The 56,277-nt window shown below is 71.3% G+C and carries 53 protein-coding genes and 1 rRNA gene (1 of these 54 only partly in view); 27 read left to right on the forward strand and 27 right to left on the reverse strand.

Annotation, left to right across the window (positions count from 1 at the left end):
• Positions 1–68 (reverse strand): 16S ribosomal RNA (locus ACGFIS_RS32610); the annotation flags it as partial.
• A 786-nt stretch (positions 69–854) separates the two neighbouring features.
• On the opposite strand from ACGFIS_RS32610, the gene ACGFIS_RS32615 reads away from it, so the two are divergent.
• Positions 855–1,616: a hypothetical protein gene (locus tag ACGFIS_RS32615; protein ID WP_392912666.1), complete on the forward strand. Its 762-nt coding sequence runs from the start codon at positions 855–857 to the stop codon at positions 1,614–1,616.
• Here the strand turns inward: ACGFIS_RS32615 and ACGFIS_RS32620 are convergent.
• Positions 1,554–2,405: a putative RNA methyltransferase gene (locus tag ACGFIS_RS32620; RefSeq protein WP_392973512.1), complete on the reverse strand. Its 852-nt coding sequence runs from the start codon at positions 2,403–2,405 to the stop codon at positions 1,554–1,556. The genes ACGFIS_RS32615 and ACGFIS_RS32620 overlap by 63 nt on opposite strands.
• Positions 2,406–2,575: 170 nt before the next feature.
• Positions 2,576–2,929: a thioredoxin gene (trxA, locus tag ACGFIS_RS32625; protein ID WP_392912670.1), complete on the reverse strand. Its 354-nt coding sequence runs from the start codon at positions 2,927–2,929 to the stop codon at positions 2,576–2,578.
• Between the two features lie 130 nt (positions 2,930–3,059).
• On the opposite strand from trxA, the gene ACGFIS_RS32630 reads away from it, so the two are divergent.
• Together ACGFIS_RS32630 and ACGFIS_RS32635 are read left to right on the forward strand one after the other, a co-directional pair.
• Positions 3,060–4,070, forward strand: a complete 1,011-nt coding sequence (locus tag ACGFIS_RS32630; RefSeq protein ID WP_392912672.1) for an RNA polymerase sigma factor RpoD/SigA — start codon at positions 3,060–3,062, stop codon at positions 4,068–4,070.
• A 186-nt stretch (positions 4,071–4,256) separates the two neighbouring features.
• Entirely contained in the window at positions 4,257–5,603 is a 1,347-nt protein-coding gene (locus ACGFIS_RS32635) for a class II 3-deoxy-7-phosphoheptulonate synthase (protein WP_392912674.1), read from the forward strand.
• A gap of 14 nt (positions 5,604–5,617) precedes the next feature.
• Here ACGFIS_RS32635 and ACGFIS_RS32640 read toward each other — a convergent pair whose 3' ends face one another.
• The 3 genes from ACGFIS_RS32640 to ACGFIS_RS32650 are packed head-to-tail and all read right to left on the reverse strand — an operon-like array spanning position 5,618 to position 8,659.
• Positions 5,618–5,986 (reverse strand): ATP-binding protein, encoded by a 369-nt coding sequence (locus ACGFIS_RS32640; protein WP_371945588.1) that lies wholly within the window; start codon positions 5,984–5,986, stop codon positions 5,618–5,620.
• A gap of 44 nt (positions 5,987–6,030) precedes the next feature.
• On the reverse strand, positions 6,031–6,369 hold the full coding sequence (locus tag ACGFIS_RS32645; RefSeq protein ID WP_392912678.1) for an STAS domain-containing protein: 339 nt from the start codon (positions 6,367–6,369) through the stop codon (positions 6,031–6,033).
• 31 nt (positions 6,370–6,400) lie between these two features.
• The gene (locus ACGFIS_RS32650; RefSeq protein ID WP_392912680.1) at positions 6,401–8,659 is read right to left on the reverse strand and encodes a SpoIIE family protein phosphatase; all 2,259 of its coding nucleotides are present in this window, start codon (positions 8,657–8,659) and stop codon (positions 6,401–6,403) included.
• Between the two features lie 337 nt (positions 8,660–8,996).
• On the opposite strand from ACGFIS_RS32650, the gene ACGFIS_RS32655 reads away from it, so the two are divergent.
• Together ACGFIS_RS32655 and ACGFIS_RS32660 are read left to right on the forward strand one after the other, a co-directional pair.
• Complete coding sequence (locus ACGFIS_RS32655) at positions 8,997–13,247, forward strand: HAMP domain-containing protein (protein ID WP_392912682.1); 4,251 nt, start codon at positions 8,997–8,999, stop codon at positions 13,245–13,247.
• An 82-nt stretch (positions 13,248–13,329) separates the two neighbouring features.
• On the forward strand, positions 13,330–13,971 hold the full coding sequence (locus ACGFIS_RS32660) for a response regulator (RefSeq protein WP_358468626.1): 642 nt from the start codon (positions 13,330–13,332) through the stop codon (positions 13,969–13,971).
• Positions 13,972–13,978: 7 nt separating this feature from the next.
• On the opposite strand, the gene gltX is transcribed toward ACGFIS_RS32660, so the two are convergent.
• Positions 13,979–15,376 (reverse strand): glutamate--tRNA ligase, encoded by a 1,398-nt coding sequence (gene gltX, locus ACGFIS_RS32665; RefSeq protein ID WP_358468628.1) that lies wholly within the window; start codon positions 15,374–15,376, stop codon positions 13,979–13,981.
• A 72-nt stretch (positions 15,377–15,448) separates the two neighbouring features.
• Positions 15,449–16,069 (reverse strand): TIGR03086 family metal-binding protein, encoded by a 621-nt coding sequence (locus ACGFIS_RS32670; protein WP_392973515.1) that lies wholly within the window; start codon positions 16,067–16,069, stop codon positions 15,449–15,451.
• 66 nt (positions 16,070–16,135) lie between these two features.
• On the opposite strand from ACGFIS_RS32670, the gene ACGFIS_RS32675 reads away from it, so the two are divergent.
• Both ACGFIS_RS32675 and ACGFIS_RS32680 read left to right on the forward strand, forming a co-directional pair.
• The gene (locus ACGFIS_RS32675) at positions 16,136–17,017 is read left to right on the forward strand and encodes a helix-turn-helix domain-containing protein (RefSeq protein WP_392912692.1); all 882 of its coding nucleotides are present in this window, start codon (positions 16,136–16,138) and stop codon (positions 17,015–17,017) included.
• On the forward strand, positions 17,014–17,649 hold the full coding sequence (locus ACGFIS_RS32680) for an NUDIX hydrolase (protein WP_392912694.1): 636 nt from the start codon (positions 17,014–17,016) through the stop codon (positions 17,647–17,649). Before ACGFIS_RS32675 ends, ACGFIS_RS32680 begins: the two co-directional genes overlap by 4 nt.
• Positions 17,650–17,657: 8 nt before the next feature.
• Here the strand turns inward: ACGFIS_RS32680 and ACGFIS_RS32685 are convergent, their stop codons facing one another.
• The 3 genes from ACGFIS_RS32685 to ACGFIS_RS32695 form a co-directional block, all read right to left on the reverse strand.
• Positions 17,658–18,419 (reverse strand): SDR family NAD(P)-dependent oxidoreductase, encoded by a 762-nt coding sequence (locus ACGFIS_RS32685; RefSeq protein WP_392912695.1) that lies wholly within the window; start codon positions 18,417–18,419, stop codon positions 17,658–17,660.
• 94 nt (positions 18,420–18,513) lie between these two features.
• Positions 18,514–19,521, reverse strand: coding sequence for a methyltransferase (locus tag ACGFIS_RS32690; RefSeq protein ID WP_358468638.1), 1,008 nt, complete (start codon positions 19,519–19,521; stop codon positions 18,514–18,516).
• Between the two features lie 153 nt (positions 19,522–19,674).
• A complete protein-coding gene (locus tag ACGFIS_RS32695) occupies positions 19,675–20,217 on the reverse strand; it encodes an HAD domain-containing protein (protein ID WP_358468641.1) in 543 nt (180 codons plus the stop codon).
• Positions 20,218–20,264: 47 nt separating this feature from the next.
• Between ACGFIS_RS32695 and ACGFIS_RS32700 the strand changes: the two genes are divergently transcribed.
• Complete coding sequence (locus tag ACGFIS_RS32700; RefSeq protein ID WP_358468644.1) at positions 20,265–21,119, forward strand: class II glutamine amidotransferase; 855 nt, start codon at positions 20,265–20,267, stop codon at positions 21,117–21,119.
• Between the two features lie 54 nt (positions 21,120–21,173).
• Positions 21,174–21,986: a PIG-L family deacetylase gene (locus ACGFIS_RS32705; RefSeq protein WP_358468647.1), complete on the forward strand. Its 813-nt coding sequence runs from the start codon at positions 21,174–21,176 to the stop codon at positions 21,984–21,986.
• Here ACGFIS_RS32705 and ACGFIS_RS32710 read toward each other — a convergent pair.
• The 3 genes from ACGFIS_RS32710 to ACGFIS_RS32720 all read right to left on the reverse strand — a co-directional run bounded on the left by ACGFIS_RS32710 (position 21,979) and on the right by ACGFIS_RS32720 (position 25,516).
• A complete protein-coding gene (locus tag ACGFIS_RS32710; protein WP_358468650.1) occupies positions 21,979–23,124 on the reverse strand; it encodes a hypothetical protein in 1,146 nt (381 codons plus the stop codon). The genes ACGFIS_RS32705 and ACGFIS_RS32710 overlap by 8 nt on opposite strands.
• Positions 23,121–24,563, reverse strand: a complete 1,443-nt coding sequence (locus tag ACGFIS_RS32715; RefSeq protein ID WP_358468653.1) for a hypothetical protein — start codon at positions 24,561–24,563, stop codon at positions 23,121–23,123. The genes ACGFIS_RS32710 and ACGFIS_RS32715 overlap by 4 nt, the downstream gene beginning before the upstream one ends.
• Before the next feature lie 185 nt (positions 24,564–24,748).
• A complete protein-coding gene (locus ACGFIS_RS32720; RefSeq protein ID WP_358468656.1) occupies positions 24,749–25,516 on the reverse strand; it encodes a peptidoglycan recognition family protein in 768 nt (255 codons plus the stop codon).
• 152 nt (positions 25,517–25,668) lie between these two features.
• Here ACGFIS_RS32720 and ACGFIS_RS32725 point away from each other — a divergent pair, with 152 nt between their 5' ends.
• On the forward strand, positions 25,669–26,820 hold the full coding sequence (locus ACGFIS_RS32725) for an amidohydrolase family protein (RefSeq protein WP_358468659.1): 1,152 nt from the start codon (positions 25,669–25,671) through the stop codon (positions 26,818–26,820).
• On the opposite strand, the gene ACGFIS_RS32730 is transcribed toward ACGFIS_RS32725, so the two are convergent.
• The 3 genes from ACGFIS_RS32730 to ACGFIS_RS32740 all read right to left on the reverse strand — a co-directional run bounded on the left by ACGFIS_RS32730 (position 26,808) and on the right by ACGFIS_RS32740 (position 29,162).
• The gene (locus tag ACGFIS_RS32730) at positions 26,808–27,170 is read right to left on the reverse strand and encodes a VOC family protein (RefSeq protein WP_392912696.1); all 363 of its coding nucleotides are present in this window, start codon (positions 27,168–27,170) and stop codon (positions 26,808–26,810) included. The genes ACGFIS_RS32725 and ACGFIS_RS32730 overlap by 13 nt on opposite strands.
• Positions 27,171–27,244: 74 nt before the next feature.
• On the reverse strand, positions 27,245–27,877 hold the full coding sequence (locus ACGFIS_RS32735) for a helix-turn-helix domain-containing protein (RefSeq protein ID WP_358468665.1): 633 nt from the start codon (positions 27,875–27,877) through the stop codon (positions 27,245–27,247).
• Positions 27,870–29,162 carry an acyl-CoA dehydrogenase family protein gene (locus ACGFIS_RS32740; protein ID WP_392912698.1) on the reverse strand — a complete coding sequence of 431 codons (1,293 nt, stop codon included), beginning with the start codon at positions 29,160–29,162 and terminating at the stop codon, positions 27,870–27,872. The genes ACGFIS_RS32735 and ACGFIS_RS32740 overlap by 8 nt, the downstream gene beginning before the upstream one ends.
• Before the next feature lie 124 nt (positions 29,163–29,286).
• Here ACGFIS_RS32740 and ACGFIS_RS32745 point away from each other — a divergent pair, with 124 nt between their 5' ends.
• The 3 genes from ACGFIS_RS32745 (at position 29,287) to ACGFIS_RS32755 (ending at position 32,098) form a co-directional block, all read left to right on the forward strand.
• Positions 29,287–30,351: a phosphotransferase family protein gene (locus ACGFIS_RS32745; RefSeq protein WP_392912699.1), complete on the forward strand. Its 1,065-nt coding sequence runs from the start codon at positions 29,287–29,289 to the stop codon at positions 30,349–30,351.
• A 62-nt stretch (positions 30,352–30,413) separates the two neighbouring features.
• Positions 30,414–30,920 carry a GNAT family N-acetyltransferase gene (locus tag ACGFIS_RS32750; RefSeq protein ID WP_392912700.1) on the forward strand — a complete coding sequence of 169 codons (507 nt, stop codon included), beginning with the start codon at positions 30,414–30,416 and terminating at the stop codon, positions 30,918–30,920.
• 239 nt (positions 30,921–31,159) lie between these two features.
• On the forward strand, positions 31,160–32,098 hold the full coding sequence (locus tag ACGFIS_RS32755; protein WP_392912701.1) for a TIGR03621 family F420-dependent LLM class oxidoreductase: 939 nt from the start codon (positions 31,160–31,162) through the stop codon (positions 32,096–32,098).
• Positions 32,099–32,311: 213 nt separating this feature from the next.
• Here the strand turns inward: ACGFIS_RS32755 and ACGFIS_RS32760 are convergent, their stop codons facing one another.
• Positions 32,312–33,004, reverse strand: coding sequence for a hypothetical protein (locus tag ACGFIS_RS32760; RefSeq protein ID WP_392912702.1), 693 nt, complete (start codon positions 33,002–33,004; stop codon positions 32,312–32,314).
• A 722-nt stretch (positions 33,005–33,726) separates the two neighbouring features.
• A complete protein-coding gene (locus tag ACGFIS_RS32765; protein ID WP_392973517.1) occupies positions 33,727–34,242 on the reverse strand; it encodes a hypothetical protein in 516 nt (171 codons plus the stop codon).
• A 277-nt stretch (positions 34,243–34,519) separates the two neighbouring features.
• On the opposite strand from ACGFIS_RS32765, the gene ACGFIS_RS32770 reads away from it, so the two are divergent.
• Positions 34,520–35,617, forward strand: coding sequence for a winged helix DNA-binding domain-containing protein (locus ACGFIS_RS32770; RefSeq protein ID WP_392912704.1), 1,098 nt, complete (start codon positions 34,520–34,522; stop codon positions 35,615–35,617).
• A gap of 59 nt (positions 35,618–35,676) precedes the next feature.
• On the opposite strand, the gene ACGFIS_RS32775 is transcribed toward ACGFIS_RS32770, so the two are convergent.
• Positions 35,677–37,185 (reverse strand): long-chain-fatty-acid--CoA ligase, encoded by a 1,509-nt coding sequence (locus tag ACGFIS_RS32775; RefSeq protein WP_392912705.1) that lies wholly within the window; start codon positions 37,183–37,185, stop codon positions 35,677–35,679.
• Between the two features lie 254 nt (positions 37,186–37,439).
• On the opposite strand from ACGFIS_RS32775, the gene ACGFIS_RS32780 reads away from it, so the two are divergent.
• Both ACGFIS_RS32780 and ACGFIS_RS32785 read left to right on the forward strand, forming a co-directional pair.
• The gene (locus ACGFIS_RS32780; protein WP_392912706.1) at positions 37,440–37,709 is read left to right on the forward strand and encodes a hypothetical protein; all 270 of its coding nucleotides are present in this window, start codon (positions 37,440–37,442) and stop codon (positions 37,707–37,709) included.
• Positions 37,710–37,868: 159 nt separating this feature from the next.
• Positions 37,869–39,176, forward strand: coding sequence for a DUF2786 domain-containing protein (locus ACGFIS_RS32785; RefSeq protein ID WP_392912707.1), 1,308 nt, complete (start codon positions 37,869–37,871; stop codon positions 39,174–39,176).
• Between the two features lie 72 nt (positions 39,177–39,248).
• On the opposite strand, the gene ACGFIS_RS32790 is transcribed toward ACGFIS_RS32785, so the two are convergent.
• The gene (locus ACGFIS_RS32790; protein ID WP_358468696.1) at positions 39,249–39,461 is read right to left on the reverse strand and encodes a helix-turn-helix domain-containing protein; all 213 of its coding nucleotides are present in this window, start codon (positions 39,459–39,461) and stop codon (positions 39,249–39,251) included.
• 322 nt (positions 39,462–39,783) lie between these two features.
• Between ACGFIS_RS32790 and ACGFIS_RS32795 the strand changes: the two genes are divergently transcribed.
• Entirely contained in the window at positions 39,784–40,734 is a 951-nt protein-coding gene (locus ACGFIS_RS32795; protein ID WP_392912708.1) for a hypothetical protein, read from the forward strand.
• 1,040 nt (positions 40,735–41,774) lie between these two features.
• Positions 41,775–42,494: a hypothetical protein gene (locus ACGFIS_RS32800; RefSeq protein WP_392912709.1), complete on the forward strand. Its 720-nt coding sequence runs from the start codon at positions 41,775–41,777 to the stop codon at positions 42,492–42,494.
• A 48-nt stretch (positions 42,495–42,542) separates the two neighbouring features.
• Here ACGFIS_RS32800 and ACGFIS_RS32805 read toward each other — a convergent pair whose 3' ends face one another.
• The gene (locus tag ACGFIS_RS32805) at positions 42,543–43,328 is read right to left on the reverse strand and encodes a hypothetical protein (RefSeq protein ID WP_392912710.1); all 786 of its coding nucleotides are present in this window, start codon (positions 43,326–43,328) and stop codon (positions 42,543–42,545) included.
• A gap of 178 nt (positions 43,329–43,506) precedes the next feature.
• Here ACGFIS_RS32805 and ACGFIS_RS32810 point away from each other — a divergent pair, with 178 nt between their 5' ends.
• From ACGFIS_RS32810 to ACGFIS_RS32830, 5 genes are all read left to right on the forward strand, one after another.
• The gene (locus ACGFIS_RS32810; RefSeq protein WP_392912711.1) at positions 43,507–44,445 is read left to right on the forward strand and encodes an aldo/keto reductase; all 939 of its coding nucleotides are present in this window, start codon (positions 43,507–43,509) and stop codon (positions 44,443–44,445) included.
• Positions 44,446–44,540: 95 nt separating this feature from the next.
• Positions 44,541–45,422, forward strand: a complete 882-nt coding sequence (locus ACGFIS_RS32815; RefSeq protein ID WP_392973520.1) for a serine/threonine-protein kinase — start codon at positions 44,541–44,543, stop codon at positions 45,420–45,422.
• A gap of 222 nt (positions 45,423–45,644) precedes the next feature.
• Entirely contained in the window at positions 45,645–46,928 is a 1,284-nt protein-coding gene (locus ACGFIS_RS32820; protein ID WP_392973522.1) for a citrate synthase, read from the forward strand.
• Positions 46,929–47,177: 249 nt separating this feature from the next.
• Positions 47,178–48,080 (forward strand): hypothetical protein, encoded by a 903-nt coding sequence (locus ACGFIS_RS32825; protein ID WP_392912714.1) that lies wholly within the window; start codon positions 47,178–47,180, stop codon positions 48,078–48,080.
• A 24-nt stretch (positions 48,081–48,104) separates the two neighbouring features.
• Positions 48,105–48,539, forward strand: a complete 435-nt coding sequence (locus tag ACGFIS_RS32830; protein WP_392912715.1) for a hypothetical protein — start codon at positions 48,105–48,107, stop codon at positions 48,537–48,539.
• A gap of 6 nt (positions 48,540–48,545) precedes the next feature.
• On the opposite strand, the gene ACGFIS_RS32835 is transcribed toward ACGFIS_RS32830, so the two are convergent.
• Both ACGFIS_RS32835 and ACGFIS_RS32840 read right to left on the reverse strand, forming a co-directional pair.
• Entirely contained in the window at positions 48,546–48,773 is a 228-nt protein-coding gene (locus tag ACGFIS_RS32835; RefSeq protein ID WP_392912716.1) for a hypothetical protein, read from the reverse strand.
• Between the two features lie 49 nt (positions 48,774–48,822).
• Positions 48,823–49,488 carry a winged helix-turn-helix transcriptional regulator gene (locus ACGFIS_RS32840; RefSeq protein ID WP_392912717.1) on the reverse strand — a complete coding sequence of 222 codons (666 nt, stop codon included), beginning with the start codon at positions 49,486–49,488 and terminating at the stop codon, positions 48,823–48,825.
• Between the two features lie 70 nt (positions 49,489–49,558).
• Here ACGFIS_RS32840 and ACGFIS_RS32845 point away from each other — a divergent pair, with 70 nt between their 5' ends.
• The gene (locus tag ACGFIS_RS32845; RefSeq protein WP_392912718.1) at positions 49,559–50,275 is read left to right on the forward strand and encodes an alpha/beta fold hydrolase; all 717 of its coding nucleotides are present in this window, start codon (positions 49,559–49,561) and stop codon (positions 50,273–50,275) included.
• 484 nt (positions 50,276–50,759) lie between these two features.
• Here ACGFIS_RS32845 and ACGFIS_RS32850 read toward each other — a convergent pair whose 3' ends face one another.
• Complete coding sequence (locus ACGFIS_RS32850) at positions 50,760–51,416, reverse strand: response regulator (RefSeq protein WP_392912719.1); 657 nt, start codon at positions 51,414–51,416, stop codon at positions 50,760–50,762.
• 7 nt (positions 51,417–51,423) lie between these two features.
• Entirely contained in the window at positions 51,424–52,563 is a 1,140-nt protein-coding gene (locus ACGFIS_RS32855) for a sensor histidine kinase (RefSeq protein WP_392912720.1), read from the reverse strand.
• Positions 52,564–52,720: 157 nt separating this feature from the next.
• Here ACGFIS_RS32855 and ACGFIS_RS32860 point away from each other — a divergent pair, with 157 nt between their 5' ends.
• Positions 52,721–53,662, forward strand: coding sequence for an ABC transporter ATP-binding protein (locus ACGFIS_RS32860; protein ID WP_392912721.1), 942 nt, complete (start codon positions 52,721–52,723; stop codon positions 53,660–53,662).
• Positions 53,659–54,438, forward strand: coding sequence for an ABC transporter permease (locus ACGFIS_RS32865; protein WP_392912722.1), 780 nt, complete (start codon positions 53,659–53,661; stop codon positions 54,436–54,438). Before ACGFIS_RS32860 ends, ACGFIS_RS32865 begins: the two co-directional genes overlap by 4 nt.
• Positions 54,439–54,505: 67 nt before the next feature.
• Here the strand turns inward: ACGFIS_RS32865 and ACGFIS_RS32870 are convergent, their stop codons facing one another.
• Positions 54,506–54,814, reverse strand: a complete 309-nt coding sequence (locus tag ACGFIS_RS32870; protein WP_392912723.1) for a hypothetical protein — start codon at positions 54,812–54,814, stop codon at positions 54,506–54,508.
• A 626-nt stretch (positions 54,815–55,440) separates the two neighbouring features.
• Between ACGFIS_RS32870 and ACGFIS_RS32875 the strand changes: the two genes are divergently transcribed.
• Positions 55,441–56,277 carry the 5' portion of a helix-turn-helix domain-containing protein gene (locus ACGFIS_RS32875; RefSeq protein WP_392912775.1) on the forward strand. It continues 30 nt past the right edge of the window, so 837 of the gene's 867 nt are visible here — the first part of the coding sequence; the start codon lies at positions 55,441–55,443; its stop codon lies off the right edge, out of view.

Below are 56,277 nucleotides of genomic sequence, written 5' to 3' on the forward strand. Positions count from 1 at the left end.
CGCTCGACTTGCATGTGTTAAGCACGCCGCCAGCGTTCGTCCTGAGCCAGGATCAAACTCTCCATTAAGGCCACACGACCAACCAGAAAACAGAGGCGAACCCCCACAACCCGGCCGGCCAAACCTTGGAAAACAATCCCAGCAATGAACCCAAAGGGTTCTTTGCCTCAAAGAAATCCCCACCACCCCCAACACGAGGGCGGCCACGGGGCGGCCCAGCCGAATAACGACCGAACCGATAAAGGCACTGGCTTTTAACACGCTGTTGAGTTCTCAAGAAACGGACACCCACCGCGCCGAACCCGCTTCCGCAGGCCCCAGCTCCGGGGCAACCCTTCTAACTTACCCGGTTCGCCGCCGCTGTCAAGCCGATCAACCAAGATCTTTTCGACGGACGGAGACTCTCCAAGTTCCCCCACGCAACGACACAACGACAGACCAGAAGACCCGTCAAGATCGTTTCGTGGAGGATGCCCTGCGGGCCGGCCACCTCGCGGCGTCCTGCATCCCTTTTCCGGGCTGTCTAGCCATCCTACAACAGCCCGAGCGTGGCTCGAACCATTATTGGAGACCTGGCCCCCCGGGCGGCCGGCCGCTCGGTGGCGTCCCGCATCCCTTGGGGCAGCAGTGACGGTAGGGTCCCCCGCCGACGTCGTCAAATCGCGGCGCCCGAGCGTGCCGGCGCTTTGTCCCTCGCCCACACCATTCGTCTCACTGACCTCGCTGTTCACGCACTACGTGGGTCGGGTCACAGTGGGATACGGTGCGCAGACCGCAAGGCCCGCGGAATCCGGCGTCGTGGGCGTGCGGTGGCTCCCGGCAGGACAGCCGGCCGAGGTCTGGAGGAACGCCTCGTGAATGTGCCCGTCGCCATCCGCGCTTCGGCCGAACGCCTGGTGGTAGCCGCGACGATGGGGCCGACGATCCACGACGTGCATGCGTGGCGGTTCAAGGTCGTGCCCGGTCTCATCGAAGTGCACGCCGATCCCGTCAGGTTCCGCCCGGCACACGACCCGCTCGGGCGAAGCCTGCATCTGAGCAGTGGCGCCGCGCTCGTGAATCTGCGCTTGGCCGCCGCCCAGCTCGGGCACGAGGCGGTGGCGCGGCTGCTTCCCGACGCCGGCCGCCCATCGGTTCTCGCGTCAGTGCGGCTCGCGGGACGTCACCGGATCACGCGGGAGGAACGCCTCCTGTACGCCGCCACGCTCCGCCCCTTCCTCGCGGAGCGTCCGGCTGCCGCAGCGCGGCCGTCCCTCTCCGTCGTCAATGAACTGGGCGAGGCGGTGCGGCTGGAAGGAGCGGCCCTTCATCCGCTGCCCGCGGCGCAACAGGCGACGACTCAGCGGGCGGTGCTGACCACATACGGGGACTCCCCCTCCGAGTGGCTCCGTGCGGGACAGGCGCTCCAGCGTCTTCTGCTGAGCGGCACGGCCCTTGCGGTCTCGATCTCGTTCAGGTTCGATGTCGATGTCCCCGGCGTGGAGGATGTGACTCAGCCCGGCGAGATACCCCAGGTGCTCCTCGAACTCACGCAGGACGTGGATGCGCGGCGCCTACTCAAGCCGCCGGTACCCCGACAGCACGAAGGACATGGGCACTGGGAGAGGGTCGGGTAGCCGTACCAGCCGTTCGCGGAGCTGCTCGACCGGGACGTGATGGGCGCTGGGCCCCATTCCCACGAGCGTGGTGACCTCGTCGTGGGTCAGAACGGCCTCGGCTTCGATGTTCTCGCGCGAGTCCAGCTTGAAGTAACCGGCGAGTGCGGCATCCGTGCGCTCGGTCTTGCGCCGGTCGACCGAGAGCAGCCCGAGCGGCTCGACGAGGGACCCGAGGTGCCCGGGGGACGGCGTCACGGTGAAGAGCAGCCCGTCGTCGCGGAGCACCCGGTGGAATTCGGCGGCGTTGCGGGGCGCGAACACGTTCACGACGGTGTCGGCGGCGCCGTTGCGCAGCGGAAGCGGACGCCACAGGTCCGCGACGATCGCGCCGGCGCGCGGATGCGCCTTGGCCGCCCTGCGTGCGGCGTGCTTGGAGATGTCCAAGGCGAGCCCGGCCGCGGCCGGCGACCGGTCGAGGATCCGGCTCAGGTAGTACCCGGTTCCCGCGCCGGCATCGACGACGAAGGACGGATCGGCGCGTGAGACGTCCCGGGCGAGCCGGTCCGCGAGTGCCGTGAAGTGGCCCGCCCCAAGGAACTCGCCGCGCGCGCGCACCATCTCGGGGGTGTCCGCCGTTCCCGGACGGGCGTTGCCGGGCAGCAGGTTCGCATAGCCCTGCCGCGCGATGTCGAAGGCATGCCCGGCCTGGCAGTGCAGTCCGCGGTCGGCCATTTCGAGGTCCGCTCCGCACACGGGGCACACCAGGTATCGGGCGACATCGGCGAGCATCCGTCCATCATCGACCATGCCGGATGCGGAAGGTGCGGCCGCGTCCGCTTCTTTGCCGTCACGCCGCCGCGCCGTCAGCCGCGCTTCCCGCACACGCCACCTGGGACGCCGACCTTCCGGTGGTCCCGCACGACCCGGCGACCAGCATGTTCGGTGGGGCCGGCGGCGGGTTCAGACCCGGAGGCGGTTCAGGATTCCGCGCGGCGGCGGACGTCCTCCATGTCGAGGCCGCGCACCTGCTCGATCACGTTCTCCAGCGTCGACTCCGGCACCGCGCCCGGCTCGGCGAAGACGATCATGCCGTCGCGGATCGCCATCAGGGTGGGGATGGACCTGATCCCGAACCGCTGCGACAGTTCCGGCTCGGCGTCCGTGTCGACCTTGGCGAAGACGATGTCGTCGTGTTTGCCCGCCGACCTCTCGTACACGGGGGCGAACCTCTTGCACGGTCCGCACCACTCCGCCCAGAAGTCGACCATGACGATGCCGTCGGCCTGAGCGACCTGGTCGAAGTTCTCCGCGGTGAGTGTGACCGTCGCCATGTCGGTTTCTCCTCAGTCGGGGTATCAGGACGTAGAGCGGCTAACAGCCTCGCAGTATTCCCCACTTGGGAATCACAGAGCGGTAATTAACGTTGTCCTCCTAGGGAGATCGCACCGGAGAAGGGTCAGGATGGCTGCAACCCGTACCAAGGGCGACAGGGTCGACGTTCCCGACAAGGATCTGGTCGGAGCGTACCTCGACCGGATCGGCCGTACCCCCCTGCTCGACGCGCAGGAGGAGGTCGATCTGGCCAAGGCGATCGAAGGGGGCCTGTACGCCGAACAGCTGCTCGTGGAGGGAAGGGCGCCCGAGGGCGCGACCCGCGAGGAGCTCGAGGCGCTGACCGCGGCGGGGCTGCACGCCAAGCAGCGTTTCGTCGAGGCCAATCTACGCCTCGTGGTCTCGATCGCCCGTAAGTACCCGACCGACTCGTTGCCCCTCATCGACCTGATTCAGGAGGGGAACCTGGGGCTGATGCGCGCGGTGGAGAAGTTCGACTACCGCCGCGGCTTCAAGTTCTCCACGTACGCGACATGGTGGATCAGGCAGGCGATCGGCCGCGGGCTCAGCCACACCGCCCGCACGATCCGGCTGCCCGTCCACGTTGAGGAGGAGCTTTCCCGGCTGCGGCGCGCGGAGCGTCAGCTCGGCCGTGAGCTCGGCAGGGAGCCGACCCGCGAGGAGATCGCCGACACGATCGGCGCCGAGGCCGAGCATGTGGACGAGCTGCTGCGCTGGCGGCGCGACCCGGCGAGCCTGGACGCGACCGTCGACGAGGCGGGCGAGACGCCGATGGGCGACCTGCTGGAGGATCCGGACGCCGTCACACCGGAGGCCGAGATCCTCGCGCTGGACGACATCGAGGGCCTCGGGCGGCTGCTGGACCGGCTGCCGGAACGCGAGTCCGCGATTCTCCGGGCCCGGTTCGGCATGGACAGCGGCCAGCCCCTGTCGTACGCGCAGATCGGCGCCCGGTACGGGTTGAGCCACAACCGGGTGAGGCAGATCACCGACCGTTCGCTGCGGCGGCTGCGGCAACTGGCGAGCGAGGCCGACCTGAGCGGCCACCGGACGCTGGCGGCGGGGCCGGGCTCCGCGCGGGAACCGGTGCGCGCGGCCGCCGGAAGCCGGGCTGCCTGAAGCCGGGCGCGTCGACCCCCGCCCCGTGATCGGCAGATCCGTGATCGGCAGATCCGTGATCGGCAAGATCCGTGATCGGCGAAACGGGCGGCCCCGGAGCCGGGGCCGTCCGTTCGCGTCCGCGCCTCGTGGCTCCTGTGGACGCCGTCGTCCGGCACGGGCGGGGCGTGCCATAGCCTTTCCAGCGTGAGTACATCCGCCAATGGGGACCTTGACGCCTGGCGCTCCCTCCCCGCCCTCCAGCAGCCCGATTGGGACGATCCGGACGAGGTCCGGGCGGTCGCCGCCGAACTCGCCAGGCAGCCCCCGCTCGTCTTCGCCGGCGAATGCGACCAGCTCAAGGCCCAGCTCGCGGACGTCGCGCAGGGCCGGGCGTTCGTCCTGCAGGGCGGTGACTGCGCCGAGACGTTCGACGGGTCGACCGCCGACGCGGTGAAGAACAAGCTCAAGACGCTGCTGCAGATGGCGGTCGTGCTCACCTACGCCGCCAGCGTGCCGGTCGTCAAGATCGGCCGGATGGCGGGTCAGTTCGCCAAACCCCGCTCCAAGCCCGTGGAAATGCGCGGCGGCGTGGAACTGCCCGCGTACCGCGGCGACGCGGTCAACGGGTTCGCCTTCGACGCCGCGTCCCGGCGCAACGACCCGAACCGGCTGCTGAAGGCCTACCACTGCTCGGCGGTGACGCTGAACCTGTGCAGGGCGTTCACCAAGGGCGGGTACGCCGATCTGCGGCAGGTGCACGCCTGGAATCAGGACTTCGTGGCGACCAGCCCGGCGGGCCGCCGCTACGACCGGCTGGCGGGCGAGATCGACCGGGCGCTGACGTTCATGAAGGCGTGCGGGGCGAGCCCCGACGAGTTCCACGGGGTGGAGTTCTACTCCAGCCATGAGGCGCTGCTGCTGGAGTACGAACGCGCGCTGACCCGCATCGACCACCTCAGCGGCCTGCCGTACGACGTGTCGGCGCATTTCCTGTGGGTCGGTGAGCGCACCCGGCGGCTGGACGGGGCGCATGTGGAGTTCCTGCGGCAGATCCGGAACCCGATCGGGGTGAAGCTCGGCCCGGCGACGTCCGCCGACGACGCCCTGGCGCTGATCAAGCGGTTGAACCCCGACGGCGAGCCCGGCCGGCTGACCTTCATCACCCGGATGGGCGCGGGCCGGATCCGGGACGCGCTGCCGCCTCTGATCGAGAAGGTGCATCAGAGCGGCGCGCCGGTCGCGTGGATCTGCGACCCGATGCACGGCAACACCTTCGAGGCGCCGAGCGGGCACAAGACGCGGCGGCTGGACGACGTGCTGGACGAGGTGGCCGGGTTCTTCGAGGTCCACCGGGCTCTCGGGACGCACCCCGGCGGCATCCACATCGAGTTCACCGGCGACGACGTCACCGAGTGCGTCGGCGGCGCCCACGGGCTCGCGGAGGCCGATCTGCATCAGCGGTACGAGACGGCCTGCGACCCGCGGCTCAACCGCGGCCAGTCACTGGACCTGGCCTTCATGGTCGCCGAGCTGTACCGCAAGTCCGCCTGACCGGAGCGCGGCCGTCAGATGTCCACCTCGGCCCAGACGACCTTGCCGCCGGTCACGGGGTCGGCGCCCCAGGAGTTCGCGAAACGGTCGACGATGAACAGGCCGCGGTGCGACTCGTCCAGCGGGCCGGGGACGGTCAGCCGCGGCAACTGGGCGGCGCGGTCGCGGACCTCGACGCGGACGCGGCCGCTGCCGCGCAGCAGGCGCAGCTCCAGCGCCGTCCCCGCGTGCCGGACGGCGTTGGCGACGAGTTCCGCGACGATCGCGGTGACGAGTTCCTCGCGCTCCATCAGCGCCCAGGTCCGCATGGTGCGTGCGGCGAGGCGCCGCGCGTACTCGACCGCCTCGGTCTGCGGCGCCGCGCGCAGTGTGGTCTCGGTCATCGGGTCGGTCACTCCGCCCGCTCGCCGTTCTTCATCGTCTCTCCTCACCGCCCATCGGCCGGAGCCTCCTCCGCCGGGCCCTCGATCAGGAAGCGATCGAGGCCGGTGGTCCGCAGCACGTTCTCGACCCGGCCGTAGGCGCCGGTGACGGTGAGCGTGGCGTTCTGCGCGCGCGCGTGCTTGTACGCACGCACGAGAACGTTGAGACCGGAGGAGTCACAGAAGTCGACCGCGGCGAGGTCGACGACGACCGCCCGCTCTCCCGCGTCGACGAGTTCGGTCAGCCGGGACCGCAGCTCGTCGGAGGAGTGCAGGTCGATGGAGCCGCGCGCGGCGATCGTCGCACGGCCGTCCTGTCGTGTCGTGTGCAAGGCAAGCCCCACGCCACCCCACCTTACCGATTGTTGGTCTCCATCATGACGCCCGCAGAACGATGAGGGCAACGTCGTCGTTCGACGGCTCCGGGCCGAAGTCGCGGACGGCTCGCTGAATGCGGGCGGCGACGGCCCCCGCACTCAGCCCCGTGCAGCCCGCGAGCAGGTTCTCGAGCCCTTCGCCGTCCCCGAGCAGCCGGTTGCCGGAGCGGCGCTCCGTGACGCCGTCGGTGACGCACAGCAGGACCTCACCGCGGCGCAGGTCGACCGTGTCGGTGTGGAAGTCGACGCCGTCGAACACGCCGAGCAGCGGCTGAGGCGAGGCCGCCTCCCGGACCGTGCCGTCCGTGGCGAGCACCAGCGGGGGCGGGTGCCCCGCGCTCGTCAGCCTGATCGTCACGCCTCCGGTGCGGCGCCTGGCGGCGATCTCGCCGTGCAGCAGGGTGAGCAGCCGCCCGCGTTCGCCCTCGCCGAGGATGAGCCGGTTGAGCCGGCCGAGGACACCAGGGACGGACATGTCCTCGGCGGCGAGGATGCGCAACGCGTGCCGGGCGAGCCCGGTGACGGCGGCGGCCTCGGGACCGGTGCCGCACACGTCGCCGATGGCGAACCGCCAGTGGGACGCGGCGGCCGGGCCGCCGGGGCGCCGCCCGCTCTGAAAGACGTCGTAGAAGTCGCCGCCGACCTCGCTGCCCTCCCCGGCGGGCTCGTACACGACCGCGACCTCCAGGCCGGGGATCTCAGGGATGCCGGGCGGCAGGAGGCTGCGCTGCAGGGCGCTGCTCATGGCGGTCTGCGCGGAGAACAGCCGAGCGTTGTCGACGGCCAGGGCGGCGCGGCGGCTGAGCTCCTCGGCGAGCTCGATCGCGCTGCGGGGGAAGCGGTCGCCGGACGGGCGGCCGATGACGATGGTGCCGATGCGCCGGCCGCGGGCGATCAGCGGGAACGCGTAGACCTGGTCGGTGGCGGTGTCGCCGGTGGCGGCCCGGACCTCCGCGGGCGCGGCGGCGAGCCCGTTCCAGGGGCCGGGGACGTCCATCGGCGGGGCGGCGCCCGCGTGTTCGAGCAGCTCGCGGAGCCCGTCGGCGCGGTTCTCATCGGCGTGCCACACGTAGGCGAGCCGGTCGGGCTCGGACTCGGTGACGTTGTAGACGGCGCACCAGGTGGCCAGGCGGGGGACGACGAGCTGGGCGACGAGCGCCATCGTGCGTTCCTGGTCGAGGGTCCCGGCGAGCAGGTCGCTGGCCTCGGCGACGAAGCTGAGCCAGCCCCGCCAGGACCGTTCCAGCTCCCCCACTCTGGCCTTCTCCAGGGAGAGCGACATTTCGTCGGCGAGCCGGCCGAGACGTGCGCCGTCGGCCTCGGCGAACCGGCCGGACACGGACGAGACGGCCACGAGCAGGCCGGTGAGGCGTCCCTGGGACTCCAGTGGCGCGGCGGCCAGGGACCGCGCCTGCAGGGCCGCGGCGGTCGGATCGGAGGCGTCCGAGGCGACCCAGGCCGAGCCGGCGCGGGCGGCGGGGCCGAGTCCGGCCACCGACAGCTCGCCGAGGGGCATCTCGGCGGCGGTGCCGGCGGAGGCGCCCATGATCAGGCGTCCGTCGCGCTCGGTCAGCAGGACGGCCGCGCCCTCGGCGCCGAGGACCTCCCGGACGCCGGCGACGCCGTCCTCCATGGATTCCACCGCCGCCGGGGACCGCAGGAGCCGGTCACCGGCGGCGGGGACCTCGCCCACGCCCTCTCCGAGCCTGCCCTCCCTGACCTGGCCCGAGCCGTCGCGGGCGGGCTCGCCCGGGCCGTCGCGGGCGACGCGTTCACGGGTGCGCTCACGCCTGGCGGCGCCGTCTCGGGCGGGCTCGGCGGAACCGCCGGCCTCGGCGGGCTCCCCGGGAAGGGATCCGGCCGGCGCGGCGGCGCCCGCGGCGCCCGGCCGGGGCAGCCGGAACCAGACGCCCTTCGTGCGGCGGTCGTAGGAGACGCCCCAGGATGCGGCGAGCCGGGCGATCGACGGGAGGCCGCGCCCGCTGGAAGCGGTGACGCCCGGCATGTCGATACCCCGGGTGGGATGGCGGTCGCGAATCTCGATCTTGATGTCGCCGTCCTCGATCCGGCAGGAGACCTCGAAGGACGTGCCGGCGTAGGCGATCGCGTTGGTGGCGAGCTCGCTGGTGGCCAGGACCGCGTCGTCCGCGACCTCGTCCATGCCCCAGTCGGCGAGCACCTTCCGGACGAACCGGCGCGCGTCCGCCACCGCGGGGGCGGCGGACGGGAAGGTGGCCGACGCCGTCTGCCGATCCAACTGTCGTCCCTCGTTCGAAGCGTCACTACCGGGCCTGGCCATCGTGACAGACCGGTCGGCGACCCGGCCACGGGACCCGTGAACCGGGAGGCGGCGCGATGCGCCCGGCCTCGGCGGCGCGATCCCCCGCCAACACGACAGACCGTAACACGAAGACTACAAGGGCGGATGCACGTTCATTGCCGTCCGTTCACCTCCGGCGTGCGGACGGCGTCCAGCATCGCACGGCGACGTAGAGTACTGGGTGCGGCCAGGAAGGCCCTAGAGACGGAGTCCGTGCCATCCGGCCATCCGGTCTCCGGACACCCGACAATCGCGGGCCAGGAGGATGAACAGCATGCCGCGTACCGCGTCTCGCGCCCGCCCAGGCGGCGGGTACCGCGATACCACCCCCCGCTACAGCGACGCAGATCTCGAACCGCTCCTCAAGGCGCTCATCGCCGTGCGGGACGGGAAGGCGAGGTCGGAGCTGACCGTGCCGGGCGAGGGGGCCGTGGCGGAGGCCGCGGCGATCTTGGAGGAGATCCGCCAGAACGGCCACGAGCTGGCGTCGGGGCTGAGCCGCGTACGCCGCGAGATCGGCCGGGAGGGCCAGCTCCGCGGGAGGTTGACGCCGGGGACGCTCCGCGGCACCTGGGCGACCGCGGTGGAGGACGCCAACGCGATCATCGACAAGCTGACCGACCTCGCCACGGGGATGAGCCAGGTGGTGGAGGCGGTGGCCGCGGGCGACCTGAGCCAGCGGGTCGAGCTGCGGGTGCGCGGCCGGCCGATGCGCGGGGAGCTGCTGCGCATGGCCAAGTCGGTCAACGGGATGGTCGAGCTGCTCGACCAGTTCACGTGGGAGGTCACCCAGTTCGCCCGCGAGGTCGGCACCGAGGGTCGGCTCGGCGGTCAGGCCCCGGCGCGCGGGATGACGGGCCGGTGGCGGGACGTGACGGCCTCGGTGAACATCATGGCGGCGCGGCTGACGTCCCAGGTCCGCGACATCGCGGAGGTCACCACGGCGGTGGCCAGGGGCGACCTGACCCGCAAGGTCACCGTGGAGGCGACGGGTGAGCTCCAGGAGCTGAAGCTCACCGTGAACACGATGGTCGACCAGCTGTCGGCGTTCGCCGACGAGGTGACCCGCGTGGCCCGCGAGGTCGGCACCGAGGGCCAGCTGGGCGGCCAGGCCAACGTGCCGGGCGTCAGCGGCGTGTGGAAGAACCTCACCGACAACGTGAACGCGATGGCGAACAATCTGACCTACCAGGTCCGCAACATCGCCCAGGTCACCACCGCCGTCGCCGACGGCGACCTCGGCAAGAAGATCACGGTCGACGCGCAGGGCGAGATCCTGCAGCTCAAGGACACCGTGAACACGATGGTGGACACCCTGTCGGCGTTCGCCGCCGAGGTCACCCGCGTCGCCCGCGAGGTCGGCACGGAGGGACGCCTCGGCGGCCAGGCCCGCGTGCCCGGCGTGAGCGGCGTGTGGAAGGACCTGACCAGCAACGTCAACGGGATGGCGTCCAACCTGACCTACCAGGTCCGCAACATCGCCCAGGTCACCACCGCCGTCGCCGAGGGCGACCTCGGCAAGAAGATCACCGTGGACGCGCAGGGCGAGATCCTGGAGCTGAAGGACACGGTGAACGCGATGGTGGACACGCTGTCGTCGTTCGCCTCGGAGGTCACCCGCGTCGCCCGCGAGGTCGGCACGGAGGGGCGCCTCGGCGGCCAGGCGCGGATGCCGGACGTCAGCGGCGTCTGGAAGGACCTGACCGACAACGTCAACTCGATGGCGAACAACCTGACCATGCAGGTCCGCGGGATCGCCCAGGTCACCACGGCGGTCGCGAAGGGCGATCTGACCCGCAAGATCGAGGTGGACGCGCAGGGCGAGATCCTGCAGCTCAAGGACACCCTGAACACGATGGTGGACACCCTGTCGGCGTTCGCCGACGAGGTCAGCCGCGTGGCCCGTGAGGTCGGCACCGAGGGCCGGCTCGGCGGCCAGGCGCACGTGCCCGGCGCGGGCGGCATGTGGAAGGACCTGACCGACAACGTCAACGGGATGGCGTCCAACCTGACCTACCAGGTCCGCAACATCGCCCAGGTCGCGACGGCGGTCGCGCACGGCGACCTGACGCGGCGCATCGACGTGAACGCGCAGGGCGAGATCCTGGAGCTGAAGACGACGCTGAACACGATGGTGGACACGCTGTCGTCGTTCGCGTCCGAGGTCACCCGCGTCGCCCGGGAGGTCGGCATCGAGGGGCGGCTCGGCGGGCAGGCCGAGGTCGAGGGCGTGTCGGGCACCTGGAAGCGCCTGACCGAGAGCGTGAACGAGCTGGCCGGCAACCTGACCACCCAGGTCCGCGCGATCGGCGAGGTCGCCAGCGCGGTCGCCACCGGTGACCTGACCCGGACGATCACCGTGGAGGCGCGCGGCGAGGTCGCCGAGCTGAGCGACAACGTCAACCTGATGGTCGCGACGCTGCGCGAGACGACCCGTGCCAACGAGGAGCAGGACTGGCTCAAGACGAACCTGGCGCGGATCGGCGGTCTCATGCAGGGCCACCGGGACCTCATGCAGGTCGCCGAGCTGATCATGCGTGAGCTGACGCCGACGGCGACCGCCCAGTACGGCGCGTTCTACCTCGCCGAGAGCATCGGCGAGGAGACCGAGCTGGTCATGATCGCCGGGTACGGGATGCGGCGCGGGCGGATCGGGGCCGTCCGGTTCGCGATGGGCGAGGGACTGGTCGGGCAGGCGGCGCAGGAGCGCCGGCCGCTGCTGATCGCCGACGCCCCCGCCGACTACGTCAAGATCGGTTCGGGGGTGGGCGAGGCGTCCCCGGTCAACATCATCGTGCTGCCGATCGTGTTCGAGGACGCGGTGCTCGGCGCGATCGAGCTGGCCGCGTTCGGCCGCTTCACCGACGTCCACCTGGCGTTCTTCAGCCAGCTGATCGAGACGATCGGGGTGACGCTGAACGCGATCAGCGCCAACACCCGGACCGAGGCGCTGCTCGGCGAGTCCCAGCGCCTCGCGCAGGAGCTGCAGGAGCGCTCGGACGAGCTGCAGCGCCAGCAGGGCGAGCTGCGGCATTCCAACACCGAGCTGGAGGAGAAGGCGGCGCTGCTGGCCCAGCAGAACCGCGCGATCGAGATCCAGAACTTCCAGATCGAGCAGGCCAGGCGGACGCTGGAGGAGCGCGCCGAGCAGCTGGCGATCTCCTCGCGGTACAAGTCGGAGTTCCTGGCGAACATGTCGCACGAGCTGCGCACGCCGCTGAACAGCCTGCTCGTGCTCGCCAAGCTGCTGTCGGAGAACCAGGGCGGCAACCTCACCGGCAAGCAGGTGGAGTTCGCCCAGACGATCCACGACTCGGGCACCGACCTGCTGGAGCTGATCAACGACATCCTGGACCTGGCCAAGGTCGAGGCCGGGAAGATGGAGGCGCACCCGCAGCAGCTGTCGGTGTCGGCGCTGGTCGACTACGTCGACGCGACGTTCCGTCCGCTGTCGGTCGACAAGGGGCTGCAGTTCGGCGTGGAGGTGGCGCCTGACGTCCCGTCCGTCCTGAACACCGACGAGCAGCGGCTTCAGCAGGTGCTGCGCAACCTGCTGTCGAACGCGGTGAAGTTCACCGCCGAGGGCGAGGTGCGGCTGCTGATCGAACGGGCCGGCGACATCGACTTCACACTGCCCGCGCTGTGGAACACCCCCGACGTGATCGCGTTCCGGGTGATCGACACCGGCATCGGGGTGAGCACGGACAAGCTTCAGGAGATCTTCGAGCCGTTCCAGCAGGCCGACGGGACGACGAGCCGCCGCTACGGAGGCACCGGCCTCGGCCTGTCGATCAGCCGGAACATCGCGCGGCTGCTGGGCGGGGAGATCCACGCGGAGAGCCGGCCGGGCAGCGGCAGCGTGTTCACGCTCTACCTGCCCGCCCAGTACAGCGAGCGCGACGACCGGCGGCGCTCGTCGCTGACGGACGACGTGGTCGTCGCGTCGGAGGGCATGGCGGGGATGATGCCGGGCGGCGAGCCCGGCAACGGCGGTCTGCCCGCCGCCGGGTCCGCGCCCGCCGGGGACAACGGGCTCCCGGCGGATCAGCGGGCGCCGGGCGGGGAGCGCCCCGGCGAGCCGGAGGCCGCGATCGCCGGCCTGCTGGAGGGACCTCCCGCGGACTTCCTCGACACGGTCCTGTCCGGCCGCAAGGTCCTGATCGTCGACGACGACGTCCGGAATGTGTTCGCCCTCACCAGCGTGCTGGAGGGCTACGGGATGGAGGTCCTGTACGCCGAGGACGGGCAGGCCGGAATCGATGTCCTGCACCGCAACCCGGACGTGGCGGTCGTGCTGATGGACGTGATGATGCCGGGCCTGGACGGCTACGCGACCACCGCGGCGATCAGGGAGATGCCGCAGTTCGCCGAGCTGCCCATTATCGTGATCACTGCGAAGGTGATGAAGGGCGACCGGGAGAAGAGCCTGGAGTCGGGCGCCTCCGACTACGTGCCCAAGCCGGTGGACGTGGACCATCTTCTTGACGTCATGAGGAACTGGCTGCAACCCTCCATCGTCCGCTGAGGAGAGGAGAGGCCTGGAAGTAGGGTCGCCGTAGGCGCTGAAGCGGCCGGCGATGGCGGGGACCGGAATCGGAGAGACGCGCGTGGACGACAAGGCGAAGATCCTGCTCGTGGACGACCGCGAGGAGAACCTGATCGCGCTGGAGGCCATCCTCAGCTCGCTGGATCAGGACCTCGTCCGGGCGCGGTCCGGGGAGGACGCGCTGAAGGCGCTGCTCACCGACGAGTACGCGGTCATCCTGCTGGACGTCGTCATGCCGGGGATGGACGGGTTCGAGACGGCCCGCGACATCAAGCGCCGCAAGAAGACCCGCGACCTGCCGATCATCTTCCTCACGGCGGTGAACAGCGACCCCGACTACGCCTTCCGCGGCTACGCGGCGGGCGCGGTCGACTTCATCTCCAAGCCGTTCGACCCGTGGGTGCTGCGCGCGAAGGTGTCGGTGTTCGTGGAGCTGCACAACAAGAACAAGCAGCTCCGCGACCAGACGACGCTGCTGCGCGAGCAGGCCGCCCTGCTGCGGGAGCAGTCGACGCTCCTGCGGGCGCGCCCCGCCGAGGAGGCGCCGCAGCGGGCCGGTGAGCGGCTGGCGGCCGTGGAGGAGCAGGCCGAGGTGGTCGGCAAGCGCGTCCCGGACGCCCTGCGCGGCGAGTTCGACGAACTCGGCCGCCGCCTCACCGAACTCCGCCAGGCCCTCAACGGCGAAGGCCCGGCGTCGTCCTGACCCCCGGCTAGCCGCGATCCAGTACGGCCCTGGCGGCGGCGATGCGGGCGAGCGTGCGGTCGCGGCCGAGGATCTCCAGGGACTCGAACAGCGGGAGCCCGACGGTGCGGCCGGTGACGGCGACGCGGACGGGCGCCTGGGTCTTGCCGAGCTTGAGGCCGTGTTCGGCGCCGATGCGCTCCAGCCGGTCCTTGAGCTCGGCGGCGTTCCACGGCGCGTCCCGGTAGGCGGTCTCGGCGGCGGCGAGGATCGCGGCGGCGGGCTCCTTCATCGCCTTCTTCCAGGACTGCTCGTCGGACGGCGGCTCGTCCAGGAACACGAAGTCGATCATCGGGACGATCTCCGACAGCAGCGCCACCCGGGTCTGCGCCAGCGGCGCCAGCTCGGCGAACACCGCGACGTCGACGTCGAACGGGGCCTCCTGCAGGAACGGGAGGCACTCGGCGATGAACTTCTCGACGGGCAGCGCCCGGAGGTAGTCGCCGTTGAACGAGCGGAGCTTCTTCTCGTCGAAGAACGCGGGCGAGGTGTTGACGTCCTCGATGCGGAACTCGTCGACGATCACGTCCCAGGGGACGATCTCGCGGTCGCCCGACGGGGCCCAGCCGAGGAGCATCAGGTAGTTTCGCATGGCCTCGGGGAGGTAGCCCTCGGCCCGGTAGTCCTCCAGCGCGACCTTGTCGCGGCGCTTGGACAGCTTCTGCCGCTTCTCGTTGACGATGACGGGGACGTGCGCCCAGACGGGCGGCTCGCCGCCGAGCGCCTCCCACAGCAGCTGCTGCTTGGGCGCGTTGGACAGGTGCTCCTCGCCGCGCACGACGTGGGTGATGCCCTGGCTCATGTCGTCGACCGCGTTGGCCAGCAGGAACGTGACCGACCCGTCGGCGCGGGCGATGACGAAGTCCTCCAGGACGGCGTTCTCGAAGACGGGCTTGCCGCGCAGCAGGTCCACGACGGTGGTCTGGCCCTCGTCGGGCGTGCGGTAGCGGAGGGCGCGTCCGGGACCGGCGTCCAGGCCGCGGTCGCGGCAGAACCCGTCGTAGCCCTTGTGCTGGTCGCCGGTGCGGGCGATCACGGCTTCGCGGGTGCAGTCGCAGTAGTAGGCGCGGCCGGCGGCCTTGAGCGTCTCGACGGCCTCGGCGTGCCTGTCGGTGTTGGCCGACTGGAAGTAGGGGCCCTCGTACTGTTCGCCGTCCATCCCGAGCCAGGCCAGGGCGCGGATGATGCCCTCGGTCCATTCGGGGCTGTTGCGGGAGGCGTCGGTGTCCTCGATCCGCAGCACGAGCGTCCCGCCCGACTGCGCGGCCATCACCCAGTTGAACAGCGCCGAGCGGGCGCCGCCGACATGGAACATGCCGGTCGGGGACGGGGCGAAGCGGACGCGGATCGAAGAGGTCGAAGACATGCTTCAAGGGTAGAGCGCGCGGGGGCCCGTTCGCGCCCGGGACCCGCGCGCCCCGCCCGTGTTCCCACCGGGCTACGCGCCCGGTGCGGGCCTCCAGTGCGGATCGCGGCCGGCCAGCCCGACGAGCCGGTCGAGGAGCGGCGCGTCCTCCGGCACGGGCACCTCGGCGCCGAACGCCCCGTATTCGCGGCCGACCTCCGCCGTCGGGACGAGCTGCTCCCACGCGGCCCGCACGACCTCGGGCGGGTAGCCGGGCTCGCGGCCGGTGGCGGCGGCGAGGTCCCAGCCGTGGGTGACGGACTCGCCGAAGAGGATCCCGGCGATGAACTCGGCCGGCATGCCCTCCTTGTTGCCGGTGAGGCTGGTCGTGCCCTCCCACGCCGCCGGGTCCTGCCAGGCCTCGGCGGTCTTCCTGGCCTGCTCCTCGTACCGCTCGGCCCAGCGGGGCTCGGCGGTGAAGTCGTGGTCCTCCCCCGGCCCGGTGATCGGCAGCTTGTGCGCGGCGGCCTCGCCGCGCGCGCTCCACAGGATCAGGTGGTTGATCAGGGCCCGGACGTCCCAGCCCGCGCACGGGGTCGGCGCGTCCAGCTTCGCCGCGGGGATCTCCAGGACGATCCGCGCCGCGGCCTCCGCGGCGGGAAGCATCTGGCTCCGGATATCCATGATCTCTCCCTCGCTCATCAGTTCGAACACGCCGTCCACGGTAGAACCGGCCGCGGGGTCCGGTCTTGAAGAAACGCGCCACGTTAGCCTGAACTGATGGAACGACCCCTACCCGGTGGGACGCGGGGCATCCTGCACGCGCGGACGGGGCTGGAGCACTTCCGGGTCGAGCGGATCGCGCCGCCGCCCCCGCTCGCCCCGTTCGCCGAATTCTTCTGGGTGCTGCGCTGGGACCTGCGCGGACGGCCCCCGCACCGCCAGCGGCTGCTCACGCTGCCGTCCGTCCACATGACCTTCACCAGCTATCTGACCAGCGGGGCGACGCGGGCGCGGATCGTGGGCGTGGTGCGCGAAGAGTTCACCGAGGAGATCGCGGACGAGGGCCGCGTGGTCGGGGTCGGTTTCCGGCCGGGCGGGTTCCGGCCGTTCCTCGGCGGCGACGTGCCGGTCTCCGCGCTGACCGGCCGGTTCGCCGGGGTGGACGAGGTGTTCGGCGAGGACGGCCTCGCGCTCGCCGGGGAGATCTTCGCGGCCCCGGGCGCGGCCGAGGGCCTCGCGCTGCTGACGGAGTTCCTGATCGGGCGGCGTCCCGTGCCCGACCCGGCCGCCGAACGGGCCGCCGGGATCGTCGCGCGGATCGCGGCGCGTCCGGGCCTGCTGCGGGTGGACGAGCTGGCCGGGGACGTGGGGATGAGCCCGCGCAGCCTGCAACGCCTGTTCCACGAGTACGTGGGCGTCGGCCCGAAGTGGGTGATCCGGCGGTACCGGATGCAGGAGGCGCACGAGCGGGCCGCGTCCGGCTCGGACGTCGACTGGGCGGAGGTGGCGGCGGAGCTCGGCTACGCCGACCAGGCGCATTTCACCCGCGACTTCACCGCCGCCGTCGGGACCCCGCCCGCGACGTACGCGCGGGAGGCGGCGCCGAACCGTGAGCCGGGGACGGAGCGCGAGCCGGGGCCTGGCACCATCGACGCATGACCGACCCCCTCGATCCGTTCGGCGACCTCGCCTCGTTCCGGAGTGTCGCCGCCGGCAGGCTGGCCTCGTTCGAGCACACGACCGTCCCGGACAAGCCCGGCCTGCGCCGCGCAGGGGTCGTCCTGTGCGCGGTGGAGCACGACGGCGTTCCCGCGGTGATCCTGATCAAGCGCGCTTACCGGGGGCGCAACCCCGGTCAGTGGGGGCTGCCCGGCGGCCGCGTGGAGGAGGGCGAGACGCCCGAGGAGGCGGCCCTGCGGGAGCTGCACGAGGAGATCGGCCTGACCGCCGGGTCCGCCGACGTCCTCGGCAGGCTCGACGACTTCCCCGCCACCTCCGGTTTCTCGATCACGCCGGTCGTGGTGGTGCTGGACGACCCCGGGCCGCTGATGCCGAGCCCGGACGAGGTCCACTCCGTCCACCACACGAGCCTGCGCAAGCTCGCGGACGACGACACGCCGAAATGGGTTCCGCAGCCCGGCGGCGGTCATCTGCTACAGATGTGGCTGGGGCCCCGGTGGCGCGTCCATGCCCCGACCGGCGCGATGCTGTGGCAGTTCCGCGAGGTGGTGCTGCTCGGGCACGACGTCAGGGTCGCCGACCTCGTCCAGCCCGACTGGACGCGCCACTAGCGTCGGCGCTAGAACGTCCCCCCGTCGATGACGATGCGCTGCCCGGTGAGGTAGGACGCCTCGTCGGAGACGAGGAACCGCACCACTCCGGCGACCTCCTCGGGAGTGCAGACGTGCCCGTAGGGGGATGAGGCGTCCGCTTGCCGGATGTCCTCGATGCCCGTGGTGGCGCGCACGAGCCGCCGTCCCATGTCGGTGTCGACCACGCCGGGCGCGACGACGTTGACGTGCATGCCGTTGCCGCGCTCCTCCTTGGCGAGGGTCCGCGCGAGCGCCTCCATCGCGGCCTTGCCCATCGTGTAGGGGGCGCCGAACGGCGGCGTGGTGTCGGTGATCACGCTGGAGACGAACACCATGTCGCTGCGTCCGGCGCGGCGCATCAGCGGCAGCAGCGCCTGGCTGAGGTGGTGCGGGCCGAACGCGTGCACGCGCAGCACCCGCTCGAGCTCGGCGGGGTCGGTGCCAGCGACGCTGTGGCCGCGGCTGGCGATCCCGGCGCAGTGCACGAGGATGTCGAGGCCGCCGAGCTCCGCCTCGACGCGGGCGGCGAGGGCCCGGCACTCCTCCAGGTCGTCGACCGACGCGCGGAACGCGTGGCCGCGCACGCCCGCGGCCTCGATGTCGGCGACGGTCTTGCGCGCGGCGTCCTCGTCGCGCCGGTAGGCGACGGCCACCCCGGCCCCGTCGGCGGCCAGGGCCAGGGCGATCGCCCGGCCGATCCCCCGGCCGCCTCCGGTGACCAGGGCGGTACGGCCGGCCAGAGAACTCATGGGGCGCTCCTTCGTCAGGGGGCGGACGACAGCACCATCCTGCACGCTCGCGGCCTCCCGCCGTAAGCGGGCCCTGACGAAGACGCCCCCGGGCCTACCCGGCCGGTTCCGCCTCGATGACGTGGTAGGCGGACGGCGGCAGCGGCCCGGTCAGCGAGACCACCGTGAGTCCCGCGCCTTCGAGCAGCTCCCGGAACTCCGCCTCGGTCCGCTCGCGTCCGCCGGTCGAGACGAGCATGTTGAGGTCGTTGCGGACGACGCCGGCCGTCTCCGGCGTGACGATCTCCGGCATCACCTGCTCCAGCACGAGCACCCGGTCGCCGGGACGCATCGCCGCGCGGACGTTCTTCAGGATCGCGGTGGCCTTCTCGTCGTGCCAGTCGTGGATCACGCTCTTGAGGACGTACGCGTCCGGGCCTTCGGGAACGGACTCGAAGAAGTCGCCCGGCATGATCTGCGCCCGGTCGGCGACGTCCGCCAGCGTGCCGGACGCGGCGTCGAGGCCGGCGGGCAGGTCGAAGAGCACTCCGCGCAGCCCGGGGTTGGCGCGCAGGATCGCGGCGAGCAGCGTTCCGTCACCGCCGCCGAGGTCCGCGACCGTGGCGTAGCGGCCGAAGTCGTGCGCCTCGATGATCCCCGGCGCGACCGCCCGGGTGTGCTCGGCCATCGCCGCGTTGAACGTCGCCGACAGCTCTCCGTCCGACTTGAAGAACTCGAACGGCGTCTTGCCGGTCGCGCGTTCCCACGCGTACTCCCCGGTGCGCAGCGTCTCGGTCATGTCGCCCCACGTCCGCCACACGTCGGGGCCGCAGAACAGCTTGATCAGCGCGCGGATCGAGTCGGGGGCGTCGGCGCGGAGCCGCCGCCCCTCCGCGGTCAGCGCGAAGAGGTCGCGCTCCTTCTGGTCCACGACGCCCAGGCCGGTGAGGCCGCGCAGCAGCCGGTACAGCGACGGCGCGTGGGTTCCGGTCTCCTTCGCCAGTTCCGCGCTCGATCTCGGCCCGTCCGCCAGGGCGTCGGCCAGCCGTATCTCCGCGGCCACGTGAAGCATCTGCGCCGGCATGTACCCGAAGGCCAGGTCCAGCAGCGGTGATCTCGACATCGTCGGCTCCCTTCTTTGTCACCAGGGACGCTACGGAGTAGCCGGGGGGCCGTCTTGGACGAATGAAACCTGCCCGGCAGCCGCGGCCGGCATGCCTGCGGCGTCGGCGGGCCTGCGGTGTCAGCGGGCCCGGGTGTGAGCGGGCCTGCGGTGTCAGCGGGCGAGGGCGCGCAGCCAGGTCGCGGCGGCGGCGAGGTGCTCGTCGGTCAGGCCGCCCATCGGGTCGATCTCCACGAGCAGATGCTCGGCGACGTCGGGCTCGCCGGCGATGCACTCGGTGGCGTCGGGCTCGTCCTCGAACCAGACGAACGGGCGGCCCTCGGTCCACGCGGCGACGTGGCGGGCCTTCCACGCGCCGAGCGTCCGCCCCTCCTCGGCGCCGGGGAACTGCGGGATCGGGACGAACGGCAGCTCCGGCAACCCGACTCTCGGAGCGATCCACACGTTGGCGTTGTCGCACCAGTAGCTCGCCCAGGCCAGTTCCGCACCGGCGGACTCGGCCAGGTCCAGCAGGGACGGGCCGTGCGCGGGGTTGAGCCACAGCCTGAACGACATGCCGTTCGGCGAGCAGCGATGCCGTTTGTAGCCCCGGTGGGGCCTTTCGAATGGGTTGAGAACTCCGTCCACGTCCAGAAGAACCACCGGCGACCCCATACCCGGACGGTACGACATCACGGACCGTCCGTCGAAGGTCATTTCCGGCCGCGCGTCATAGGTTTCCGCCGAGCGGGCATGGTGCGGTCATGTGCCGGCTCTTCGGGATGACCACGGGAGGACCGCGCGTCCACAGCACGTTCTGGCTGCTGGACGCTCCGGACAGCATGACGTCCCAGAGCCGCCGCATGCCCGACGGAACGGGACTCGGCTGGTTCTCGCTGGGCGAGGAACCCGTCCGCGACCGCGCGCCCATCGCCGCGTTCCAGGACTGCGACTTCAACGCCGAGGCGCGCCACGTCGTGTCGCACACGTTCGTCTCCCACGTCCGGTTCGCGTCGACGGGCGCACCGGACGTCCACAACTCCCACCCGTTCGTCATGGACGACCGGCTGTTCGCCCACAACGGCGTGGTGAAGCGCCTCGACGTCCTCGGCTCGTGGCTCACCGACGTGGAACGGGCCCTGACCCAGGGGCAGACCGACTCCGAGCTGGTGTTCGCCTACATCACGGCGGAGATCCGGCGATGCGGCGACGCACTGGCGGGGCTGATCTCCGCCGTCCGGCGCATCGCCGCCGAACTGCCCGTCTTCGCGCTGAACGTCCTGCTGGCCGAGTCGCGGCGGCTGTGGGCGCTGCGCTACCCGGACACGCACGAGCTGTGGGTCCTCAAGCCCACGCTGGAGAAGACCGGTCCCGCCCGGCACCTGAGCTCCGGCCGCGAGCCCGGTCAGGTGAGCGTGGGGGCGCACAGGGAGCCGTGCCCGGCGTTCGTCCTCGCCAGCGAGCGCATGGACGACGACCCGGGGTGGCGCCTCCTCGCGCCCGGCGAACTGCTCATGGTGGACGGGCTGGAGGCGACCTCGCTGTTCCCGTTCGACGACCCGGCGCACCCGCTGACGGTCGCCGAACTGTCGGCGGCGGAGGCCACGTCCCAGACGTGATCGACTCCGGCGCGCGGGACGTAGAGTGGGCGGCCGAGTCCTGAAGGAGCCTGGATGACGCACCAACTCACGCTGATGGCCGTGCACGCCCACCCCGACGACGAGGTGCTGGGCACCGGCGGCCTGCTCGCCCGCTGCGCCGCAGAGGGCATCCGCACGGTCCTGGTCACCTGCACCAACGGGGAGCAGGGCGACGACTCCGGCGGCGTGAAGCCCGGCGAACCGGGACACGACGCCTCCGAGGTCGCCGAACGGCGCCTGGCCGAACTGCGCGAGTCGGCCGGCCTGCTCGGCATCGGCCATCTGGAGCTGCTCGGCTACCGCGACTCCGGCATGGCCGGCTGGTCGGCGAACGACGATCCCGAGGCGTTCGCGAACGTCCCGCTGGAGGAGTCCGCCGGGCGGCTCGCCGCGCTGATGGAGCACTACCGCCCGCAGGTCGTCGTCACCTACGACGAGAACGGCGGCTACGGGCACCCCGACCACATCCAGGCCCACCGCATCGCGCTCGCCGCCGCCGAGAAGAGCGGCGTGCCGGACAAGCTGTACTACACCGCCATCCCCCGCTCGGGCATCAAGCAGATGTTCGAGACCATCCGCGAGGCGGGCGTGGAGATCGACTTCGATCCGCCCGAGGACTTCGGGACCCCCGACGAGCTGATCACCAGCACGGTCGACGTGTCCGCGCATGTGGAGGTCAAGCGGAAGGCCCTCCAGGCCCACGCGAGCCAGGGCGAGAACATCTTCCTCCTGCGGCTGCCGGAGGAGGTGCAGCAGGCGGCGTTCTCGTCCGAGACGTTCGTCCGCCACTACTCGCGCGTCGAGGCGTCCGGCAAGGAAGAGGACCTGTTCGACGGTCTCAGGTGATCCGGGCCTGGGCCCTGTAGTGGTCGAGGACGTCCTGACGCAGCAGGTAGCCGAACCCGGACCGCTCAAGCCGCAACGCGAAGGCCGCCTCATCGGTGCCCAGGGAGGCGGCGGTGGCGTCCAGCCGCCACTCGTGCGCGGCCAGCCGCTTGAGGAGGTATCCCCGCTTCACCTGCGCGTCGGAGAGCCGGAACGTCTTCATGTACGCGACGCGCCCGTCGGCGCCGGTGATGGTCTCACCGATGTGGTTCTCCTTGCGCAGGCCGAACGACGGCAGGAACCGCGCCAGCTCGAAGCCGTTGAGGAACTGCACGACCTGGCGGGATCCGTCCTCGTCGAGGAGCTGCCCGGCCATGACCTCGTCATGGAAGGCGGCCCACTCGGCCTGCCGCCTCTCCGCCGCCGCCCGCAGGTCCTTGAGCGAACGGATCCCGGTGTCGTCGATCCCCGCCGACAGGTCGCCCGCGGGCATCCCCAGGAGGCCGTACACGTAGATCAGTTCCCCGAACAGGTCTTCGACCAGGGTCGGATGCAGCGCCCGGTAGTCGTCGGGATGCGGGGTGACGAACGCGCTCGCCAGCGCGTCCGCGACGTAGACCATCACGCCGCACTGCCCCGGATGGATCTCGAAGATCCGCAGGGCGTCCTCGAGCCCCCGCACCTGATGCCCGAGATAGGTCTCCTCGCACCGGGGCGACAGCCCGTGCGCGACCGCCCTGCGCGACCACTCCTCCCACGCGATCTCCGGGCCGCCGAAGTGCAGCGCGAGATAGCCCTCGACGGCCAGGTGCAGCGGCAGGAAGCGAAGCCGGTCCTTGCCCGTCCTCCTCGCCATCCGGCGCGTCGTCCGCACCGGCATCCGCGGCGGCGCGGCCTCGGTGTCGTGCTCCAGGAGCCGCGTCCCGTACGCGGCCGCGGGCAACTGGTCGTTCTCACTCCAGGTCGCCACGAACGCGTGCGGGACGAACGACGTGTACACCGTCCCGTCCCCGACCTCCACGACCGACACCGGCTCCTCGTAGACCTTCCGGTGCAGGCGCAGATGCGGGACGGGCTCGTCCCGGACGAGCGGGACTAGCCGCACGCTGCCCCACGTCTGCGCGGCCCTGGTCTCCAGCCCGTCCAGCGTGAACGTCATGAGAGGTCCCCCAGGAAGCGTGCGGCCCGGTCGTCCAGGTGAGCCCGCAGCTGCGCCAGGCCGACCCGCCCCTCGGCGAAGCGGGCGAGCTCGACCAGCGTCGGCAGGTCCTCGGCGTCCCTGATGCCAGCGGTGGGCACGGTCGGCGCCAGCCGCCGCACGTCGAAGTCGTCGGCGTCGTACACCGGGTTCAGGTGGGCGATCATCACCCGCTGGCCGGGCGCACGCCGGTGCCCCGGGTCGAGGCGGGTCCGCCAGATCCGCAGGACGTCCGCGGCGAGGCCGGGCGGCGCGTTGTCGCAGCCGTCCGAGACGATGAGGAGACGCTCGGGCCGCGTCTCCAGCGCGTCGATGATCCGCTGCCCGAGCGGCGTGGGGCCGAACGGGTACACCAGCAGCTCGTCGGTGCGTCCCGACGTCCACAGCGGCGTGTACTCCTTCGCGAGCGCCTCCAGCAGGTAGTTCGAGGCGAGAGCGACCGCCAGCGGACGCCGCCGCTTCTGCCCCGACCCCGTCGCGGAGTAGCTGTCGTCCAGGACCGCGGTCACCGTGCCCCACGAACCGCGCGCCGCACCGGCCACGCGCCGTGCGGCCGTGCGCAGCGCCTCGGTCAACTCGGCGCGCCGCTCCGCCCTGGCGTCCAGCGACAGGGACAGCACGTACGAGGCGAGCCGGGTGAGGGGCATCTCCCCCAGGTCCGCGCGGACGTTCTCGACCGCGGCCTTCCGCGCGTTCTCCTGCAGGCGGAGCCGCTCCAGCCGGGTCATCCGCGGCTGGATGCGCTCCAGGAACACCTCGCGCGGAACGCCGTGCTTGGCCGCGAACCCCTCCGCGACCGTGTACGGAAGCTCATAGATCGCGGCCTGCTCATAGTGCGCCCGCCGCCACTGCTCGAAGATCGGCGTCTTGAACGCCTTCACGCTGAACGGCGCGAACAGGAAATTGCGCTGCTCCCCCTGAAGCCGCAGATGCGCATGCCGCGCCGCGGCCTTCACCGCGCTCCGGTACTTGACGGAGTCGAACGCCGGGTCACCGCGCCCCGCCATCCAGTCGCGGATGATGGCGCGCGTCCGCCGGTTGTTCACACCGCGCCGCCTCAGTTCCCCGAACACCCGGTACACCCGGTGCTGCGGCATCAGCTCCAGCCGCCGCGCGATCAGGCGCCCCTCGTACCGGCGCCGCCCGACCTCGACGTCCCCCGCCCGCACCAGCAGATTCCGGACGATGATCGCCGCATTGTGGTCGTTGACGTCCAGTGCGAGAGCGGCCGCGTACACCTCCCGGTAGTTCTCCAGCATGTATTCGTGCAGGAATTCAAGGCTGAGCCGCTGATCACCGGGGTAGTGCTGGAATTCCCGCTGCCCGGTCGACGTGATCGCCGCATTGACGAACATCAGCGCGTCCTCGCAGGCGACGAGTTCCTCGAACGTCTCGGTCATCGCTTTCCACGCAGGTCGGGGGGCGGGGTGCCGGCCGGGGAAGGATGGCGCGAGCGGCGAATCATCACTTGAAAGGTGGGTTCCGGAAGTCGCACCGAAGTCCCGCGGCCGGCTTCCGCACCGTAACACCGCGCGGGAACCGCGTGCCTCCCGATATTCCGGCCGGGCTCCCGCCCGTTCCCGGATCAGCGCGTGGGCTCGCCCGGGGCCGCCGCAGGACCGTGGTCGAAGGTGTGGCGCGGTCCCCGCAGGCCGCTGGGCACGGCGGGAGAGCTCTGCGCGACGCGCCGTGCGCCGAGACTGCCGGCGACCTCGTTGCGCAGTTCCGGCAGCCGCGCGTACAGGACGTCCCCAGGGCAGGCGGTGGCGTTGTAGTCGCGATGCCCGACGATGGCCGCGTGCGGGTCGAGCCCGTACGTGTCGCACAGCCACGCGCACGTCGCGACGAGCTTGTCCCACAGCGGGCCAGTGGGCCCCTGGGTCATGTAGATGCCCTCGTTCTCGATGCCGATCGTGTGGCTGTTGTGATTGAGGGTGTGGGCCCCGACCACGTGGTCGCCGGCGTTGACGGCCGCAAGGCTGCGGTTCCGTCCCTCCATCAGGTGGCCGCCGCGGCTGATGGTGAGCTGCTGACCGGTGTCGCTCCATCCGTTGCCGTCCATGTGGAAGTTCTGGATCGAGCGGGACAGCGCGAAGGCGTGCTCCAGCGAGTAGTCGGTGGAGTTCGCCGAGGCGGTGTGGTGGACGACGATGTGGTCGGGGGCCCGGTCCAGCACGGTCGCCGTCGAGGTGGGCGGCCGCGCCCCCCACTCGGAACGGGTGTGGACGCGGGGCGCGGCCTGCGCCGAAGCCGCGGACGGCGCGCCCGCCACCGGACCGAGCAGCGCGCCGCCCAGGACCGCGCCGGTGCCTCCGAGCAGTCCCCGGCGGGTGAGACGCATTTCCGCGGCCATGAGCAACTCCCTCCAGAGATGATCAACCAGACACATGGTCGCGAAAGACAACAAGCGAGACAACAGGGCCCTATGCGCCTATTTTGGATTTATGTGGATCGTGTGATTGTGTGCCAACCCGCCGGGCCCCCGACTGTGGAACTCTTCGGGGTGTGCAGGAGAGGGCGACGGTCGGCCAGTCCGGTGCGGTGGTCAGCAGACGGGACGGGGTCCACCGCAAAGAATCCGACGGCTGGCGCGTAGAGGGTGCGTTCCTGCCTGAGGGGCGGCCCGCCGCAGGCGGCATCGACGCTCAGGGACGATGGGTCGAGGTGCCGCCGGACGGGAGCAAGACGCTTCCCGGACGCTTCGTGCTGCCCGGCCTGGTCGACGCGCACTGCCATCTGAGCATCGCCGGCGGCGAGGACGGATGGCCGCGGCCGCTGAGTCTCGAAGAAGCGCACGCGAACCTCGGCACGGCACGCGACGCGGGGGTCGCGGTCGTCCGGGACCTCGGCAGCCCCGGCAGCCTGACACTGCGGATGCTGGAGGACACCGGAGGCGTGAGGCTACTCGCCTGCGGTCGTTTCCTCGCGCCGGAGGGACGGTACTTTCCAGAGTTGCATTCGCCCGTGTCCGCCGACGAGTTGATCGAGAGCGCGCTGGCGGAGATCGCCGGCGGGGCGCGCTGGGTGAAGCTGATCGGCGATTTCCCCCTGGTGGACGGCGGTGCCATGCGTCCGGGCGACGCCGTTCCGGCGTATCCGGTGGACGACGTCCGGAGGCTGGTGGAGGCCGTCCATCAGGCCGGGGCCAGAGTCGCGGCGCATACGACCACGGGGTTCGCGGGTGACCTGATCGCCGCCGGCGTCGACTCGATCGAGCACGGCGACGGCATGAACGAGGCCGACGTGGCGGCCCTCGCCGATCAGGGCGGCGCATGGACGCCGACGCTGTGCGCGGCCATCGCCCCCAGGCCCGGCGAGGACTCTGGGCGCCGCAGGCGGCGCATGCGGCGACGCGAGCACTTCGAGCACCTGCTGCGGATCGCGGTCGCGCGAGGTGTACGGATCCTGGTCGGCACCGATGTGGCCGGGAGCGTCGCCGATGAGGTCGCGCTGCTGGTGGAACTCGGGGTGTCACCGGAGGAGGCGTTGGCCGCGGCCAGCACCGCGGCCTGCGACTTCCTCGGCGTTCCGGGGCTTCGGGTGGGGCGCCCGGCGAGTCTCGTCACCTTCCATGACGATCCCCGCGAAGATCCGGCGGCGCTGGCGCGGCCGGCCGCCGTGGTCGTCGGCGGGCGCCGGGTCGCTCAGGGGCGGTAGGTGCCGAAGTACCATTCGTTGCCGTCCAGGTCGCGGGCCGCGTAGTCGCGGGAGCCGTAGTCCTGGTCGCTGAGCTCGCGGAAGATCTCGGCGCCGGCTGCCTTGGCGCGGTCGTGGTGGGCGTCGGGGTCGTCGACGGCGACGTAGAGGGCCGTCTTGCCGGGTTCGCCGTTGCCGAACATGAGGATGCCGGTGTCGAAGTTCATCTCGGCGTGGACGATCTTCCCGTCGTCGTCCCGGTGGACTTCGGTGGGCGTGAAGCCGAACGCCTTCTCCAGCCATTCCATGGACTCGGCCGTGTCGGCGCAGTTGATGAGCGGGTAGAAGGTCCGGCGGATCTCGCTTGTCATGTCGTCCTCCCTGGTCGTGGCTGACATGCCCAGTCTGGGAGCGATGGATCCGGCCGTCTTGGACGAATGTGACCTCAGCGGCGGGCGGCGTCGCGTTCGGCGGCGAGGCGGCGGGTCTCGGGTGAGACGGGGGCGCCGAGGATCGCGGTGACGACGTCGATCAGGTAGCTGGTGAACAGGCGGTCGTCGGCGTGGGGGCCGGAGCGGGCGCGGCGGGCCAGTTCGATCGAGGCGTACAGGATGGCGGTGAAGCGCCGGTGCAGGCGGGCGGCGTCCTCTTCGAGGAGCGGCTCGACGAGGGTGCGCCAGCGGCAGAGGCTGTCCGCTGGGTCGTCGAGAACCGCCATCGGGACCAGGGGGTTCGGGCGGTTGACGACGTCCGCCCAGATCTGGAGGTAGGCGCGGCCCGACGCGTCGGAGAGGCGGGCCGCCATGGGGCGGACCAGGGCGGCGGCCAGGGGGCGGACGCCCTGCTCGCCGTCCTCGCAGACGTCGAGCAGGGCGTGCCGGCGGGCCTCCACTTCGGCCGCGTGCCGGGCGAGGATCGCGCGGACGATCCCGGCGCGGTCGCCGAAGTGGTACTGGACGGCCGTGGCGTTGCGGGCGCCGGCCTCCTGGATGATCTCCCGGAGGCTGACGGCGTCCACGCCGCGTGCGGCGTAGAGGGACTCGGCGGCGTCCAGCAGGCGTTCGCGGGTGTCATTCATTGCCGATTGCGTGCTCCAGGGCGTCGGCGAAGCGTTCGCGGGCCGCCTCCCGGCGGGTGGGCAGGTGGCCGGACGGCCACAGGCCCTCCACGGGTTCGACGTCGCGTAGCAGCTGCCGGGCGAGGGTGATCTTGTGGACTTCGGTGGGGCCGTCGGCGATGGCCATCGCCTGGGCCCCCATCATCATGGCGGCGAACGGCATCTCGTTCGACACGCCGAGGGCGCCGTGCAGGTGCATCGCGCGCTGGACGACGTCGTGGTAGACCTTCGGCATCGCGGCCTTGACGGCGGCGATGTCCTTGCGGACCGCCTTGTAGTCCTTGTGCTTGTCGATCAGCCAGGCGGTGCGCAGGACGAGCAGCCGGAACTGCTCGATCTCGATCCAGCTGTCGGCGATCTTCTCGCGGGTCATCTGCATCTTGGCGAGTGCGCCGAAGCGCGTCTGCCGGGAGACGGCCCGTTCGAGCATCATGTCGAACGCCTTGCGGACCTGCGCGATGGTGCGCATGGCGTGGTGGATGCGGCCGCCGCCGAGGCGGGTCTGGGCGATGACGAACGCGCCGCCCTCGTCGCCGAGGAGGTTCTCGGCGGGGACGCGGACATTGTCGTAGCGCAGGTAGCCGTGGGAGCCCTCGCGTTCGCCGCCGACGCCCACGTTGCGGACGGTGATCAGGCCGGGCGCGTCCGCCGGCACGATGAACATCGACATGCCCTCGTATGCGGACACGTCTGGGTTCGTCACGGCCATCACGATCAGGAATGTGGCGTGCCGGGCGTTGGAGGAGAACCACTTCTCGCCGTTGATGATCCAGCCGTCCCCGTCGCGGACGGCGCGCGTGGTGAACAGGGTCGGGTCGGCGCCGCCGTGCGGCTCGGTCATGGAATAGGAGGATGAGATGTCGCCGTCCAGGAGGGGGCGCAGGTAGCGCTCCTTCTGGTCGGGCGTGCCGAAGTGGGCGATGATCTCCGCGTTGCCGGAGTCGGGCGCCTGGCAGCCGAAGACCGACGGCGCCCAGCGGGAGCGTCCGAGGATCTCGTTCAGCAGGGCCAGCTTCACCTGGCCGTAGCCCTGGCCGCCGAGGTCGGGGCCGAGGTGGCAGGCCCACAGGCCCTTCTCGCGCACCCGGTCCTGGAGCGGGCGGACCAGTTCCTTGTAGCGGGGGTCGGTCTTGTCGTACGGGTCGCCGGCCACCAGGTCGAGCGGCTCGACCTCGTCCCGGACGAAGGCGTCCGCCCAGTCGAGAAGTTCCTGGTAGGCGGGGTCGGTCTCGAAGTCCCATGCCATGGCGAGCCTCCTGACGTCGTTTCCCGAATAATGCCTCTACCTGAACGAGTAATGCAAGTGCATGACTGTTACTCTCCGGTATCTCCTGTCGGCAGGTGATCCGTGTCCGGAAAGGGACCCGCCAGTGCAGCCTGAGCAGATCGACCGCGCGCTCGTCGACTTCGACGTCCTGACCGGCTGGATGGACGGGCAGGGCCTCCCCGGCGGCCCGTTCGAGGACGTCGAGCCGCTGGCCGGGGGCACGCAGAACACCCTGATCCGGTTCCGCAGGGGCGGCCGGGACTATGTGCTCCGGCGCGGCCCGAGCCATCTGCGCGCGAGGACGAACGACGTCCTGCGCCGGGAGGCCCGCGTCCTGGCGGCCCTGGACGGCACGGACGTCCCCGCGCCGCGTCTCATCGCGGCCTGCCCGGACGAGTCCGTCATGAACGGCGCGGTCTTCTACCTGATGACCCCGGTCGAGGGCTTCAACGCCACGGTGGCGCTGCCTGACCTGCATGCCGGGGACGCGTCCGTCCGGCACGAAATGGGGCTGCACGCGGCGCGCGCGCTGTCGGCGCTGGGCGCGGTCGACCACGAGGCCGCCGGCCTGGCCGATTTCGGCAAACCCGAGGGGTTCCTGGAGCGGCAGGTGGGGCGCTGGCTGTCGGAACTCGACTCCTACAGCGCGCTCGACGGCTACCCGGGTCCCGACATCCCCGGCCTGGACGGCGTGGCCCGGTGGCTGGGCGAGCATCGTCCGGCGGCCTGGCGGCCGGGGATCCTGCACGGCGACTACCACCTGGCCAACCTGATGTACTCGTTCGACGGTCCCGAGGTCGCCGCGATCGTCGACTGGGAGATGTGCACGATCGGCGACCCGCTGCTCGACCTCGGGTGGCTGCTGGCCACCTGGCCCGACCGCGACGATCAGAGCGCGGCGCTGGCCGGTCCGCTCGGCGCGGCGGGCGGCCTCCCGGCGGCGGACGAGCTGGTCGCCACCTACGCCGAGCGCGCGGACGCCGTCGCCGGACGCGACCTGTCGTCCATCACCTGGTACGCGGTGCTCGCGTGCTTCAAGCTCGGCATCGTCCTGGAGGGCACGAACGCCCGCGCGTTCGCCGGGAAGGCGCCCCGGGAGACCGGCGACCTGCTGCACTCGATCACCCTCGGCCTGTTCCGCCGCGCGCAGGAGTTCATCGACGCCTGACGGCGTCCCCCTCTCGCGGCGATGATCGGGAACTGCCAGGATCGGCCGCACGAGGAGGTGCGATGGAGATCCGCAGGGGAGGCGCCGGGGACGCGCCGGTGATGCTGGCGATGCTGGACGGCGCCGTGGCGTGGCTCGCGGCGCAGGGCCGGTCGGGGCAGTGGGGCAGCGAACCCTGGTCGGACGATCCGCGGCGGGTGGAGCGGATCGCCGGCATCGCCCGCGGCGACGAGATCTGGGTGGCCGAGGTGGACGGGCGCCCGGCCGGGGTCATGGCGGTCTCGCCGCGGCCGCCGTCCTACGTCGACGCGATCGACGAGCCCGAGCTCTACATCACGCTGCTGGTGACGGACCGCGCGTTCGCCGGGCACGGGATCGGCGGCGCGCTGATCGGCAAGGCGAAGGACGAGGCCCGGGCGAAGGGCGCCGGCCTGCTGCGCGTCGACTGCTATGGCGGCGGCGGAGGGCGGCTCGTCGAGTACTACCGGCGCAACGGCTTCGAGCCGGTCGCGGAGTTCAAGGTCGGCGACTGGCCGGGCCGCCTGCTGTCCCAGCGCGTCGGCCCGTAGGCGTTCCGTGGCCCGCTGTGAGCGCCCGGCGGGTTGCAAATCGGGGAATCGCGACGCAGCCTGGAAGTGACCGGTGGCAGCGGGGCAGTCGGTGACGCCCTTACGCCGCACGGACGGCGAATCGAGCCACTCGCCCCGTTCCACCGGTCGGCACCTCGCCCCGCCGGCCGGCCCCTCGCCGCGAACCCCCTGTCGGATTCCCGCCAGCGCACCGGCCGTCCGCCACGCATGCTCACGGCATGGACAGGAAATTCCGTTTCGGCGTCGTAGGGGAGTCGATCCGTTCCGGCGCCGAACTGGCCGACACGGCGCGGCGCGCCGAGGAACTCGGCTACGACGCGCTGGTGCTGCGGGACCATTTCGTCACCGAGCCGTTCGGGGATCAGCTCGCGCCGATGGTGGCGCTGGCGGCCGCCGCGTCCGTCACGAGCACGCTGCGCCTGGGCACGATGGTCCTGGCCAACGACTACCGGCACCCGGTGATGCTCGCCAAGGAGGCCGCCACTCTCGACCACCTGTCGGGTGGACGGTTCGAACTGGGCGTCGGCGCGGGGTGGCTCCGCGAGGAGTACGAGGCCGCCGGGATGGCCTTCGACGAGGCCGGCGCCAGGGTCGGGCGTCTGGAGGAGTCGCTGCGGATTCTGCGGAGCCTGCTCGCGGGTCAGAAGACCACGTTCGCGGGCGACCACTACCGGATCGACGGCCTGACCGTCTTCCCGCCGCCCGCGCACCGGCCGCCGCTCGCCGTCGGCGCCGGCAGCAGGCGCATGCTCGGCATCGCCGGGCGGCACGCCGACACGGTCGGCATCCTTCCCCGCGCCCTCCCCGAGGGGGCGATCTCCGAGGAGGTCACCGAGCGGCTCCCGGACACCGTGGCCCGCAAGGCCGCCTGGGTCCGGGAGGCCGCCGGAGGACGCGACGTCGAGCTGAGCATGATGGTGACGCCCACGTTCGGCGCCGATCCGCGCCGCGCCGCCGCCCGGGTCGCCGTCCTGCGCGGCTGGGGGACGTCGGCGGCCGATCTCGTCCTCGGCATGCCGTCGCAGTTCGTGGGCCCGCCCGAGCACATCGCCGAGCAGATGCTCACCCGCCGCGACCGCTTCGGCTTCACCTACTACCAGGTCTCGGACGAGGCGATGGAGGAGTTCGCCCCCGTCATCGCGCTGCTCACCGGCTGAGCGGATCGGCGCGGATCGGCGAAGCGCCCGCGCCGCCACAGGCCCGTGGGCTGAAAATGGGGATTCCCCGGTATCGCGATACCGGGGAATCCCCGTTCTCCATGCACCGGCAGCCCTGTGCCGGGTTTGTGAGGGGCCTCACATGCCTTTCGTGAGCGGGCTCACATCGGTTCGGTGAGCCGTTTCACGGCACGGTTTGTGAGCGGCCTCATGTCAGGAGCCGAAAGGCTGCGGCTTGCCCTTCCCGGGGCCCTTGCCCCAGTCGAGGACTTCCCACTTGAGGCCCTTCAGGTGTCCTTGGCCGCCACCGGAGACATAGTTGCTCTCGGGCTTGCCGCCGTCCAGCAGGTAACGGAAGGTGTGGGTGTCGAGGTCGAGCATGATCCCCCGGTGCGAGGGCTCGCCGGGCCCGCGGTCGCCGACGAAGCCGGTCACGCTGCGGCCGTTGTAGGAGACCTTGACCTTGGTGAGCATGGGCCAGCTCGGGCTGGCGAACATGCCCTTCTGCATCGGCTTCCCGCTCGCGGGCGCGCCGGTGTCGCCGCGGACGCCGGAGCCGTCGTCCCAGAAGTAGGACGCGGTGGTCGTACCGCTGAGCAGAGCCTTGGGCTTCTTCTCCTCGCGCTTGGAGTCGGAGGACTCGGACTTCGCCGCCTCGCGCTTCTCGGTGGCGCCCGCGGAGGTCTTCTTCTCGGTCTCGCGCTTCTCGGCGGTGGTGTCCTTGCCGGCCTTGGGCTGCTGCGCGCCCACGGCGTGCTGCTGCGCGGCCACGGCCTCCTGCGTCAGGAACTGCTGCTCGCCGGGAGCGGTGTCGGCACTGACGGCGGCGACACCGGCCACGAGCATGCCCGCGAGGGCGGTACCGGTGACGCCGGTCAGGACGGCATTGATCGCTCGCTGCTGCATGAATTTCCTTCGTTCGGGGTACAGGGCTGCCGTTCCGCGCCGGGCGGCGTACGCCGGAATCCGGGCAGGGGGGAACGGCTCCGAGACTCGGGACTCGGGAGATGCCGCCGCGAGAAGGACCCCGCAGACAACGGCCCGCGGGCATGGCGGACCGCGCTCGCGCTCAACGGGCGCACGACCGTTTCTCGGACATGCGTGTGACGCGGGCTTTATTGAGCGGGGATGAACGCCGACCGGGGGCTCATAGGCCCAGCACGGTGAACGGCCGGTGCATGGTGCGGCCGTGGTTTCGGCGCATGGATCCCGCCTGGCGGGCGGGAGGCGACGGCTTTGTGATCAGCCGGGGTCAACGGTTTCTTGACCCTGACCTGGCGTTGACTATATCCGCAATAACCGTAGTTTCGCCAAACAGGCGATTTCTTTACCTTTGGCCAGGTAGATCTTCTTCTCCGGGACTACTCCGGAGCGCCCTTCCTGTCGGACCTCCCGGCCGATGACCATGCACCGGCGACGGGCAAAAAGATCTTTATGCTCGGATGGCTCTTACCTGGTTGTGGTGTTCAGCGTTTGCGGGCCCGGATATGTTCCCGGGCCTCCTGCCGGACGGACGCCGGAGGCGCGCCGGACGGGCGAAGGAGAGGCGAAGGAGGGGCGCACGACCGACGGGGTCCGCACCGTCCGGACCTGGGTTCCCGCACGGCGGGCGGCGCGGAGGGGCCGGGTCAGTACGTGGGGTAGACCGATGGCACGAGGGGCGTCGGTCCGGTCCCGCCGGTGAAGACCGGCCCTCCCGGCTGCTGCTGGACGAACGGCGGCTCGCCGTAAGCGGGCTCACCATAGGCGGGCCCACCGTACGCGGGCTCCCCATAGGGGGGCTCACCGTAGGCGGGGTCTCCGTAGGCGGGGTCTCCGTAGGCGGGGCCTCCGAACGTCGCGGCCACCACGGGCCCCTGGGCCGCCGGAACGGCCTGGGCCGACGGCGGGCCCGGCACGTGGGAGCCGTCGATCCGGCGCTGCTCCCCCGACGGGGGCCCGGCCCGCTCCACACGGCGCTCGGCCAGCAGGGCCATCAGCGCGCGGGCGGTGTCGGCGTCCATTCGCAGCAGGACGCTGGGCATCCCGGCCTGGTCGACGAACGGGGAGACAGAAGGGGCGGCCGGCAGCTGCGGAAGCGCCGCCCGCATCTCCTCACGGAGATCATGGGCAAGCCGCAGCGCCTGTCGGTCACTGTCGCTCAAGTGTGCGTTCATCGCGATCTCCGGGGAGTTCACGTGCGGGGGTCCGGGCTCATCCTGCTAGGGATGGCGTGCAGGTGCAAGAGCTGATGCACGTGCATTTTAGGAAGATTCACCCCGTAACCCTTGTGTCCGTCGATCGTTCCCGTTCTCTCCTGGCCGGGCCTCCAGGGCATCCAGAGCGGCTTGACGTGCGAGGATTCGCTTCGTCCGCCGTATCCGCGTCGGGGCACGGGCCGCGGGCCTGCGCCCCGGAGTGGGTGACGGGCATTCTGGTCGGATGACAGACACCCTGAGCGTCCGGGCCCTGAACCGCGCAACGCTGGCACGGCAGCTCCTGCTCACGCGGGAGCCGATCCCCGTCACCGAGGCCGTGGAGCGGCTGTTCGGCATGCAGGCGCAGGAGCCCAAACCGCCGTTCCTGGGACTGTGGACGCGGCTGGACGGCTTCCAGGCGTCCGACCTGAGCAGCGCTCTGCACGACCGGTCACTCGTCCGCGCCACGATGATGCGCGCCACACTGCACCTGATGTCCGGTGCGGACTACACGGCGTTCCGTACGGCGATGCAGCCGATGCTGGACGGCGCCCTCCGCGTACTGGGCGACCGCGCCAAGGGAATGGATCTGACCAAGGTCGTCCCGGCGGCGCGTGCGCTTCTCGAAGCGGAGCCCCGGACGTTCAACGAGGTCCGCGCCCTTCTGCAGGAGCGGTTTCCGGACGTCAACGACAGGGCCCTGGGGTACGCCGTCCGGCTCTGCGTGCCGCTGGTCATGGTTCCGACCGAGGACAGGTGGGGCTACTCGCGTACGTCGCGGTTCACACCGGCCGATGACTGGCTGGGCGCCGCCCTGGCGGCGGAGCCCGCGGCAGACGAACTGATGCTTCGCTACCTGGCGGCCTACGGGCCCGCGTCCGCCGCCGACGCGCAGACCTGGTCGGGGCTCCCGTCGACCGGTGGGGCACTGGAGCGCCTGCGTCCCGGCCTCCGCGTCTTCACCGACGACAGGGGAAGGGAACTGTTCGACCTGCCCGACGCTCCGCGCCCCGGCGAGAACGTTCCGGCGCCGGCGCGCTTCCTGCCCGAGTTCGACAGCCTCGTCCTGGCGCATGCCGACCGCAGGCGCATCATCGCCGACGCGCACCGGCCGTCGCTCACGACCAAGAACCTCCGCGTCCGCGCCGTCTTCCTCTGGGACGGCTTCGCGCACGGCATCTGGGAGACGGAGTACAAGCGCCGGGTCGCGACACTGCGGTTGCGTCCCTTCGAGCCGCTCCCCCAGGCGGCCATCGACGAGCTGACCGCCGAAGGCGAGTCGCTCCTGCGCTTCATCGAACCGGACGCGAAGGAGACGGTCGTCACCGTCACCGACGACTGACCGCCTCATGCGGACCGCCTCGTGGGGACCGCCTCGTGGGGACCTCCTCATGCGGTCGCTCAGGCGATGGTCCGGCCCAGGCCTTCCCAGTAGGGCGCGCGCAGGTCCTTCTTGAGGATCTTGCCGCTGGGATTGCGGGGCAGGGCGTCCACGAAGTCGACCGAACGGGGGCGCTTGAACCCGGCCAGGCGGTCGCGGGCGTAGGCGAGCACCTCGTCCTCCGCAGCCGCGGCGCCCGGGGCGAGCACCACGACGGCCTTGACGGTCTCGCCCCAGCGCTCGTCCGGGACGCCGATGACCGCGACGTCGGCGATCGCCGGATGGGCGGCGAGGACCTCCTCGACCTCGATCGGATACACGTTCTCCGCACCCGTGACGATCATGTCCTTGATCCGGTCGGTGAGGAACAGGTAGCCGTCGGCGTCGACGTAGCCGGCGTCGCCCGTGCGGAGCCAGCCGTCCCCGGCGAGGAGCCGTTCGGTCTCCTCGGGACGGTTCCAGTAGCCCGGCGTGTTCTGCGTCGACCTGGTCAGCACCTCGCCGACCTCGCCCGCCGGCCGCTCCACGTCCCCGCCCGGCTCGACGATCTTCACCTCGACCCAGTCGTACGGGCGCCCGGCCGAGCGCATCAGATGGGCGCGCGGCCCCTCCGGATCATGGTCCTCGGGTTCGAGCTGGATGATCGCGCCGGTCGTCTCCGTCATCCCGTACAGCTGGAAGAGCGGCGCCCTGAACGTGTCGAGCGCCCGGCGCAGCACCTCCGAGGTGATCGGCGACGCGCCGTAGGTGATCGCCCGCAGCGCCGAATAGTCGCGTCCGGCGGCGCCGGGGACCTGGCACATGAACTGCAGCACGGCCGGGACGATGAACGCGTTGGTGATCCGCTCCCGCTCGAGCGTGCCGACCAGCGCGGCCGGGTCGATGTCGCGGACGAGGACCTGCCGGCACCCGGCGAACAGCCCCGCCAGGGCCCAGCCGGAGCCGCCGATGTGGAACAGCGGCATCGGGACGAGGCTGACCGACGAGCCGTCCAGCCGCCACCGGCGGGCCATCCGCTCCCCCACCTCGAAGTTGGCGTTGGTCAGCTGGACGCCCTTCGGGACCCCGGTCGTGCCGGAGGTGTAGAGCTGCACGACGACGTCGTCCGGGGTCCCGGCGAAGCCGGGGTCGTCGGCGGGATGCGCCGCGAGCCACGCCTCGTGGTCCGCGCCGGTGAGGACGACGCGTCCGGGAAACCCGGATGCGAGGGAGGCGAACTCCGCGTCCACCACCGTCACCGGCGCCTGCGCGTCCGCGAGGACCGCGGCGATCTCGGCGGGCGTCAGCCGCCAGTTGACCGGGGCCGTCACCGCGCCGATCTTCGCGGCGCCGAACAGCAGGTCGAAGAACTCGGGCGCGTTCTTGCCGACGTAGGCGACCCGCGAACCGTGCCCGAGGCCCGCCGCCAGCAGGGCCTGCGCGACCCGGCTGGAGCGCTCGTCCAGCTCGGCGTAGCTCACGGTCCGCCCGTCCCCGGTGACGGCGGGCGCCGTCCCCCGCTCGCGGGCGTGGTCACGGACGATGGACACGACCCGGTACTCCACTCCGACCCCCTCCGAATCTCGTTCGGTTATGTCCGGCCGACCCTATCGATTCCGGCGCAGCCGACGAAAGCACCCATCCGCCACCACATGCGGACATGACGCTGTGAGCGTGCACAACTTCGAATAGTGATCAATCCGATACCTGCACTGATTGAAAGATCCACAAAAGGGGTTCAAGCTGTCTCCGACGTCTGGAATGCCCCGCCCCGTTCCGTCCGACCGCCGACAGGACACGACCAATGTTCGAGATCTGGGAGACGAGTGAGCCGGCGCGGCTCATCAGCGACGCGGGGAGCCTGAAAGTGGCGCTGGAGAAGGTCGACACGATGTGCCGCCTGCGGCACGACCAGGCCGCGGCCCACGTGGGCGAGGCCGCGGAGGGCTACCACTTCGAGATCAGGGACCATCACGGCAAGGCCCTCGCGCGGCTCAGCTACGTCCCCGACACCTCTCGCGCCTACCAGAGCGTCGTCATCGAGGAGATGCGCGGCGTGGAGCGCCGCGACTAGGACCGCCGCGAACGGAACCACCGCCCCTCCCGCCCCCACGGCCCCCCGGCCGGGGGCCTTTCGGTTCCACCGGCCGAAACCGCGGGCATGAGGCGAGTCCGTCACCACCGGATGGCAGGATGCGTCGTACCCATGTGACCTCGGACGGCGGGAGTGGCGGTGCGGAAGGCGCGGCGGCGTTCACGGACCCGGGATGCGGCGGCCGCGGCTCCCCTCACCGATGACGCCGGCGGACTGGCCGCCGAGGCCGTGCGGTCCCTCCACCGCGGGGACGCCGCCGCCTTCCAGCGGCTCGTGGCGGAGCTGACCGGACGCCCCGGCGTTCCCGGCTGGCCGATCGCCGTCCGCCGATGCCTGGCCGCACGGCTGGACCAGGGGATCACCACGGCCTGGGAGCGCGGCTGGCAACCGGCCGACGTGGTCCGGTTCACGTCCCGCCGCCGCACCAGCAGACACGCACGCCTCGCCACGGACGCGATCGCGGGCGAGATGCGGGCCTACGCCGGCACCGCCGTGGACGACGGGTGGTACGAGCAACTCGCCGTCCTCGGCGCCGAGGTGTGGTGGGAGGACGATGACGAGCATCCGGACGCCTGGTGCGAACGCGAAGGGGTCGGACACCCGGCGTACGTCGCATGCGCCATCGAACTCGTCCACCTTCTGGAAGCCCTGCCAAGGCTCCCGAACCTGGGTCCACCCCCTGGCACGCCCGCCACAGGCCCGTCCCCGGGGACGGGGACGGCGTCGCGCGAGCGGATCCGGGACGTCGATCAGCGGACGCTCGGCCGGGTCAGGGCTCTTCTGGCCAAGGCGGAGTCGACCGAGTTCCCTGAAGAGGCGGAGGCGCTGAGCGCGCGCGCACAGGAACTGATGGCGCGGCACAGCATCGACCATGCGCTGCTGGCGGCGGAGACCGGTGAGATCGGCGGCCCCGCCGGGCTCCGCGTCGCGGTGGACAACCCCTACGACTCACCCAAGGCGGTCCTGCTGACGGTGGTGGCCGACGCCAACCGCTGCAGGGCCGTGTGGCACCGGGAGCTGGGGTTCTCCACGATCGTCGGTTATCCGGCCGATCTGGCCGCGGTGGAGATGCTGTTCACGTCGCTGCTCGTCCAGGCGACGTCCGCCATGGTGCGCGAGGGTCCCAGGCGCGATGCGCGGGGACGGTCAAGGACGCGTTCGTTCCGTCACGCCTTCCTCAACGCCTACGCCGCCCGTGTCGGGGAGCGGCTGCGGGAGGCGGCTGACAGGGCGGCCGCGAGCGCCGGCGGAAACACCCTGGTTCCCGTCCTGGCCCAGCGCGACCAGGCCGTCGGAGAAGCCGTCGGCACGATGTTCCCGAACCTCGCCAAGGGTCGGGCGGGTTCGGTGTCCAACCATGAAGGCTGGGTGGCCGGGCGGGCGGCCGCGGACCTCGCCAGCCTGAACGGGCGCCTCGAGGTCACCGGGGCGTATCACCGTTCCTAGCGCGCGGGGTCCCCCCGGGGGGCGAGGGGGACTTCCGGTCATGCACGCATTCCTTCTGATCGCGGGAGCGGGTCAGGCCTTCTTGCGCCGGGTATTGCCGCCCCGGCCACGGAGCGGCACGCCCGCCTCCTTCAGGACGTTGTAGATGAACCCGTACGACCGGCCGGTCTCGGCCGCCAGGTCCCGGATGCTCTCGCCGGCCGCGTACCGCGGGGCGAGTTCTGCGGCGAGTCGTGTGCGTTCGGCACCGGTCACGCGGGTGCCCCTCGACAGTGTTCGGGCCACGGGGACCTCCAGTTTCCAAGGCTGCGCCACGAGGCCCGTCCCCGCAGCTCACAGCAGTGTTGATCTCCCCAACGTACACATTCCCCCTGATTACGCCGTCGATGCCGCGCGAATCACCGCGAATTCGGCCGAAGCTGGTCTTTTCCGTGGTGAACGGCGTGTCGCAGCAGGACGGCGTGCGCCAGATCGCGGGCGTCGGCCCGCCCGCCCCGGGGACCGGCGTGATCGAGAGTTATCCCCAGAATCGGGTTCTACTGCTTCCGGCCGGGACGCCGCCGCATGCTTGCCAGGTCCCGTCCCGGCACGGAAGGAGCGGCCTCCGATGGCCACGATCACGTTTCCGGTCCCGTCCACCACGACCTCTCGCTTCGCCGTCGCGGCCACGAGCATCCCCGGCGACCTCGCAGGCCTGATCCGCCGAGGCCCGGCCGGCCCCTATCACGCCCACATCACCGGACGGCTCGGCTCCCCGCAGTTGCAGGCCACCCGGGAGGACCTCGCCTGCCTGCGCTGGGACCCCGGGCAGATCGAGGCGGCCGGCCCCGGGGACGGGCCGGCCGCGCGAGCCTTCAACGGCGCCACGGAATTCGCCGTCGTCACCGCCTTCGCACCGGTCACCGACCAGCCCCGCGGCGTCCAGGTCGCCCGCGCGGCCGCCTACGCCATCGCGGACGCCACCGGCGGCCTCGTGGCCGACCTCATCACGGGCCACATCCTGACGCGCACCACCGAGAGGACGCACTTCGTGCTGGCCGACCAGTGGCTCGGCGACGTCCTGCCGCCATTCCGCTCCAACGGCCGCTGCACGGCCGCGGAGCCCGACCTCGACCCGGAGGGGGTGAACGGCTGCGCCTGCGTGCGTCTCCGCACCCGCGGCCTCCGCCGCTTCGGCCTTCCCGAACTCCAGATGAGCGACGTCGCCTGCCCGCACGACCTCGCGGCGCTCAACGTCCTGCGCACCACCGCCCGGCGCCTCCTGACCGACCACTGGTCCTGGCTTGCCACCGGCCCCGCCGCCCGCACCCGCACGATCGTGGCCACCCCGCACCTCGGCCAGGGCGACTTCAACGACTTCTGGGGCTCTGCCCGCCGCCCGCACCCGGCACGGTTCCAGGTACGCCTGCGCCCGCTGGCCCCGCGCCTCCTCAGCGTCGGCCCACCCGAGGACTTCGGCGGCACGGTCAACGACTGGCTCTGCAGCGACACCCTCCCCATCGGCATGTACGACGTCCTGAAGGTCCCCGCCGACGCTCCACTCCCCATCGCCGCCTGAAACACGGTCGAACCGGCAGGAAGTCGAGCCGCACAATTCCGAGCCCGTCTCCGCGGCCAGGGTGGTGAAACCGGCGAGAGCCCTCGATAACGCCGAGTGAGACTTGTGGCACCACGCCGCAACCCGCGCCTGCTGATCAGGTCCGGTGAATCGCGCCTGAGCCACTGCGGACTTCGCGTGAAACCACCCGTGCGTCTTCGGACCGTCTCGCCGCGAACCACGTGTCGCCAGGAAAATCAGGGAAGGTGCATTGCCGGGCCGGCCGCGGCGCAGGCAACGAACCGACGAATCCGGATAATTCAGGATTCGCCGCGCATTTAACCCGCAGCGGGACGGAAGAGCAGCGATGATCGCAAGATCGACTGTGGGCAATATTCAACGCTCCGTAGCCAAAGTGACTACGATCGGCATTCTCACGGTGACCGACGCGATCCCCCGGGGCGAAGATGAACCGTTTCCTGGCACATCCCAGACTTGCCGTCGTGATCCGCGGCTTGCTCCGCTGTACCGGCGGGGTGCTGGGTTGTACCGCAATGGCCGGCGCCCTCTCCATCGGCATGGCCGCACCTGCCGACGCGGTCACCCGTGTCGAGCCGGAGCCGCGCTGGTCCATACCGCCCATCTGCCGTCACGCCAGGACCACCGGCGACTGGTACACCGCGTACAAGTGCCGGGAGGCATGGCTGGCGATGTACGAGAGGTCTCGCAGGAGGTCCGGGCGCGGTGGGGAGTTCCACCGCCGGGGAGACCGATACGACCGCACGCCCCGGCCCCCGCGCCGGCCCCCATCGCGCAGGCAGCTCGAGGAGTTGCTCCGCCAGCGGCCCACCGCGCCGGACTCGCCCGCCACAACGCCTCCACCACCGGCACCTCCGAAGATCACGGCATCGCCCACCGGGTCCCCGGAGCCGACTCCCGCACGCTCCCCCAGGTCGTCCGCCGAGCCGTCCACGGAACCGACTCCCATCCCCGCCCCCGCACGCACGACACTCACTCGTGAGGCGGAGGATCTCGAGTCGAGTCCACCCTCACTGCAGCCTGTGTTGCTCCTCGGCCTGCTCCTCCCCACCGTGGCGGCGATCTGCTACCCGTTCCGGCACCGCCTCTACGCCGTCGCCGGCCTCCCCCCGTTCACCACGTCCGGGCCCGTGGCACCACCGCAGACCGCCCCCCTCGATCACCGGCCCGCACTCGACCCGTTCGCGGTTCCGGCCCTGGGCCTGACCGGCCCTGGCGCGGTCGCGACGGCGCGGATACTGGCCCTGTCGGCCCTCGACGAGCACGGCGGGAACTCTCTGGTGGTGATACCGCGCCCCGATACCACCTGTCTGTTCGGCCTGGCCGAGGACGAGCTCCTCGACGACGACACCGCCGGCCTCTTCATACCCGGCAATCTCGACGCCGCCCTGGCATATCTCGAGACCGAACTCGCCATCCGCGAGAGCACGGGGGTGAGGCACGCACGCCGTCTCCTCCTGGTGGCCGATCCCGACGGAGAGACCGACCGGATCAAGGCCCTCCTCGACCGCCACCCCGGTGGCGTCTCCGTGATCCTGCTCGGCGCCGGGACGGGCGACCACGCCACCGTGGACGACGAGGGCCTGGTCGACGCCTCTCCCGCGATGGCCGCCTCCTTCCCTGAGCGCCTCCCGGCGATGTCCCGCACCGAGGCCCGCGACCGCCTCCTCTCGGCCCTCGCCCGTCAGAGCCGGGACCGGAAACCCCCGTCCAGACGCCGCTCCACCATCCGCCGCCCATAGACGCGCTTCCACAGCCCTCCCCCGGCCCGGGAGCCGAGGAACCCCGGTCTAGGACGGCGCCTGTTCCTGTATGGCGATCTCGGCCCTGACGGCGATGAGCGCACGGATCGCTCGGCTCAGGCGAGCGAAGTCCGGCGGCGCGTCGGAATCACGGTCCAGGTAGGCGGTGCAGCGCAGAAGCCAGCCGCGCAGGACGTCCTCGATCCTGGCCTCGGAGCGCCGCGTCTTGGTCAGGGCCATGTCGCGTTTCTCCTCTGCGATCAGCCGTACCAGGGTTTCGTCCGCTCCGAGGGCCTGGACATCGGCGAGCGCGTACCGGCCGAGCCGGTCCGTGGTGAGCTTGCGTTCACCGGCGATCCGGTCGAACGTCTTGCGGGGCCAGTCGAGGATCGTCGCCGCTCCCCCCGGGTCGACGGTGTCCATCAGCGGGCCCTTCCGGGCGGAGACGACCGACCGGACGGCGCGCGGGTCGAGCCGGTCCAGGTCGCGAAGGAGGTAGACCGGGTGCCCGCGGAAACTGCTGATGACGTTGAGGTCGCCCTGGGCGACCAGGACCTCGACGTCCCGCCGCTCGACGTCGAGCCCCACCCGCGCGGCCAGCCTCGCGGCGGCCCTGGTGGATCCGACCGGCGGTTCGTCTCCGAATCTGGCGATGACCTGCGCGCCGTGCCCCCTGGCCTCCTCGGCGAGCCTCGACGACCACCGTTCTCCGTCGAGGTCGGGTCCGGGCAGGATTCCGTGCTCCAGGCCGACGCGCATCTGCCACCGCGCGAGCCCGAGATGGCCGGCGAACTGGTGGGCCCCGTAATGGCCGCGAGTGATCTGGACAGGCATTGCCGTGCCCCTTTCTTTCCGCGATCGGACGTTGACGCGACAAGCCTCGCGGACGGACCGCGCGGCACATACCAGAATGCGATCCTGTGGAAAACCCGCAGGGAGCTTTCAGGACCTATCGGTCATTTCGGACGGTCGGGCTCGTCAAACGTGAGGCAGGGCATGCAAGGCTGCAGGGATGAACGCGATACGGCGGCTGGGGATCGGGCTTGCCGCGCTGGGGCGGCCCGCTTACATCAACGTGGGCAGGGTGGACGAACTGCCGTCCGGCCGGAGCGTCGAGGAGATGCGTCAGGCGACCTGGGACGTGCTTGACGCGGCCTATGCGTCCGGAATCCGCTGGATCGACGCGGCGCGGTCGTACGGCCGGTCGGAAGAGTTCCTCGGCGGCTGGCTCACCGCACGCGCCCCCGAAGAGGTGACGGTATCGAGTAAGTGGGGGTACACCTACGTCGGTGATTGGAAGACCGATGCGCCCGTGCACGAGGTCAAGGAGCATGGTCTCGACCGCTACCGGGCCCAGTACGCGGAGACGCTCGGTCTCCTCGACGGGGCTCTCTCGGTCTATCAGGTGCATTCGCTGACCGAAGAGAGCCCTCTGTTTCAGGACGTCCGGCTACAGGAAGCCCTTGCGGAAGCGGCCGCCGGCGGCGTTCGCGTCGGCTTCTCCACGTCCGGCCCGCGGCAGGCCGGCACGATCCGCCGGGCCATGGAACTGGAGGTCTCCGGACAGCGGCTCTTCAGGTCCGTCCAGTCGACGTGGAACATCCTGGAGACCTCCGCCGGGGAGGCTCTGCGGGAGGCGCGTGACGCCGGGCTGCATGTGCTGCTCAAGGAGGTACTGGCCAACGGGAGGCTCGCCGTGCGGCCGCCCATGGCTGCACTCGACCTCGCGTCCAAGAAGGGCGTCCGGCCGGACGCGCTGGCCCTTGCGGCCGCCCTCAGCCGGCCCTGGGCGGACACGGTCCTCATGGGCGCGGTCAGTCCGGCGCAACTGGAGGCCAACCTGGCTGTGACGGAGGTCGACCTCAGTGAGGACGAATGGGAGGTGCTGTCCGGCTTGAGCGTTCCGCCGGACGGCTACTGGGCCGAACGGAGTGCGCTTCCCTGGACGTGATGCGCTCCCGGTCGGACGGGACGCCCGGCCGTGGCACGATTGAGCGCGCCCACCATGATCGGATCCCGTTGCCCATGCAGTCAGACCTACCTCAGATGATCGGCCCGTACCGCGTGGTCGCCCGGCTCGGCGCCGGAGGAATGGGCGAGGTGTTCCTCGGGGCATCGCAGAGCAGGCGGCTGGTCGCCGTGAAGGTCATCCGGCCGGAGTTGCTGGACGATCCCAGGTGGAGGGCGAGGTTCCGCCGCGAGGTGACGTCCGCGCAGTCGGTCAGCGGCTTCTACACCGCGCCCGTCGTCGACGCCGATCCGGACGCGGACCAGCCGTGGCTGGCCACGCAGTACATCCGCGGTGTGAGTCTGTCCAAGGTCGTCCACGAGAAGGGGCCGCTCCGTGAGCGGACCGCATGCCGGCTGGGCGCCGGGCTCGCCGAGGCGCTGATCGCGATCCATCGGGCGGGGATCGTCCACAGGGACCTGAAGCCGTCGAACGTCCTGCTCGCCTCGGATGGGCCGAGAGTGATCGATTTCGGGATCGCGCGGCCTCTGGACGCCCTGCCCCTGTCGCGTACGGAGATCCTGGGAACGCCCGCGTACATGTCGCCGGAGCAGGCGCTCGGGGACCCGGTCCATCCGGAGAGCGACGTGTTCTCCCTCGGGTCGACACTCGTTTTCGCGGTGACCGGCGCGGCGCCGTTCGGGACCGGCCGCAAGGTCCGCGGACGCATCGTGCACGGCGAACCGGACCTCACCCGGTTGCCCGCCCCCATGCGCGGGCTGGTGACGCGCTGCCTCGGCAAGGACCCCGGGGAACGGCCCACGCCGGAGCAGGTCCTGGTCGCCCTGTCGACGTTGCTGGATGCGCACTATGGCGAGGAGTGGCCGCCGATCGACGTCGAGCAGCTGATCGGCGTCCAGGAGCGGACGCTGGTCGAGATCACGGCCGAGCTTCCGACCCTCCCGGAGCCGCCCCCATAGGAACTGGACCGCCGCCCCTGCATGGCCGCGGACATGGCCGGCGCGACCTCGCCGGCGGCAAGGCCGGTGGCGCCGTGAACGGCCGGACACCGCCGGAACACCCGCGCCGGTCCCCGCCAACGCGGAGGGCACGGATTGGCGCGTGTGATCACGTGGATACGATGAAGAACGGGACGATCGGAACGTCTACGCAGGTGTGGACACAGTTGGGATGGAGCGAGCATGTCGGATTTCGAGCTCAGCCACGCGGGTGGCCGGATGCCTCTCGAGGTGACCGAGTCGACGGAGGGCCCGTCGGGCCTCGGCGTGGGAAGCCTCCTCAAGGAGACGGGGCATGTCACGCTCGATCCCGGCTTCACCAACACCGCGTCCACCACGTCGGCGATCACCTACATCGACGGTGAGGCCGGCATCCTGCGCTACCGCGGTTACCCGATCGAGGAACTGGCGGAGAAATCGTCCTTCCTCGAGGTCGCCTACCTGCTGATCTATGGCGAGCTCCCGCCGCCCGACCGGCTGGCGGAGTTCACCGACAGCGTCCGCAACCACACGCTCCTCGACGAGAAGTTCCGTGCGTTCTTCTCCGCTTTCCCGCGCAAGGCGCACCCGATGGCGGTGCTGTCGTCGGCCGTCAGCGCCCTGTCGACGTTCTACCAGGACAGTCTCGACCCCTTCGAGCCCGAGCAGGTCGACCAGTCCAGCATCCGGCTCATAGCCAAGCTCCCCACCATCGCCGCGTACGCGTACAAGACCTCCAACGGCCAGCCACTGCTCTACCCCGACAACTCCCTCGGGTACGTGGAGAACTTCCTGCGCATGACGTTCGGCCTGCCGACGCAGCCGTACGAGATCGACCCTGAGATCATGCGCGTGCTGGACATGCTGTTCGTCCTGCACGCCGACCACGAGCAGAACTGTTCCACCTCCACGGTGCGCCTCGTGGGGTCCAGCCAGGCGAACCTGTTCTCGTCGGTGTCGGCGGGTGTCGACGCGCTGTTCGGCCCGCTGCACGGCGGGGCCAACCAGGCCGTCCTGGAAATGCTGGAAGGAATCCACGAGGACGGCGACGACATCGACTCGTTCGTGCGCCGCGTCAAGGACAAGGAGCCCGGCGTCAAGCTGATGGGCTTCGGCCACCGGGTCTACCGCAACTACGACCCGCGCGCCGCGGTCGTGAAGAGGGCGACGGGCAAGGTCCTCGACGCGCTCGGCAAGTCCGACCCGCTGCTCGACCTCGCCATGCGCCTCGAAGAGGTCGCCCTGAGCGACGACTACTTCGTCGAGCGGAAGCTCTACCCGAACGTGGACTTCTACACCGGCGTCATCTACAAGGCGATGGGTTTCCCGAGCAACATGTTCACCGTCCTGTTCGCGCTGGGCCGCCTGCCGGGCTGGATCGCCCAGTGGCGCGAGATGCTGAACGACTCGTCGACCAAGATCGGACGTCCGCGCCAGGTTTATGTGGGGCCGGGCGAGCGCCGCTATGTGGAACCGTCCGCCCGCTGACACGCACCTCTTCGCGCATTCCTTCTCGATACGCGCCGTTCGATCGTCACCCGTGCATGGCGGGCGGGTTTCGCGCCCGCCCGCCGTCGACGGGATCACCTCCGCCCTCTGTGCCTTCTGATCGCCTTAATGCGACATTTGCACCTTTTCTCGTCCCCGTTATCCACAGAATTCAGTTCTACTTCTTTTCCCGTGCCGCCTCCTGAAAGCTGAACGGCACAACCCGTCCGAGGGCCTGAGGAGGCTGCAATGCCCGTCACCATCACGGTTCCCGAAGAGGCGACCGCCGGCTTCGTCGTCGCCGCCGACAAAGACCCCGGCGACCTGACGGCGGCGATCCTGCAACGGCTCCCCAGCCCCTTCGCGGCGGCGGTGTCGATGCGCATCGGCACACCCCGTCTCGTCACGGCCTGCCATCGCGCCGCGGACTCCCCCTGGGACCTGAGCGCAGTGACCGGCGCCGACCACGAGGACGCGGAGAGGGCCCGCCAGGCCACACGGCACATCGGCGTCACCTCCGTCCTGCCGGTCGGCGAACTCCCCTCGGGGCCGCACCTGGCGCGCGCCGCCGCCCAAGCGATCGCAGAAGCGCTGTGCGGCGTGCCCGTGGACCTCGCCTCGAACCAGGTCCTGCCCGTCGTCCCTTTCGGACGCTTCGACGAGTTCGTCCTCGCCGACCACTGGATCGGCGCCGCCCTGCCCGCCGACCCGGACTCCGGCGGATGCCCCGCCGAGGGGGACGCCATCGACGGCTGCGCCTGCGTCCACCTCACCACCCGCGGCCTGCGCCGGTTCGGGCTGCCGGAACTGGAGATCACCGACGTCGCCTGCTCGCACGACCTGGCCGCGCTCAACATCCTCCGCACGACCGCGCAACGGCTCCTCCCCCTGGGCAGGCACCCGGGCGAGCACACCCTTCCCGCCGAGCTGATGCTGACGGGCCCCGACTTCTCCGCCTTCTGGGGACACAGCGACCCGATGTGGGACGACGGCCCCATCCCCGTACGACTGACGGAGGCGGCCCACCACCGCCTGGGCATTCGCCCGCCGGCGAGCTTCCCCGGCACCCTGAACGAGTGGCTGTGGGACGAACTCCCGCCCATCCTGCACGAACTGCTCAGCTGCGAACCCGACCAGACAGCGCTCACCTGACCGACCTCGGTAGCGTCGGGCCGCATGGAGAGCGATCGGGCGCCAGGGGCGCCGGCGGAGGTGCTGGAGGACGTCGCGGCCGAGCGCGACGCCCAAGACCGGATACGGGGTGTCCAGGACGGTAGGGCGGAGCATCCACTCAAGGATGCGGGCGGGCGTGCCGAGAAGCTGGTCCGGGACCGGATCCCCGAGATCATCCGGGCCACCGGACGGTCGCCGGAGATCCGCGTCGCCGGTCCTGAAGAGCACGGCGCACTGCTGCGCGCCAAGCTCTACGAGGAGGCCGGGGAGTATGCCGCGAGTGGTGATCCCGCCGAGCTTGCCGATCTCCTGGAGGTCGTCCACGCCCTTGCGGCACTTCACGGAATCACGCCCGGCGAACTGGAGGAGCGGCGTTCGGCCAAGGCGGCCGAGCGGGGAGGATTCTCGGACCGCCTCGTACTGCAGTTCCGTGGATGACCCCGGTCAGCGCCAGACTCGGCGGAGCGTCCAGGGGCCGTCGACCGCGCCGATGACCTCGGCGATCGCCGGACCGTCCGGCGTGGCGACCTGGAGGCGGTAGAACCTCGACTGGCCGGGCGCCTGCCATTCCTCGAGCACGCGGCGCACCCGGTAGCGGCCGCGCGGCCCGGTGATCTGGGAGGGTCGGCCCGTGGGGGTGGTCTCCGCGGAGACGGGTTCATCGATCAGCACGGGACGACACACTAGTCCGAACATACGTTCGAGCAAAGCGGAACACACGTCAGGGGGTGGTCGAGGGGCGGGAGAAGCAGGCCAGGAACCGCTCGGCGAGGCCGCCGTCGCCTTCCAGGATGAGTTCACCGGAGTCAGCGGGCTCCGCCAGCGGACGGCCGCCGAACGCGAGGGCTCTGAACGTCCCGACATCGGTGGTCAGCGCGGCGTCGGCGCGAGCCGGAGCCTCGGTGCGGGCGACGTGGAACCGTCCGGCATCGATCCCGGTCACGAAGAGATCGTCCTCGAAACGCAGGGCCAGGCGGACGCTCAGGCCCGGGGCGGTGTCCGGGTCGAACGTCGTCTTGAGCGCGAACATCATGGCGTCCGCGCTCAACTCGCCGGTGCACGATGGATCGAGGGGGCCGCGGCCGCCCCACCTCGCGAGGGCGAACAGGACCGGTTCGAGGTCCCGGCCGCGGGGGGTCAGCTCGTACGCCGGGGCGCTCACCGGCGGCCCGAGCACCCGGTGCCGGACGACTCCGGATTCTTCGAGGTCGCGCAGACGCTGCGACAGGACGTTCTGGCTCATCCCGGCGAGCCCGCGGTGCAGCGCGGTGAACCTCTTCGGTCCGAGGAGCAGTTCGCGGACGACGAGTAACGCCCATCGTTCCCCGATCACGTCGAGCGCCCGCGCGATGCCGCACGGATCGCCGTAGTTCCTGCGACCAGCCATAGGAAAACGATATAGGCTGCTCCTAAATTAGGACCGACCGTGAGAACGAGCCGGGCGACCGGTGGCGCACATGACAACGGGAGTGACGATGGCGACGTACGCGCTCATCCCAGGAGCGGGCGGCCAGGCCTGGTATTGGCATCGGCTCGTTCCGGAGCTGCGGGCGCGCGGCCATGACGTCGTGGCCGTGGATCTTCCGGCCGGTGACGACTCGGCCGGCCTCCGCGCGTACACCGACACCGTGGTGGAGGCGATCGGCGACCGGGCGGGGGTCGTCCTGGTGGCCCAGTCCATGGGCGGCCTCACCGCCCCGCTCGTCTGCGATCGGATCCCGGTGGACCTGCTCGTCATGCTCAACGCAATGGTCCCCGTCTCCGGCGAATCGGGCGGCGCCTGGTGGGACAACACCGGCCAGGCGCAGGCCATGGCCGACTACGCGGCCGGCGAGGGGAGAGCCGTTCCGGCCGAGTTCGACCCCAGGGAGAGCTTCTTCCATGACGTCCCGCCGGATGTGACGGCCGAGGCGTTCGCTCAGGAGGAGACGCCGCAGTCGGCGACGCCGTTCGCGGAACCGTGGCCGCTCCGCGAGTGGCCGAGCGTCCCCACCGTCTTCCTGCAAGGACGAGACGACCGCTTCTTCCCACTCGAGTTCCAGCGCCGGGTCGTGCGCGAGCGGCTGGGCATCCCGGTCGACGACATGCCGGGCGGGCACCTCGTCGCGCTCAGCCGGCCCGGGGAACTCGCCCAACGCCTGGAGGCCTACCGCACCCGCACGGCATCCCGCTAGGCCTTTAAGACACCGCCCTAGCCGTCCCTGGCCAAGAGACCGGTGACATGGCCAGGCTTGGCGGTCGGTCGGTGAGGAGACCTCCGAGGCGGGGCCGGGGAGGGAGGCGCTGGGAGCCGGTGCGCTTGCGGGCGGTGCCGGCCGCGGCGCGGATGGTCACGGCCGTGGCAGGCGCGGATGTCGCGTGTGCAAGGTGCCGCTTCGGCCGGGGCGTTGTTCAGCCGGACGTCGTGCGCCGGCGGTGTGCCTTTCTGGCGGCAGGAGGAGCTGCAGAATCGGGCGGGGCGGCCCGTGCGTGCGGGGATGAGGGGCGCCGCGCACACCTCACAGCGAGTTTCGTTACGCGATGGGATTTCGTTTCGTTACGGACCGGAGTCCGTCGCAGACCAGTCCGAGCACCTGGCCCCGGCCCTGCTGTGAGGGCCGCTGCGCTCAGTGACGCGCGGGCGTGCTCGGAGCCGCCTCCTTCGGCACGGGCCTTCGATCAGCGGGGGCGGACGAGGCCGGTTTCGTAGGCGGCGATGACGAGCTGGGCGCGGTCGCGGGCGTGGAGTTTGGCGAGCAGGTGCCCGATGTGGGTCTTGACCGTGGCGGGGCTGAGGTGCAGGTGCTCGGCGAGTTCGGTGTTGGACAGGCCGCGGGCGATGAGGGCGAGGACCTCGCGTTCGCGGTCGGTGACGCCTTCCAGCCCGGCGGGCGGCGGCTGGGCGGGTCCGGGGCGCCGGACGAACTCGGCGATCAGCCGCCGGGTCACCGACGGCGCGAGCAGGCACTCGCCGGAGGCGACGACCCGGATCGCCGACAGCAGGTCGGGGGGCGGGGTGTCCTTGAGCAGGAAGCCGCTGGCCCCGGCCCGCAGCGCCGAGTAGACGTAGGAGTCCAGGTCGAAGGTCGTGAGCATCAGGACGCGGACTTCGGGAAGGTCGCCGCAGATCCGCCGGGTCGCCTCGATGCCGTCCATCTCGGGCATCCGGACGTCCATGAGGACGAGGTCGGGGCGTTCGCGTCCGGCCAGCTCGACCGCCTCGGCGCCGGTGCCGGCCTCGCCGACGGTGCGCAGACCGGGCGCGGTGTCGATGAGGACGCGGAAACTGCCCCTCAGCAGGGCCTGGTCGTCGGCGACGAGAACGCGCAGTTCCAAGGGTTCCCTAGGGTTCGTACGGGAAGGCGGCCGATACGGCGAAGCCGCCTTCGGGACGGGGTCCGGCGGTGAAGTCGCCGCCGTACATCATGACGCGTTCGCGCATGCCGATCAGCCCGTGCCCGTCGCCGCCCGGGAGGACGCGGACACCGGGGCCGTCGTCGGTGACGTCGATGCGCAAGCGGAGTCCGTCGGCCTCGACGCGGACATGGCAGTGGGCGGGGGCGGCGTGCTTGACGACGTTGGTGACCGCTTCCTGGACGATGCGGTAGGCGGAGAGTGCGACGCCTTCGGGCAGTTCCCCGGCGTCGACCTCGAGGTCGACGTGGACGCCGGCCATCGCGGCCCGTTCGGCGAGGCCGGTCAGGCCGGCCAGGCCCGGGGACGGTGCGAGGTCGGTGCCGGTTCCGCCGGTCCGCAGCACGCCCAGCAGGTGGCGCATTTCGGCGAGCGAGCCCCGGCTCGTCGTCTCGATGACGCGGAGGGCGTCGAGGGCCTCCTGCGGGCGGGCCTCGGCGACGTGGACGGCGACGCCGGCCTTGACGGCGATCAGGCTCATGCTGTGCGCGACGACGTCGTGGAGTTCGCGGGCGATGCGGAGCCGCTCGTCGGAGACGGCCCGGTCGGCGAACTGGCGGGCGGAGCGGGCGGTCTCCGCGCGCCGTTCGCGGACGACGCGGCCGAGGGACCAGGACGCGCCGAGGACGGCGACCCCGAGCAGCAGCCGGCCGGCGGACTCGGCATGCCGGTTCGCGGGGCCGGCCATCGCGCCGCCGAGGATGACGGCTCCGCTGATCACGCCGATCAGCGGTGTCGGGATCCACCGCCGGCGGACGCGGGTGAGGGCGACGACGTAGAGGGCGAACGCCGGCCCGACGAAGGAGTCCCAGGGCAGCCCGAGGAGCAGCATCACCGTCGAGGCGGACAGGACCGCCGCGAAGACGGGGACGGGCCAGAGCCGCCGCACCGCGAGCGGCAGTCCGACTGCGGCGGCGAGCGGCAGCACGAGGGCCGCGGAGGCGTCGGTGTCTCCGGGCAGCAGGAGCAGCGCGAGCATGCAGACGGCCGCCGCACCGGCGTCCAGGCCGATCAGCCGGCGCCGGCCGAGCCGTCTGGAGAACGGGGAGCGCAACTCGGAATCGTCCACGTCACGAAGGTAGCGGGACGCCGGGGCCGGCACCTCGTGCCGCCGGACGTCATACCTGGGGCGGAGGCGCGGGGGCGGTCTCGGAGCACGGTCGCACGCGCGGTCACCGCCCGGGTTCCGATGTGCGGAGGGGCCGCCGGAGACGACCGTTGACGGCATGATCGAGGTACATGAGCTGACCAAGCGCTACGGCGCGACGACCGCGGTGGACGGCCTGTCCTTCGTGGTGAGGCCGGGCACGGTGACCGGGTTCCTCGGGCCGAACGGCGCCGGGAAGTCGACGACCATGCGCGTGCTGCTGGGGCTGGACGCGGCGACGTCCGGTGAGGCGCTGGTGAACGGGGGCCGGTACGCGGCGCTGCGGCGGCCGATGCGGGAGGTGGGGGCGCTGCTGGACGCGGGCTCCGTGCACGGCGGGCGGCGCGCGTTCGACCATCTCGGCTGGCTGGCGCGCAGCAACGGGATCGCCGCGGGGCGGGTGACCGAGGTGCTGGAGCAGGTGGGCCTTGCCGGGGTCGCGCGCAGGCGGGTCGGCGGGTTCTCGCTCGGCATGCGGCAGCGGCTCGGGATCGCGGCGGCGCTGCTGGGCGATCCGGGGGTGCTGATGTTCGACGAGCCGGTGAACGGGCTGGACCCGGACGGCGTCCGCTGGGTGCGGGAGCTGATGGGGGCTCTGGCGGCCGCGGGACGGACCGTGCTGATCTCCAGCCATCTGATGAGCGAGATGGAGCTGACCGCCGACCGGCTGATCATCATCGGCCGGGGGCGTCTGATCGCCGACACGTCGGTGCGGGAACTGGCGGACCGGTTCCGGCGCGGGGTCCTGGTGCGCACGCCGCGTCCGGCCGATCTGACCGCGGTGCTCGCCGCGGCCGGGGGCGTCATCGAGTCCCTGCCCGCGGTCGAGTCCGTGCCCGGCGGCGTGCCCCTGCCCGGCGGCGCCCTGACGATCACCGGGCTGGACGTCGCTGCCATCGGCGACATGGCCGCCGCGCAGGGCATCCCGCTGTACGAGGTGACGCCGCGCAGTGCCTCGCTGGAGGAGGCGTACATGGAGCTGACCGCCGGCAGCGCCGAGTTCGGGGCGGTGGCGTCGTGACCGACGCGCTCGCGGCGGAGTGGTACAAGCTGCGGTCGGTCCGTTCCACCTGGTGGGTGCTGGCGGCGACGGCCCTGTCCTTCGCGTTCGTCATGCTGCTGGCGTTCCAGACGGCGCACATCTGGGACGGCCTGCCGGCCGAGCGCCGCGCGGAGTTCCTGCTGCGTCCGCTTCAGGAGATCGGCGGGTGGGTCGCGGGGCTGTGCCTCGCCGTCCTCGGCGTGCTGTCGATCACGTCCGAGTACCGCACCGGCATGATCCGCACCACCTTCGCGGTGCTCCCCCGGCGCCGGACGGTCCTCGCGGCCAAGGCGGCGGTGGTCGGGACGGTCGCGCTCGTCGCGGGCGAGGCCATGACGGTCGGCTCGTTCCTCGGGACGCGACTCGTCATCGGAGACCGGCCGTTCCCGGACCAGCGGGCGTCCATCGCGCACGAGCTGCCGGGTTTCGTCATCTCGGGGACGTCGGTGGCGATGTTCGCGCTGCTCGGCCTGTCACTCGGCGCGCTGCTGCGGTCGACGGCCGGGGCGCTCGTGTCGGTCGTCCTGCTGTGGCACGTGGTGCCGATGCTGGTCCTCCACCTGCCGGAGCCGTGGAACGGGCGCCTTGGGTCGGTGGTGCCCAGTGCCCTGCCCAGGCAGGCCGCCGGGCTCGGCGCCGACAATTCCATCTACGGCGACCTGCTGTCCCCGGGTGCGGCGGCGGCCGTGATGGCGGCGTACGCGCTCGCCCCGCTCGGCTTGGCCGCCCTCGCGCTCACCCGCCGCGACGCCTGACGGGCCCGGAGACGCGGTCGGCGGCGTCCCCCCGAGGGACGCCGCCGGCCGATCGTGCGCGGCGGGTTCAGCCCGCCTGCAGGGAGGACGTCCGGACGGCGAGGCGCTCGCGGAGCATGTCGATGGCCTCGTCGATGCGCGGCGCGGCGGCCTGGGCGCGGACGCGGCGGCCGTTCATCTCGACGACGGCCCGGGCCAGCGCGGGGCGCGGCAGCGACGGGTCTGCCACGACGCTCAGCGTGACCTGGACGGACGTGACGCCCCGGGCGTCCCTCAGCGCGGCCTGGACGGCGCGATCCGCCGCCGCGCGCTCGTGCGCCGTGACATCGCCCGAGGTCAGGAATCGGATCTCCGCTCGTTCACGGGTCGCGTTCATGAATCCCCCATATACGGGTTCGGTGGTCGCATCTGCTGAGCGGCGATGATGATCGCCTCTCTGCTCTCTCCAACGCCGCCTGCATCCCGGACCACTCCCGGGTCGAACGAGAGCTTCATCACGCGCTCCCGTCCGCACGGCCGCGGACGGGGCCGCTCTGGCATGATCGGCGCGTCCGGGCGCCCCGGAAATTCACCGGAATGGGAGACGATCGTCATTCGAGCGTCACACGACGTCGCATGGAATGGGCGTGGATTGGTCGTCCCCACCGCCGGAGTGCGCCGGGTAATTCATGCACCAGCGGGTGACTCGGGCGCCACGGAAATGACCGTCCGGCCAACTCGGCCGTCACCGCGGCGACACGTAGCGCAGCCGTGCGGCCACCGGCGGCACAGGTCACCGGCCCCGCACGCCGGTCGTGCGCGCAATCTCCGCGGCATACGGCGTTTGGAACCGGACGCGTTTTTCATACTTCCCAAAAACCCGACCCCATCCTCTAACATAGGGCGGTGCCGTTCCGCGGTGCCCGTTCCGCCCACGAGCAGACCCGTCGACTGGCTGGTGACCCCTTGGCCCAGGATTCAGCTGCCCCAACACCTCCGCCCGAAGGTGATCCGTCCGGACGGCTGATCGATTATCCCCGGCGCGGCGGCCCCACCGTCCTGCGAATTCTGCTCGGCGCCCAACTGCGCAGGCTCCGCGAGGACCGCGGCATCTCCACCGAGCAGGCCGGTTACGAGATCCGCGGCTCGCACTCCAAGATCAGCCGGATGGAGCTCGGCCGGGTCGGCTTCAAGGAGCGCGACGTCGCCGACCTGCTCACCCTCTACGGCGTCGACGACCCCGGTGAGCGCGCCCCGCTGCTGGAGCTGGCCAGGGAGGCCAACACCCCCGGATGGTGGCACCGGTACGGCGACGTTCTGCCGAGCTGGTTCGAGGTCTATCTCGGGCTGGAGGAGGCGGCCTCGCTGCTGCGCACCTACGAACTGCAGTTCGTCCCGGGGCTGCTGCAGACCGAGGACTACGCCCGCGCCGTCGTCCGCCTCGGCTTCTCCGACGCGGCCGACGACGAGGTCGAGCGGCGGGTCCAGCTCCGCACGATCCGGCAGGAGCGGTTCACCTCCCCCGGCGCGCCGACGCTGTGGGCCGTGGTGGACGAGGCGGTCGTCCGCCGCCCCCTCGGCGGACGCGACGTGATGCGGCGCCAGATCGAGCACCTGATCGAGGTGTCGGAGCGGCCCAACGTCACGTTGCAGATCGTGCCGTTCGGCGCGGGCGGACACGCCGCCGCAGGCGGTCCCTTCACGATCCTGCGATTCGCCGAGCCCGGCCTCTCCGACGTCGTGTACCTGGAGCAGCTCACCAGCGCGCTCTATCTCGACAAGCCGACGGACGTCGACACCTACATGCGCGCCATGAACAACCTCTGCATCACGGCCGCGCGCCCCGACGACACCGCGCGC

The organism is Spirillospora sp. NPDC048824 (assembly GCF_043198455.1).
In the GTDB taxonomy this organism is placed as follows: domain Bacteria; phylum Actinomycetota; class Actinomycetes; order Streptosporangiales; family Streptosporangiaceae; genus Spirillospora.

Coding starts and splice junctions, on each gene's coding strand:
- ACGFIS_RS32620 (WP_392973512.1), bottom strand. CDS start 2,405: ATGGTCGATGATGGACGGATGCTCGCCGATGTCGCCCGATACCTGGTG.
- trxA (WP_392912670.1), bottom strand. CDS start 2,929: ATGGCGACGGTCACACTCACCGCGGAGAACTTCGACCAGGTCGCTCAG.
- ACGFIS_RS32630 (WP_392912672.1), top strand. CDS start 3,060: ATGGCTGCAACCCGTACCAAGGGCGACAGGGTCGACGTTCCCGACAAG.
- ACGFIS_RS32640 (WP_371945588.1), bottom strand. CDS start 5,986: ATGACCGAGACCACACTGCGCGCGGCGCCGCAGACCGAGGCGGTCGAG.
- ACGFIS_RS32655 (WP_392912682.1), top strand. CDS start 8,997: ATGCCGCGTACCGCGTCTCGCGCCCGCCCAGGCGGCGGGTACCGCGAT.
- gltX (WP_358468628.1), bottom strand. CDS start 15,376: ATGTCTTCGACCTCTTCGATCCGCGTCCGCTTCGCCCCGTCCCCGACC.
- ACGFIS_RS32675 (WP_392912692.1), top strand. CDS start 16,136: ATGGAACGACCCCTACCCGGTGGGACGCGGGGCATCCTGCACGCGCGG.
- ACGFIS_RS32680 (WP_392912694.1), top strand. CDS start 17,014: ATGACCGACCCCCTCGATCCGTTCGGCGACCTCGCCTCGTTCCGGAGT.
- ACGFIS_RS32685 (WP_392912695.1), bottom strand. CDS start 18,419: ATGAGTTCTCTGGCCGGCCGTACCGCCCTGGTCACCGGAGGCGGCCGG.
- ACGFIS_RS32690 (WP_358468638.1), bottom strand. CDS start 19,521: ATGTCGAGATCACCGCTGCTGGACCTGGCCTTCGGGTACATGCCGGCG.
- ACGFIS_RS32695 (WP_358468641.1), bottom strand. CDS start 20,217: ATGACCTTCGACGGACGGTCCGTGATGTCGTACCGTCCGGGTATGGGG.
- ACGFIS_RS32700 (WP_358468644.1), top strand. CDS start 20,265: ATGTGCCGGCTCTTCGGGATGACCACGGGAGGACCGCGCGTCCACAGC.
- ACGFIS_RS32705 (WP_358468647.1), top strand. CDS start 21,174: ATGACGCACCAACTCACGCTGATGGCCGTGCACGCCCACCCCGACGAC.
- ACGFIS_RS32710 (WP_358468650.1), bottom strand. CDS start 23,124: ATGACGTTCACGCTGGACGGGCTGGAGACCAGGGCCGCGCAGACGTGG.
- ACGFIS_RS32715 (WP_358468653.1), bottom strand. CDS start 24,563: ATGACCGAGACGTTCGAGGAACTCGTCGCCTGCGAGGACGCGCTGATG.
- ACGFIS_RS32720 (WP_358468656.1), bottom strand. CDS start 25,516: ATGGCCGCGGAAATGCGTCTCACCCGCCGGGGACTGCTCGGAGGCACC.
- ACGFIS_RS32730 (WP_392912696.1), bottom strand. CDS start 27,170: ATGACAAGCGAGATCCGCCGGACCTTCTACCCGCTCATCAACTGCGCC.
- ACGFIS_RS32735 (WP_358468665.1), bottom strand. CDS start 27,877: ATGAATGACACCCGCGAACGCCTGCTGGACGCCGCCGAGTCCCTCTAC.
- ACGFIS_RS32740 (WP_392912698.1), bottom strand. CDS start 29,162: ATGGCATGGGACTTCGAGACCGACCCCGCCTACCAGGAACTTCTCGAC.
- ACGFIS_RS32750 (WP_392912700.1), top strand. CDS start 30,414: ATGGAGATCCGCAGGGGAGGCGCCGGGGACGCGCCGGTGATGCTGGCG.
- ACGFIS_RS32755 (WP_392912701.1), top strand. CDS start 31,160: ATGGACAGGAAATTCCGTTTCGGCGTCGTAGGGGAGTCGATCCGTTCC.
- ACGFIS_RS32760 (WP_392912702.1), bottom strand. CDS start 33,004: ATGCAGCAGCGAGCGATCAATGCCGTCCTGACCGGCGTCACCGGTACC.
- ACGFIS_RS32770 (WP_392912704.1), top strand. CDS start 34,520: ATGACAGACACCCTGAGCGTCCGGGCCCTGAACCGCGCAACGCTGGCA.
- ACGFIS_RS32780 (WP_392912706.1), top strand. CDS start 37,440: ATGTTCGAGATCTGGGAGACGAGTGAGCCGGCGCGGCTCATCAGCGAC.
- ACGFIS_RS32795 (WP_392912708.1), top strand. CDS start 39,784: ATGGCCACGATCACGTTTCCGGTCCCGTCCACCACGACCTCTCGCTTC.
- ACGFIS_RS32805 (WP_392912710.1), bottom strand. CDS start 43,328: ATGCCTGTCCAGATCACTCGCGGCCATTACGGGGCCCACCAGTTCGCC.
- ACGFIS_RS32810 (WP_392912711.1), top strand. CDS start 43,507: ATGAACGCGATACGGCGGCTGGGGATCGGGCTTGCCGCGCTGGGGCGG.
- ACGFIS_RS32815 (WP_392973520.1), top strand. CDS start 44,541: ATGATCGGCCCGTACCGCGTGGTCGCCCGGCTCGGCGCCGGAGGAATG.
- ACGFIS_RS32820 (WP_392973522.1), top strand. CDS start 45,645: ATGTCGGATTTCGAGCTCAGCCACGCGGGTGGCCGGATGCCTCTCGAG.
- ACGFIS_RS32825 (WP_392912714.1), top strand. CDS start 47,178: ATGCCCGTCACCATCACGGTTCCCGAAGAGGCGACCGCCGGCTTCGTC.
- ACGFIS_RS32830 (WP_392912715.1), top strand. CDS start 48,105: ATGGAGAGCGATCGGGCGCCAGGGGCGCCGGCGGAGGTGCTGGAGGAC.
- ACGFIS_RS32840 (WP_392912717.1), bottom strand. CDS start 49,488: ATGGCTGGTCGCAGGAACTACGGCGATCCGTGCGGCATCGCGCGGGCG.
- ACGFIS_RS32845 (WP_392912718.1), top strand. CDS start 49,559: ATGACAACGGGAGTGACGATGGCGACGTACGCGCTCATCCCAGGAGCG.
- ACGFIS_RS32860 (WP_392912721.1), top strand. CDS start 52,721: ATGATCGAGGTACATGAGCTGACCAAGCGCTACGGCGCGACGACCGCG.
- ACGFIS_RS32870 (WP_392912723.1), bottom strand. CDS start 54,814: ATGAACGCGACCCGTGAACGAGCGGAGATCCGATTCCTGACCTCGGGC.